This window comes from Pseudoalteromonas sp. SG44-1, assembly GCF_014164315.1.
Taxonomy (GTDB): domain Bacteria; phylum Pseudomonadota; class Gammaproteobacteria; order Enterobacterales; family Alteromonadaceae; genus Pseudoalteromonas; species Pseudoalteromonas rhizosphaerae.
This window is the reverse complement of sequence record NZ_JACJEW010000017.1, coordinates 1-57,671: the sequence shown is the minus strand read 5'-3', so window position 1 is coordinate 57,671 and position 57,671 is coordinate 1. Positions and strand designations below refer to the sequence as shown.

Annotated in this window: 49 protein-coding genes; 20 read left to right on the top strand and 29 right to left on the bottom strand. The window is 40.8% G+C overall.

What is annotated here, in order from left to right; genetic code table 11:
* Window positions 1–412 precede the first annotated feature (412 nt).
* From H5187_RS10095 to H5187_RS10080, 4 genes are all read right to left on the bottom strand, one after another.
* On the bottom strand, window positions 413–559 hold the full coding sequence (locus H5187_RS10095; protein WP_182794374.1) for a hypothetical protein: 147 nt from the start codon (window positions 557–559) through the stop codon (window positions 413–415).
* 238 nt (window positions 560–797) lie between these two features.
* Window positions 798–1,640: an SMP-30/gluconolactonase/LRE family protein gene (locus H5187_RS10090; RefSeq protein ID WP_182794375.1), complete on the bottom strand. Its 843-nt coding sequence runs from the start codon at window positions 1,638–1,640 to the stop codon at window positions 798–800.
* Between the two features lie 13 nt (window positions 1,641–1,653).
* Window positions 1,654–2,079: a hypothetical protein gene (locus tag H5187_RS10085; RefSeq protein WP_149981933.1), complete on the bottom strand. Its 426-nt coding sequence runs from the start codon at window positions 2,077–2,079 to the stop codon at window positions 1,654–1,656.
* Between the two features lie 147 nt (window positions 2,080–2,226).
* Window positions 2,227–3,135: a LysR family transcriptional regulator gene (locus H5187_RS10080; RefSeq protein ID WP_149981934.1), complete on the bottom strand. Its 909-nt coding sequence runs from the start codon at window positions 3,133–3,135 to the stop codon at window positions 2,227–2,229.
* A gap of 249 nt (window positions 3,136–3,384) precedes the next feature.
* On the opposite strand from H5187_RS10080, the gene H5187_RS10075 reads away from it, so the two are divergent.
* The 3 genes from H5187_RS10075 to H5187_RS10065 all read left to right on the top strand — a co-directional run bounded on the left by H5187_RS10075 (window position 3,385) and on the right by H5187_RS10065 (window position 6,668).
* On the top strand, window positions 3,385–4,512 hold the full coding sequence (locus tag H5187_RS10075) for a zinc-binding dehydrogenase (protein WP_182794376.1): 1,128 nt from the start codon (window positions 3,385–3,387) through the stop codon (window positions 4,510–4,512).
* A gap of 465 nt (window positions 4,513–4,977) precedes the next feature.
* Window positions 4,978–6,009: an NADP-dependent oxidoreductase gene (locus H5187_RS10070; protein ID WP_182718258.1), complete on the top strand. Its 1,032-nt coding sequence runs from the start codon at window positions 4,978–4,980 to the stop codon at window positions 6,007–6,009.
* Between the two features lie 41 nt (window positions 6,010–6,050).
* On the top strand, window positions 6,051–6,668 hold the full coding sequence (locus H5187_RS10065) for a glutathione S-transferase family protein (protein ID WP_182794377.1): 618 nt from the start codon (window positions 6,051–6,053) through the stop codon (window positions 6,666–6,668).
* Window positions 6,669–7,007: 339 nt separating this feature from the next.
* Here H5187_RS10065 and H5187_RS10060 read toward each other — a convergent pair whose 3' ends face one another.
* Together H5187_RS10060 and H5187_RS10055 are read right to left on the bottom strand one after the other, a co-directional pair.
* The gene (locus tag H5187_RS10060; protein ID WP_149981938.1) at window positions 7,008–7,676 is read right to left on the bottom strand and encodes a response regulator; all 669 of its coding nucleotides are present in this window, start codon (window positions 7,674–7,676) and stop codon (window positions 7,008–7,010) included.
* Window positions 7,669–8,994: a DUF4118 domain-containing protein gene (locus H5187_RS10055; protein WP_182797818.1), complete on the bottom strand. Its 1,326-nt coding sequence runs from the start codon at window positions 8,992–8,994 to the stop codon at window positions 7,669–7,671. The genes H5187_RS10060 and H5187_RS10055 overlap by 8 nt, the downstream gene beginning before the upstream one ends.
* Window positions 8,995–9,199: 205 nt before the next feature.
* On the opposite strand from H5187_RS10055, the gene H5187_RS10050 reads away from it, so the two are divergent.
* The 3 genes from H5187_RS10050 to H5187_RS10040 are packed head-to-tail and all read left to right on the top strand — an operon-like array spanning window position 9,200 to window position 12,687.
* On the top strand, window positions 9,200–10,654 hold the full coding sequence (locus H5187_RS10050; protein WP_182794378.1) for a TrkH family potassium uptake protein: 1,455 nt from the start codon (window positions 9,200–9,202) through the stop codon (window positions 10,652–10,654).
* Between the two features lie 12 nt (window positions 10,655–10,666).
* Complete coding sequence (locus H5187_RS10045; RefSeq protein WP_182718253.1) at window positions 10,667–11,320, top strand: TrkA family potassium uptake protein; 654 nt, start codon at window positions 10,667–10,669, stop codon at window positions 11,318–11,320.
* A 2-nt stretch (window positions 11,321–11,322) separates the two neighbouring features.
* Window positions 11,323–12,687, top strand: a complete 1,365-nt coding sequence (locus H5187_RS10040; protein ID WP_182794379.1) for a TrkH family potassium uptake protein — start codon at window positions 11,323–11,325, stop codon at window positions 12,685–12,687.
* A gap of 558 nt (window positions 12,688–13,245) precedes the next feature.
* Here the strand turns inward: H5187_RS10040 and H5187_RS10035 are convergent.
* The 3 genes from H5187_RS10035 to H5187_RS10025 form a co-directional block, all read right to left on the bottom strand.
* Window positions 13,246–13,626, bottom strand: coding sequence for a VanZ family protein (locus H5187_RS10035; RefSeq protein ID WP_149981943.1), 381 nt, complete (start codon window positions 13,624–13,626; stop codon window positions 13,246–13,248).
* 88 nt (window positions 13,627–13,714) lie between these two features.
* Window positions 13,715–14,041: a YkgJ family cysteine cluster protein gene (locus tag H5187_RS10030; protein WP_182718251.1), complete on the bottom strand. Its 327-nt coding sequence runs from the start codon at window positions 14,039–14,041 to the stop codon at window positions 13,715–13,717.
* A gap of 47 nt (window positions 14,042–14,088) precedes the next feature.
* Entirely contained in the window at window positions 14,089–16,038 is a 1,950-nt protein-coding gene (locus H5187_RS10025) for an ATP-dependent DNA helicase RecQ (RefSeq protein WP_182783970.1), read from the bottom strand.
* A gap of 267 nt (window positions 16,039–16,305) precedes the next feature.
* Here H5187_RS10025 and H5187_RS10020 point away from each other — a divergent pair, with 267 nt between their 5' ends.
* Window positions 16,306–17,610, top strand: coding sequence for an NAD(P)/FAD-dependent oxidoreductase (locus H5187_RS10020; RefSeq protein WP_182739985.1), 1,305 nt, complete (start codon window positions 16,306–16,308; stop codon window positions 17,608–17,610).
* A gap of 404 nt (window positions 17,611–18,014) precedes the next feature.
* On the opposite strand, the gene H5187_RS10015 is transcribed toward H5187_RS10020, so the two are convergent.
* Together H5187_RS10015 and H5187_RS10010 are read right to left on the bottom strand one after the other, a co-directional pair.
* On the bottom strand, window positions 18,015–18,989 hold the full coding sequence (locus H5187_RS10015; RefSeq protein WP_182761740.1) for a transposase: 975 nt from the start codon (window positions 18,987–18,989) through the stop codon (window positions 18,015–18,017).
* Window positions 18,990–19,131: 142 nt separating this feature from the next.
* On the bottom strand, window positions 19,132–19,641 hold the full coding sequence (locus H5187_RS10010) for an ABC transporter substrate-binding protein (protein WP_182794381.1): 510 nt from the start codon (window positions 19,639–19,641) through the stop codon (window positions 19,132–19,134).
* Between the two features lie 537 nt (window positions 19,642–20,178).
* On the opposite strand from H5187_RS10010, the gene H5187_RS10005 reads away from it, so the two are divergent.
* A complete protein-coding gene (locus tag H5187_RS10005) occupies window positions 20,179–21,684 on the top strand; it encodes a DUF2235 domain-containing protein (protein ID WP_182718245.1) in 1,506 nt (501 codons plus the stop codon).
* A gap of 52 nt (window positions 21,685–21,736) precedes the next feature.
* Here H5187_RS10005 and eat read toward each other — a convergent pair whose 3' ends face one another.
* Genes eat through H5187_RS09990 form a run of 3 tightly spaced genes read right to left on the bottom strand, consistent with a single transcriptional unit; the run spans window position 21,737 to window position 25,458 of the window.
* Entirely contained in the window at window positions 21,737–23,134 is a 1,398-nt protein-coding gene (eat, locus tag H5187_RS10000) for an ethanolamine permease (protein ID WP_218939782.1), read from the bottom strand.
* A gap of 51 nt (window positions 23,135–23,185) precedes the next feature.
* Window positions 23,186–24,055, bottom strand: coding sequence for an ethanolamine ammonia-lyase subunit EutC (gene eutC, locus H5187_RS09995; RefSeq protein ID WP_182797817.1), 870 nt, complete (start codon window positions 24,053–24,055; stop codon window positions 23,186–23,188).
* Complete coding sequence (locus H5187_RS09990) at window positions 24,052–25,458, bottom strand: ethanolamine ammonia-lyase subunit EutB (protein WP_182718243.1); 1,407 nt, start codon at window positions 25,456–25,458, stop codon at window positions 24,052–24,054. Before H5187_RS09990 ends, eutC begins: the two co-directional genes overlap by 4 nt.
* Window positions 25,459–25,704: 246 nt before the next feature.
* Between H5187_RS09990 and H5187_RS09985 the strand changes: the two genes are divergently transcribed.
* On the top strand, window positions 25,705–26,655 hold the full coding sequence (locus H5187_RS09985) for a helix-turn-helix domain-containing protein (protein ID WP_182739988.1): 951 nt from the start codon (window positions 25,705–25,707) through the stop codon (window positions 26,653–26,655).
* Window positions 26,656–26,678: 23 nt separating this feature from the next.
* Here H5187_RS09985 and H5187_RS09980 read toward each other — a convergent pair whose 3' ends face one another.
* From H5187_RS09980 to H5187_RS09945, 8 genes are all read right to left on the bottom strand, one after another.
* The gene (locus H5187_RS09980) at window positions 26,679–27,389 is read right to left on the bottom strand and encodes an ABC transporter substrate-binding protein (protein WP_182718241.1); all 711 of its coding nucleotides are present in this window, start codon (window positions 27,387–27,389) and stop codon (window positions 26,679–26,681) included.
* A gap of 175 nt (window positions 27,390–27,564) precedes the next feature.
* On the bottom strand, window positions 27,565–30,192 hold the full coding sequence (locus tag H5187_RS09975) for a glycosyl hydrolase family 18 protein (RefSeq protein WP_182797816.1): 2,628 nt from the start codon (window positions 30,190–30,192) through the stop codon (window positions 27,565–27,567).
* 67 nt (window positions 30,193–30,259) lie between these two features.
* On the bottom strand, window positions 30,260–31,855 hold the full coding sequence (locus H5187_RS09970; RefSeq protein WP_182794383.1) for a lytic polysaccharide monooxygenase: 1,596 nt from the start codon (window positions 31,853–31,855) through the stop codon (window positions 30,260–30,262).
* 58 nt (window positions 31,856–31,913) lie between these two features.
* Complete coding sequence (locus tag H5187_RS09965) at window positions 31,914–35,084, bottom strand: glycosyl hydrolase family 18 protein (protein WP_182794384.1); 3,171 nt, start codon at window positions 35,082–35,084, stop codon at window positions 31,914–31,916.
* Between the two features lie 458 nt (window positions 35,085–35,542).
* Window positions 35,543–35,743: an alternative ribosome rescue factor ArfA gene (gene arfA / locus H5187_RS09960; protein WP_149981958.1), complete on the bottom strand. Its 201-nt coding sequence runs from the start codon at window positions 35,741–35,743 to the stop codon at window positions 35,543–35,545.
* Between the two features lie 109 nt (window positions 35,744–35,852).
* On the bottom strand, window positions 35,853–38,378 hold the full coding sequence (locus H5187_RS09955; protein ID WP_182797815.1) for a TonB-dependent siderophore receptor: 2,526 nt from the start codon (window positions 38,376–38,378) through the stop codon (window positions 35,853–35,855).
* 286 nt (window positions 38,379–38,664) lie between these two features.
* The gene (locus H5187_RS09950) at window positions 38,665–39,315 is read right to left on the bottom strand and encodes a hypothetical protein (protein ID WP_182718236.1); all 651 of its coding nucleotides are present in this window, start codon (window positions 39,313–39,315) and stop codon (window positions 38,665–38,667) included.
* 110 nt (window positions 39,316–39,425) lie between these two features.
* Entirely contained in the window at window positions 39,426–40,385 is a 960-nt protein-coding gene (locus H5187_RS09945; RefSeq protein WP_182718235.1) for a sensor histidine kinase, read from the bottom strand.
* Between the two features lie 162 nt (window positions 40,386–40,547).
* On the opposite strand from H5187_RS09945, the gene H5187_RS09940 reads away from it, so the two are divergent.
* Together H5187_RS09940 and hemH are read left to right on the top strand one after the other, a co-directional pair.
* The gene (locus tag H5187_RS09940; RefSeq protein ID WP_182740004.1) at window positions 40,548–41,834 is read left to right on the top strand and encodes an HD domain-containing phosphohydrolase; all 1,287 of its coding nucleotides are present in this window, start codon (window positions 40,548–40,550) and stop codon (window positions 41,832–41,834) included.
* A 96-nt stretch (window positions 41,835–41,930) separates the two neighbouring features.
* Window positions 41,931–42,950: a ferrochelatase gene (hemH, locus tag H5187_RS09935; protein WP_149981962.1), complete on the top strand. Its 1,020-nt coding sequence runs from the start codon at window positions 41,931–41,933 to the stop codon at window positions 42,948–42,950.
* Window position 42,951: 1 nt separating this feature from the next.
* Here the strand turns inward: hemH and arfB are convergent, their stop codons facing one another.
* The gene (gene arfB / locus H5187_RS09930; protein WP_145239847.1) at window positions 42,952–43,365 is read right to left on the bottom strand and encodes an alternative ribosome rescue aminoacyl-tRNA hydrolase ArfB; all 414 of its coding nucleotides are present in this window, start codon (window positions 43,363–43,365) and stop codon (window positions 42,952–42,954) included.
* Window positions 43,366–43,498: 133 nt separating this feature from the next.
* Between arfB and H5187_RS09925 the strand changes: the two genes are divergently transcribed.
* Both H5187_RS09925 and H5187_RS09920 read left to right on the top strand, forming a co-directional pair.
* Window positions 43,499–44,059 (top strand): short-chain dehydrogenase, encoded by a 561-nt coding sequence (locus H5187_RS09925; RefSeq protein ID WP_182794386.1) that lies wholly within the window; start codon window positions 43,499–43,501, stop codon window positions 44,057–44,059.
* A 104-nt stretch (window positions 44,060–44,163) separates the two neighbouring features.
* Window positions 44,164–48,225, top strand: coding sequence for a DEAD/DEAH box helicase (locus H5187_RS09920; RefSeq protein ID WP_182794387.1), 4,062 nt, complete (start codon window positions 44,164–44,166; stop codon window positions 48,223–48,225).
* A gap of 71 nt (window positions 48,226–48,296) precedes the next feature.
* Here the strand turns inward: H5187_RS09920 and H5187_RS09915 are convergent, their stop codons facing one another.
* From H5187_RS09915 to H5187_RS09900, 4 genes are read right to left on the bottom strand one after another with little or no spacing between them, the layout of a single operon-like run.
* A complete protein-coding gene (locus H5187_RS09915; RefSeq protein WP_182797814.1) occupies window positions 48,297–49,052 on the bottom strand; it encodes a phytanoyl-CoA dioxygenase family protein in 756 nt (251 codons plus the stop codon).
* A gap of 4 nt (window positions 49,053–49,056) precedes the next feature.
* Window positions 49,057–49,647, bottom strand: a complete 591-nt coding sequence (locus H5187_RS09910; protein WP_182718232.1) for a uracil-DNA glycosylase family protein — start codon at window positions 49,645–49,647, stop codon at window positions 49,057–49,059.
* Window positions 49,637–50,011 carry a VOC family protein gene (locus H5187_RS09905; RefSeq protein WP_182718231.1) on the bottom strand — a complete coding sequence of 125 codons (375 nt, stop codon included), beginning with the start codon at window positions 50,009–50,011 and terminating at the stop codon, window positions 49,637–49,639. The genes H5187_RS09910 and H5187_RS09905 overlap by 11 nt, the downstream gene beginning before the upstream one ends.
* 46 nt (window positions 50,012–50,057) lie before the next feature.
* The gene (locus H5187_RS09900) at window positions 50,058–50,420 is read right to left on the bottom strand and encodes a VOC family protein (RefSeq protein WP_182718230.1); all 363 of its coding nucleotides are present in this window, start codon (window positions 50,418–50,420) and stop codon (window positions 50,058–50,060) included.
* 259 nt (window positions 50,421–50,679) lie between these two features.
* Here H5187_RS09900 and H5187_RS09895 point away from each other — a divergent pair, with 259 nt between their 5' ends.
* From H5187_RS09895 to H5187_RS09885, 3 genes are read left to right on the top strand one after another with little or no spacing between them, the layout of a single operon-like run.
* Window positions 50,680–51,024 (top strand): hypothetical protein, encoded by a 345-nt coding sequence (locus H5187_RS09895; protein WP_182739995.1) that lies wholly within the window; start codon window positions 50,680–50,682, stop codon window positions 51,022–51,024.
* A complete protein-coding gene (locus H5187_RS09890; protein ID WP_182767871.1) occupies window positions 51,021–52,628 on the top strand; it encodes a PepSY domain-containing protein in 1,608 nt (535 codons plus the stop codon). The genes H5187_RS09895 and H5187_RS09890 overlap by 4 nt, the downstream gene beginning before the upstream one ends.
* Complete coding sequence (locus tag H5187_RS09885) at window positions 52,628–52,963, top strand: DUF3325 domain-containing protein (RefSeq protein ID WP_145239865.1); 336 nt, start codon at window positions 52,628–52,630, stop codon at window positions 52,961–52,963. The genes H5187_RS09890 and H5187_RS09885 overlap by 1 nt, the downstream gene beginning before the upstream one ends.
* Before the next feature lie 302 nt (window positions 52,964–53,265).
* On the opposite strand, the gene H5187_RS09880 is transcribed toward H5187_RS09885, so the two are convergent.
* Window positions 53,266–53,802, bottom strand: a complete 537-nt coding sequence (locus H5187_RS09880; RefSeq protein WP_149981969.1) for a lipocalin family protein — start codon at window positions 53,800–53,802, stop codon at window positions 53,266–53,268.
* A 123-nt stretch (window positions 53,803–53,925) separates the two neighbouring features.
* On the opposite strand from H5187_RS09880, the gene H5187_RS09875 reads away from it, so the two are divergent.
* The 4 genes from H5187_RS09875 to H5187_RS09860 all read left to right on the top strand — a co-directional run bounded on the left by H5187_RS09875 (window position 53,926) and on the right by H5187_RS09860 (window position 56,545).
* The gene (locus tag H5187_RS09875) at window positions 53,926–54,375 is read left to right on the top strand and encodes a YaiI/YqxD family protein (RefSeq protein WP_145239874.1); all 450 of its coding nucleotides are present in this window, start codon (window positions 53,926–53,928) and stop codon (window positions 54,373–54,375) included.
* Window positions 54,372–54,914 carry a DUF6942 family protein gene (locus H5187_RS09870; protein WP_182797813.1) on the top strand — a complete coding sequence of 181 codons (543 nt, stop codon included), beginning with the start codon at window positions 54,372–54,374 and terminating at the stop codon, window positions 54,912–54,914. The genes H5187_RS09875 and H5187_RS09870 overlap by 4 nt, the downstream gene beginning before the upstream one ends.
* A gap of 53 nt (window positions 54,915–54,967) precedes the next feature.
* Complete coding sequence (locus H5187_RS09865; protein ID WP_145239878.1) at window positions 54,968–55,339, top strand: response regulator; 372 nt, start codon at window positions 54,968–54,970, stop codon at window positions 55,337–55,339.
* Window positions 55,340–55,711: 372 nt separating this feature from the next.
* Entirely contained in the window at window positions 55,712–56,545 is an 834-nt protein-coding gene (locus H5187_RS09860) for an ABC transporter substrate-binding protein (RefSeq protein WP_259398492.1), read from the top strand.
* 80 nt (window positions 56,546–56,625) lie between these two features.
* On the opposite strand, the gene H5187_RS09855 is transcribed toward H5187_RS09860, so the two are convergent.
* A complete protein-coding gene (locus H5187_RS09855; RefSeq protein WP_182739998.1) occupies window positions 56,626–57,336 on the bottom strand; it encodes a hypothetical protein in 711 nt (236 codons plus the stop codon).
* Window positions 57,337–57,671: the final 335 nt, after the last annotated feature.

The following is a 57,671-nucleotide window of genomic DNA, read 5'->3' as shown; positions in this document are numbered from 1 at the left end:
AAGACATATTTTATAGTTTTGTTACCTGCTGTTAACTTAGTCAAAAAAACACACAAGGTCAATATAATTTATTCCAAAATTAATAAACATTTGCAATTTATAATTCCAAAAATACACAAAATGTCCTTTAGTCGCTATCTAAATAAAGCACTTAAATTTATGAAAAATGAGAGCCTTATAAATAAGTGCAATTAAAACAAAAGATTAACGATATAGTGAACTTCGAGGTTAATTTAAATTACGCAGTAGTAAGATACCGTAATTTAAATTAGGTTGGCGCAGAATTGGCAAATTGGACTACTTTGTCGATAACTTAGGGGGCCTTGTAAGCAAGTAGTACTGATCTGTTATTGTAGCTACTGAGGTTTTTGCTGGTTTTTTGGCTAATTGCAGCGCATGATAAATAATATGTTTAGTTGCTTTGCTCAACCCCACAAAACATTTTAGCTTGGGGTTTTGCATCTAACGCTAATAAAAAATCATCAGGGAACTGCATTTCGTTTGATATCGAATATGCTGTATCCAGCGCCCATAAGATTTTGCCAAACACTGGGATCATTTGGGCTTATTACATTAAGCCCGATTTAATTAACTGTGCCACATAGTTTTAGTTTTGACCAAACACTGTTAGCTCTGCGAAGAGTAAAACATGGTAAGTACGAATCACCATCTAAGGATTTTTTAATGCCATCAATCCTTAGCTCTGCGCAATCAAAATGATTTTCTTCAAAAAAAGCATAAAACTCTCTGTTGATGCAAAAGAATTGATATTAAATGGTTCAAATTTTCCAATTTACTTAAAACTCAATCACTTCAATCGCACCGCGTTTTTGCATAGTTACAAACAGCTTGGTTTGCTGGTCATTAAATGCCACATTGGTTGGATGCTGCCCTGTTAAAGTATAGGTTTGCAATATCTTACCTGCGGGACTAATTTTTAAAATAACACCTGCGCCATAACGGGCTACATACAGGTTACCTTGGTTATCAACACGCATGCCGTCCATACCATGATCGTCAAATGTGATCAGCGGCTGCTTATTGCTGATGTTTAGCTCACTATCAAGATCATATTGCCAAATAATCCGCTGCACGCTTTCGTTTACGTAGAGTTTACTATTGCTGTTATTAACCGCCACACCATTGGTGGTGCCCATATTCTCTTCTAATAATTGAGTACTGCCATCTGTATTTATACGCCATAATTTGCCGGTAGCATCAGCCCAATTAGGGTCGCTGGCAAACAACACACCGCGTTTAGTTATGGCAATATCATTTGGTTGATTCATGGTTTTATTATGAGCAAAAACCTCAACGCTTTTACTATTAGCAGGCACTTTTAAAATATTATGATTTACATAATCCGCAATATAGAGATTACCTTGGCCATCAAATTGCAAACCATTACCAACGCTGTCATTTGGCAGCTTTAAAAATAAGCTGGCTTTACCATTGTTATCTACCTTACCAATGGTGCCCTGATCAGCAAAATTAACTGCGTATAAATGCTGCTTATAAAAAACAGGTCCTTCAACGCCTTGAGTAAACACATTATCAGGCACAAACTCCTTACTGTGCTGCGCAATACTGGTGGCACTAAAAAGTGCTGCACAGCTCAATCCACAGATCATCGCTTTCATTTTATTATTATTCCTAATTTAAATTATTACTGGTGAAGATGCTCAAAATCGGGAAATTGTCTTCGCCAAACGACAGCGTTAATGTGCGCTGCTCACCATCGTCTAGTTTAATATTGTCAGCCAGAGCCATAGGCGATATTCGTCTGCCATCGGCAAATAACGCCATAATATGTTCAGCCTGTAAAATGCGTGAACCTGACGCGTCATTACGAATTGTCACCACTGCGACTCGCCGGCCTTGCTCACTGCTCATCAGCACAGAGTTAACCACACTGAAATCACTGTTTTTAGGCCTTACTTTCGCATCATTTTCAAAACTAAACTGCATTCCCTGTAACGCAACTTGATCGACCGACAATACTTCATCATTTGCCTTTACCAAACCGCTCACAAAAGCACTGACTAGCAGTGGCAGTAAAACCAACAGTTGTATTTTCATTTCATTCCCTCGCTAACAACATCTATCTAAAGGTTATTTTTAACACAACTTGTGTGCTTTCTCATTTAATTTTTCAATTTCTTTAATAACTAAAAAGATTTTATTAACAGTGCTGTGACGCTAATAGAAAGCTCTATAACTTTGTGCTCAATCGGCTTCTACCTTTATTTTTTGTACCAAAAAATCTACGGCGGCTTTCACTTTTGGTACTAAATATCGCTGTTTTTGATATAACAAATAAATAGCCATATTAGAGTTTTGCGTTACCGCAAGCTGATGTTCAAACTTAAGTTCTTGCAACTCGCCCGACTCAAGGTATGGAGCAAGTGCCCAGCGAGTTGACATTAAAATGCCCTCCCCATTACAGGCTTTTTTACTAAGCCATGCTCCGTTATTCGAAATAACCACAGCAGGCCCTGACACGTCATGCCATTGCTCATCTACTTTGCATAGCCAAGGGGTTGGCCCTAGTGGCGTTTTAAAATAAAGGCCATTGTGATGCTTTAACGCCATAGCATGACTAGGCACACCGTGCTGCTGTAAATAACCTGGTGACGCTACAGGAATAAACTCATTGTCCATCAATTTTATGGCTAACACGCGCTCATTGGGTGCATAACCACCGCGAATAGCAATATCAACATCGTCACGGCCCAATGTCGATAGTTCATCACTGAAGCTAACATCGAGTATAATTTCAGGGTATAACGCATTAAATTCATCTAACAACGGTAGTAATATTTTATCACCAAAACTTACCATCGAACTTATTGATAAGCGCCCCATTGGTGTTGTTTGATAACTGCGCACAGTTTCGTGGCTTTGCTCTAACTGGTTTACTATTTGCTGAACGTCGTTATAGTAAATTTGCCCCACTTCTGTCAGCTTCACAAGCCGGGTTGTGCGTTTTAAAAGCGTTGCTCCTAAGCTTTTTTCTAGATCAACCACTCGTCTTGATAAAGAAGAAGGCGGCACATTAAACGTGCTCGCCGCTTTAGTAAAGCTACCCGTTTCGACAACTTTAATGAAGTACCGTATTGCACGTAGTTGATCCATCTAACTTCTCCTTCTAATGAGCAGTATTATTGTCTTAAAGACAAAAGTTATTGGTATTTTCTCCTATATATAATCAGATTAAAACAAGTAATAATGTATTCAGCTTAAACGTATGTGTTTTTATTTCATTTACTAGCGTTGTTAGCCCTTGTCGGCTTTGCAAAAAGTAAAAGCTCACATTCAGGTAGTAAATGCTAAGTAATACTTAGCGTTTGCACAAATTCATACAAATTTTTAGGAGCGGACATAATGACAGATAAAAATATCCAACTTACTTCAACTATCAGTGAAGATAATAAACTAACGCTTGCCCTAAGAAATATCGATATGCCACAACCTGGTGCCGATGAAGTAGTGATTCGTATTGAGGCTACGCCATTAAATCCATCTGACTTAGGCGTTTTATTCAGCGCCGCTGATATGTCCAGTGCAAAGCAAACTGGTACTGAGCAAAACCCAGTTATTACCGCTGATGTTCCTGCTCAATTTATGCCATCACTTAAAACACGTGTTGGTAAAGCCACACCCGTTGGCAATGAAGGCGCAGGTACGGTTGTGGCCGCAGGCTCATCGCCAGCTGCACAAGCATTAATGGGTAAAACTGTTGCTGTAATTGGTGGTGGTACGTATCGCAAATTTATATGCGCAAATGTGCAAAGCTGCTTAGAATTAAAAGAAGGAACGACGGCTAAAGAAGGTGCGTCGGCTTTTGTTAACCCACTTACTGCATTAGCAATGGTTGAAACAATGCGTGCTGAAGGCCATAAAGCAATTATTCATGCCGCAGCGGCCTCTAATCTTGGTCAAATCCTAAATCGAATTTGTATTGCCGATGGTGTTGATTTAATCAATATTGTACGTAAGCCAGAGCAAGAAAAGTTACTACGTGATATGGGGGCAAAGTATGTTGTTAACTCAAGTAATGATACTTTCCTTGCTGATTTAACAGCCGCAATTATCGAAACCGGTGCAACGATTGCGTTTGATCCAATTGGTGGTGGCCAACTAACGAGTGACATTCTTAACTGTATGGAAGTCGCTGCAACTCGTGACATTACAGAATACAGCGTTTATGGCTCTGACACTTTCAAGCAAGTTTATATTTATGGTGCCTTAAACCGCGGCCCAATTACGCTAAATCGCAACTTTGGCTTTGCGTGGGGTGTTAATGGGTTCTTACTATTCAATGCGTTAGGCAAACTTGGTACTAATACAGTAATTGCAATGCGTAAACGTATTGCAGATGAAATTACCACAACCTTTGCAAGTAATTACACCCATGATGTGTCATTGCCAGAGGCCTTACAATTACAATCAATTGAGGCTTACTCGAAACATGCCACAGGTGAAAAATACTTAATTAAACCGCAAGCGTAATTAAGCATAAAAAACCCCCTTCTTAATTGTGGGGGTTTAAAATGTAAGAGCAGACACTGATTGCGGTGCCTGCTTTTTATATTCTCGTAATAAAAAAGAGTTAGGCAGCTCTTTGTTTTAGATGTGCTGACTGTGTGGCGCTCATAACTACCTTCAAATGATTTAAAGCTTAAATAATGTTTATCGTAATGTTAAACACCCAAGTTAACCACTCAACATGCGCTCTCAAAGTTGTAAGAAAAAACAAAAATTCTGCCAAATAGCAGTAAGCAGAGTAGCTGTTGCACAGCTACAAAAGTGATTCTCCGTATAGCGATAAACTTATCTAGGCTGGCTGTTGAATTTATCAAGCATAGCCCTAATTTCATTAGTTAAGCATTTAATTCGCTGCAGAGACTATAACGACTGAGCATTTAGATTTACAGCCGTTATGCAGCCTTCTTTTAATCAGACAAGGAAAAAATTATGCAAGCTATTTCAAATAAACAATTTACTCTAAAGTCTCGTCCTCATGGTGCGCCAACGCTTGATAACTTTGAATTTAAAAGCGTACAAATGCCTGAACTACAACAAGGTGAAGTATTACTACGCACTATTTATTTATCATTAGACCCATACATGCGTGGCCGCATGAGTGATGCAAAATCATATGCAGACCCTGTTGAGATTGGCGATGTCATGGTTGGCGCAACCGTATGTCAAATTGAGCAATCAAATAACGACAAGTTTGCAAAAGGCGATTGGGTACTAGCCTATACAGGCTGGCAGGAATATGCGATTTCAAATGGCGAAGGATTAATGCCATTAGGCAAAGAGCCAAGTAATCCATCGTATGCATTAGGTATTATGGGTATGCCTGGCTTTACCGCTTATATGGGGCTACTTGATATTGGTGCACCGAAAGAAGGTGAAACCGTGGTGGTTGCAGCAGCAACAGGCCCAGTAGGTGCAACTGTTGGGCAAATTGCTAAACTCAAAGGTTGTAAAGTAGTCGGTGTGGCAGGCGGCAATGAAAAATGCCAATACGCAGTCGAAAAGCTTGGTTTTGATGCTTGTATTGACCACCGCAGCGATGACTTTGCCAAACAGTTAGCTGACGCATGTGATGCAGGTATTGATGTTTATTATGAAAATGTGGGCGGAAAAGTCTTCGATGCCGTATTACCACTATTAAACACCGCTGCGCGCGTACCATTATGTGGTTTAGTGTCGCAATATAATGCGACTGAGTTACCACAAGGACCTGATCGCATGGGGGCTCTAATGGGTCAAATTCTCTCTAAGCGCATTCGTATGCAAGGCTTTATTATCTTTGATGATTATGGCCATCGTTATGATGAGTTCGCCACTGATATGCAAAAATGGCTTAGCGAAGGAAAAATTCATTACCGTGAACATTTAGTAACAGGTTTTGAAAATACCGTATCAGCGTTTAACGATATGATTGACGGCAAGAACTTTGGCAAAACGGTAGTACAAGTAAATAAACCGCTTTAAATTTACCCTGCGCAGCAACGGCTGCGCTTTTAAGGATAACTATGATCAAGTTACACCATTTAAATAAATCCCGCTCTAAACGTATTATTTGGTTACTCGAAGAGCTAGACGTTGACTACGAAATTGTGGCTTATCAACGCAACAGTGAAACCTTTTTAGCTCCTGATGAGCTTAAAGCGATTCATCCACTGGGCAAATCACCAGTCATTGAGGACAATGGCCAAATCATTGCTGAATCAGGTGCGATCACCGACTATTTGATCAGTAAATACGGTAACGGTAAGTTTGCGCCAAGCCGTGACAGTAAAGACTATATTGACTACCAGCAATGGCTGCACTTCGCTGAAAGCTCAGCAATTTTACCGCTATTATTAAAAATGTTTGTGAAAAAAGATGGCGCTAAAACGCAATTTTTAGAAGGCTATGCCGATGCAGAAACCGCCAAAGTTATTAGTTACTTTAATGACCGCTTAGAAGGTAAACGTTACTTAGTGGGAGACTCTCTAACCGGTGCTGATTTTATGATGTCGTTTATTGTTGAAATTGTTAAAAATGCAGGTCAACTTACGCATTTTAAAAATCTCGTTAAATACGATGAGCAATTACAAACTCACGAGAAATTTCATTCCGCTAACGAGTTAGAGGCAAAGTACGACTAAGTTAGTTTTCGTTTTGGCTGTTTAAGGTGGTTTTACAGCCAAGCGATGCACTCATTGCGGTTCGGTCTATCAAAATAAAGCATGCTGCTAATAATCAAGTAACTTTACCAAATTCTGCGGTAAGTAATTTAAAACATGAGCCATAGCAGCCAATCAGTGCATTAAATTGCAGCTGAGATACCTGGCATATCGGTGTAGAATAAATAGCTAACATGTCCAAGGAAACCAGTTTATCCTTAAAAAACAATGCACAAGAAGCAGTCGCAATGGCTGAGTTATCAAAAACACTGAAGCAGTACATTAGCTATTTCAAAGTGAACTAAAGAGCGCTTTAATACTTTAATCTACTAATCTATATCCTACCGCAGGCTCAGTAAGTAAATACTTTGGGCTTGCGGGATTTGCCTCTAATTTTTGCCTTAGCTGCGCTACATGCACACGCACATATTCAGGACGATTTATATATTGCTCTCCCCATATATGGCTTAATATTGCATTATGAGTCAGTACCTTATCTTTATTTTGAAATAATAACAGTAAGATTGCATATTCCTTTTTAGTCAGCTTAACCTCATTGTCACCAACACGCACAATATGCTTATTTGGGTCAATACAAATGTCGCCACATTGCAACGCAAAACTGACTTGATTATTAGTACGCAGTAACACCCGAATACGCGCTAATAGTTCATTGGCGCTAAAAGGTTTAGTAAGGAAATCATTGGCCCCATTATCAAGCGCAGTGACTTTTTCCACTTCACCATCACGAGCTGAAAGCACTAATACCGGTAACTGGCTCCATTGCCTAAACTCCACTAGCCAGTCTTGACCATCCATATCCAAAAGCCCTAAATCTAATAATACAAGGTCATAACTTTGCTCACTTAAAAGTGCAAAACCATCCAGCCCTTTATCACAAATACTCAGCTCATAGCCACTGGCTTGCAGTAAGGTTTTTAAAAAGCTTTGCAACGGCGGAGAATCTTCAAGTATTAAGATTTTAGTCATTATTTTTTATCCAGATTAATTTTGCCAAGGCCATTTCTGTATCGTTATCTATCGTCAGTGAAAATGTGCCTTGATGAAACTTAGCAACCACATCACAAATTACACTGCCAAGCCCTACACCTTCATCAGCACTTGCCTGTGGCTTGCTAATTAATTTATTGCTCAATAGTAATTGATAACTCACCGCTGACTCGTAACGGCTTTGGGTAAATTCAACAACCACCTCACCATCACCATAACGCCATGCATTTTCGAGCATATTTGCCAGTGCTATTTCTAACAGTGTCACATCGCCTTGGCAGCTCGAATTGGCATCAATATTTGTTGTTACCACAAAATGCGCTAATTGCTGCTGCCTACGTGCTTTTGCTTCGCTTAGCAAAGCTTGCAAGTTAATTGTTTGCCAGCACAGGTTTTCGCCCATTTTATTTACTCGGCTAAGCTCCATCACCTTGTCAAAATGCTGATTAAGAATTTTACTTTGCTCATAAATATTACCGGCCTGCTCTTTTATTATCGCTTCACTGAGTGTGATCTCATCATCGGCCAACATGCTTGAGGCGCCCATAATAGTTGCCAGTGGCGTGCGCAAGTCATGAGATAAACTGCGTAATAATGCATTTTTAGCACGCTCGAGTTCAGCTTGAACTGAAATTGCCGCCGACTGCTGCCTCAGTAAGGTTTTCTCATGTACCTGATACAACAATGAAATTGCGGTATTTACGAAGCTCCTTTGTCCTTCAGACAGTAACGTTGCAAAAGCAAACCCCCCCATACTTTGCTCTTTATCACTTAATAGCATAAATTCACCTGCCACTTGCTGACGCATTTGTTGAAATTGGCAAGTAATGGCCAAATGCTCGATAATAAGCTGCTGAAAGTACTGCTTTTGCTCATCCAGTGCGTCTAAACTATTTAATCCTTTAGCCAGCTCATACAGTGTTCGACTATTACTCGCGTGTAATTGTACATCTCGCACCTTAGTGTTTAATTCGCCCGCTAACTGGCTGATCATCAGTCCCACAATGAGCATCACGATAAAAGTAACTAGATACTCAATATTTTCAATATGAAAAGTAAAATACGGGGTAACATAAAACCAATCGGTACACGCTACACTGACCAAGGTGGTAATGGCTGCAACGCGTCGGTTACTGCGAACTGCAACCCAGGCGACCCATAACAGCTGTAACATCACAATGTCGGTGGTCGAAAACCAATCTCGTAACGGATAAATCGCCATAACTACAATGATCGGCATTATCACCGCCAAAAAAAATGCTTTATATTTGCTTGGTTTGCCCTGCACTTGATTCATTAACGATTCCTCTGACAATTAACTACATAGGTTACTGCCTTTTCAATATTGCCTCTATAAAGTTTTTATAAAGTTTTTTATCTCATTTATAAAATCTTTATAAAGCTTTGCAGTGCAGCGCTGACTTTACTATTTGATCCCGTATATTCAACTCAACTTTAGTGATTGCGTGTTACCTGCTATAGGTATTTGATAAGGCGTATTGATGATAAATTGGAAAATCACCTTAAGACTACTCGCCTTTCCTATTATTTGGATGGGAGTGGTACAACTGGTCTTTGCAGCGCTTTCATTATTTATTTTTAAAGACCGAGTTATTAGCGCATTTCTTATTCCTGGCGCAACGATGATCTCTGTCGCTTTAGTGCTACTTATCAATTTACGTAAAACTGATCTAACCGCCGCAACATTCAGAGATGCACTTATTTACGCCACAGTAACGTGGATTATAGCCGGTGTGTTAGGCGCCATTCCTATTCTAGTCGTCACTGGCGTTAACTTTAGCGACGCGGTATTTGAGTCAATCAGCGCCTTAACCACCACTGGCGCAACGGTGTTATCAGGGCTCGATAACATGCCTGCTAGCTTTTTATTGTATCGACAATTCTTACAATGGATGGGCGGTTTAGGCATTGTAATTTTTGTAGTGGCTATTTTACCTATGTTGAATATTGGTGGCATGAAATTATTAAAAGCAGAAACACCAGGCCCCATTAAAGACGAAAAATTGACTCCGCGCGTTGCCAGTACCGCTCATTATTTATGGGGCGTTTATTTAGCAATCACCGTACTTTGTAGTTTAGCCTATTATGCTGGCGGAATGAGTTTTTACGATGCGATCGCACATGCCTTTACCACGGTTTCAACTGGGGGCTTTTCAACCCATGATGCCAGTATGTGGTATTACCACAGCCACTTACTGGTGTGGATAGCTAATGTATTTATGCTTGCAGGAGCGATTAACTTTGCCTTGCACTTCAAAGTAGCGCACAAAAGAGCCATTACTAGTTATTATCATGATGAAGAGACGCGTTATTTTATTTATATAGTGGTGCTTTTATCGGTTCTTTTAACCACCATGCTACTGCTTAAAGACAGCTACTCAAATGTACTTGAAGCATTTAGTTTCTCTACATTTCATATTATTTCTTTTATTACCAGCACCGGTTATGGCGCAGCAAGCTTTACTGACTGGCCAGCTGAGGCTGGGTTTTTACTGGTTATTGCCGGCTATCTTGGTGGTTGCGCAGGTTCAACGGCTGGCGGAAATAAAATAATTCGTAACATTATTGTTGGCAAAATGATTAATAACAATATTAAACAGCTGCTTCACCCAAGAGCGATATTTACACTGAAGTATCAAGGATCGCCCGTTAAAGAAGATGTACGCCATGCAATTATGGCATTTATGACCTTTGCTGTTGGTTCAAGCTTACTGTTTACAATGTTGCTTATGGCAACGGGTCTGGATTTTTGGAGCGCATTTACTGCAGTAGCTGCATGCGTCAATGTACTTGGCCCTGGATTTGGTGAAGTTGGCGCTAACTTTCAACCCGTTTCAGACACCGGTATTTGGATACTCTCGGTCGCTATGATCGTGGGTCGGTTAGAATATTTTACTGTTTTTACACTTTTTACTCATAGCTTTTGGAAAAAATAACGAAGGAATACTATGGCACATTTTACAGTTATCGGTTTAGGCCGCTTTGGCATTGCAGCAAGCTTGGAGTTGATCCATTTAGGACACACAGTGACTGGCGTTGATAGCAACCCAAAACTCGCCGAAAAGTATGTTGAGCACTTATCAGAGACAGTGGTATGCGATTCAACAGATGAAGCGGCGTTAAAGGAGCTCGATTTAGCAAATAGTGAAGCGGTCTTAGTCGCGATCGGTGAAGATATGCAGTCCAGCATATTGTGTACCTTAGCACTAAAAAATTTAGCGGTTAAACAAATATGGGTTAAAGCCAGCACCAAAGCGCATCATACGATTATATCAAAGTTGGGTGTCTCGCGTATTATTCACCCAGAAGAAGAAATGGGAGTGCGCGTTGCACAAGCGCTTAATTACCCGATAGTGAACGACTATATTTCATTAGGCAATGGCTTATACGTTGTTGAAGTAAGTATAAAAGCTCACCTACATAAAACAAAACTAGGGCATCTACTCAGAGAAATAAAAGGCACTGTAGACCCTCTATTGGTAAAGCGCGCCAAGCAAACGTTTGTCAAGCTTGATGACGACTTTGAGTTACATACCCACGACACCTTACTGCTATCAGGTAGCCGAGTCGAATTAAACTATCTAGCTCCAAGGCTGTTATAACCATGGTTTTATGGCACCCTCTCAAAACGCCTATTGAGCGCAAAGTCAGTGGGCATAAAAAAATCAATGCTGCACCGCCGCTTATTTTATGCTGCAGCTTTTTGATATTAATCGCACTAGGGGCTTTAGCATTAAAGCTGCCTTTTGCCACCAATGAACCTATTTCGTGGATACAAAGTGCCTTTACTGCAACATCGGCGGTAACCGTCACCGGATTAGTTGTGGTAGACACAGGCTCCGCATTTACCCCTTTTGGCCAAGGGGTGATCGCGCTATTAATTCAACTTGGTGGCTTGGGTTTGATGACATTTGCAGTGGTAACCTTGCTGGCATTGGGTAACAAAGTTGGCTTTATTCAAAAAACAGTAACTAAAGCAGCTTTTAATCAAACAGATACATCAACACTTTTGAGTACGGCAAAATCAGTGTTGCTTTTTGCCATCATTGTTGAGTCACTCGGTGTTGTTATTTTAACGCTGTACTGGCTCCCTGAGCTGGGCTTACAAACCAGCTTTTTCCATGCGTTGTTTTATACCATTAGTGCATTTAATAATGCGGGATTTGCGCTTAGCCCCAACAGCCTAATGCAGTATGTTGACGATCCTGTGATCAATCTTACCGTTACTGGTTTGTTTATTATCGGTGGCCTAGGTTTTACCGTACTCATGGATGTGTATAAATCAAAACGTTGGGCAGCCCTTAGCACCTATAGTAAGTTAATGCTGATCAGCACGGTTATCATCAATATTGTAGCGCTGGTACTGATTTACGTTATTGAATATGACAATCCAAAAACACTGCAACCCTTGTCAGAAGTCGGTAAATGGCTAGCTGCTTGGTTTCAAGCCGTAACACCGCGTACGGCTGGATTTAATACCATTGCTATAGAAGAGCTGAGAAATGCCAGTACCGCATTAACAATGATGTTAATGTTTATTGGTGGAGGCTCACTCAGTACCGCAAGTGGTATAAAAGTAGTGACTTTTGTGGTGTTGATTTTAGCAACTTACAGCTACTTACGCCGCGATAAAGGCGTTACTGTGTTACGCCGAGAAATCGACAAAGAATCTGTATATAAAGCACTGGCTTTAACCCTTGTTTCAGCGGGTATAACATGGCTGGCTATTTTTACTTTACTGATTGTTGAAGATGCGCCTTTTTTAGATGTCGCCTTTGAGGCTGTGTCTGCACTTGGCACTGTAGGATTGTCTCGGGGTTTAACTGCTTCTCTTTCTCCGCTGGGCGAATTTATCATTATGTTTTTAATGTTTATGGGAAGGATTGGCCCCTTAATCATTGCCTACTTTTTAGCGAGTCCTCGCAGTAGGAAACTAAGATATCCAAGCGCACAATTATCGATTGGCTAAATAGCAGAGCTGGGAGAATCTCAAACTAAATCCCAGCTAATACTCGCTCAGTGACGTACTAGCTTGATGCCATTTAAAATTCGCCACATACTAACAGACGATTTTCATAGGTTAAAAACACAGATAATAACGCAGACACCTATCTTAATTTCGTAATGTGTAAACTAAAAATTGATTGGAAAACAACAAAGACATCCACTGTTAATTTATGGAATACAGCCAAAAATTAACCATGATGGTTTAAGAGCTTGCATAAAGATAATAACACAGACACCAATCTTAATTTCGTAATGTGTAAACTAAAAATTGATTGGAAAATAACAAAGACACCCATTGTTAATTTATGGAATACAGCCAAAAATTAACCATGATGATTTAAGAGCTTGCATAACGAATATGAGGTTGGTTAATGGTTCTGAATTGAATTGAATTGAATAAAATTTAACTATCGATACATTAATAAACTAACGACAAAAAAACCTTCAAACCAGCGCTTGCTATGCAGGAGAAAAAGCTGTTCATTTGCAGTAATCAACTAATGTAAGCTAATAAAACTCGTCATCGCGAACCTTTATTTATCAGCTTGGTTATCAAACTAAAAGTGAGGATACCAAAAGCATCAGCAAGTAGATCAGCGATGTCTAAGGTTCTACTAGGTATGAAGTATTGGCTTAGCTCTTCCAATAAAACGAATAGAAACACGACGCTCGAACCAATATACAAATTGCATGACAATACTGAATATGATTTTAGCTTAAACGCAAAATTAGCACCTAGAGTAAGCAAACCAAATAAACAAAAGTGCCCTACTTTATCGCCATAAGGGATACTTCTAACAAGCTCAAAGAAAATACTATGTTGCCCCGTATTAGCTTGATATATGACCCATATAATAAAGCTAAGAAAAGTAACTGACACAATAGTGATTAATTTATGCATGATTGTTTAATGTTATTGTTGAGTTACCAACCATAGCCGAATAGTGACTATAATTCAATCACTTAGTGTTCCACTGCTAAAGCAACCATCAGATCCCTGCAAGGTCACGCTCGGTGATGCACTCGTCCGATGCCATTTCAAATTCGCGGCATACTAACGGGCGGTTTTCGTAGATTGAACACATTAAGGTATTGCGGTCGAGTGCTTGGCACCAACCATCATCGGCGCGTTTCATCACTTCGCTGCCCCATTTATCATACTCAATATAATGAAATGGCACACCGGTGTCGGTCACAATACGCACTTCTAACTGACAACAACATGCTTGGCAGTTAGCACAGGTAACCGGCTCAGGGGCGTTAGTAACTGTTTCAATAGGAATTATATTGTCGATGGGGATAACGGTTTGAGGCATAGCGGCTTACTAAAATAATGTTAGCCGCTTAGCATACACGAGCAAAACTAACGCGCCAGTAGTTTCGCTTTTATTTCGCTGTAACGCTGCTGCTCACACAAACCAAAACCACTGAGTTGACGCACTTTGTTACGCGCAAATAACGGTACGCTCATTCCCGCTAAAAAGCGGCATTGGGTTTCAATACCTATATTATGTATACCTTTACTGGCGAGGTGACTAAGTAACTCATCAACCTTTTGATAAATTACAGCATCGTTAGCAAAGCTATGAGCGAGTGAATATTCAAGTGTTACAGCTTGGCCTCTACATACTGAGCAATGGCCGCATTGCTGTGGCGCTTGATGGTCGTCAAAATAACGAGCAAGGTTATAGCTCAAACATGTTTTAAGCTCGAAAAAGCGAATAAGTGCCGCAATACGCTTAATTTCAGCTTGCTCTTTATCAACAAAATAGCTGTGTAATTGCTTAGCCAGCTCAGGGTTATTAATTACCTCATTATGTACTTGATAGACTTGGGTGATTCGCTTTGTTTCAAGTGCTATTAAATTCTTCTCTGCTAAATAATCAAGCGCTGCAACAACGCGTTTGCGATCCACCTGAGCGGCTTGGGTAAGCGTGTCAAAATTTAGTGTGCCCCAGATTTTTTTAAACTGGGTATGGTTAAATATTAACTGTAAAAATGCTTGTCTATCAGCATCAAAGTGACCAAGTAAAGCGGCTTTATCAACCAAAAACTTATATTTAAAGTCGGCGTAATAAGCATAAAGTGGTGTTATTGCACCTTGCATTTCCAATTGTACTAACAAGGTTTTAAGCGCTAATTGGCGAATATTACTATCACTTGAAAGGCTGTATTCTTGCATTTCCCACTGTTGACTTTCTTTTGAGTGATCGCTTTGGTGTTGGCGAATATCGTTGATCACATGCTCAATACCGCTAAGCTCTGGGGTATCGCCATAAACAAAGTTTTCAACCGTGTTTAAGCCATCTAAATTAGCCAATGTAAAACACTGCGATAGTTGTCCGTCTCTCCCTGCACGACCAATTTCTTGGCTGTAGTTTTCAATCGACTTTGGTAAATCATAATGAATAACAAAACGGATATCTGATTTATCAACCCCCATACCAAACGCAATCGTGGCCACTACGACATTAATTTTACCCGCCATAAAATCATCTTGGATACCATAACGCAGGGTATCTTCAAGCCCAGCATGATAAGCCACAGCGTGTAAGCCCTGGCGGCTAAGCGCTTCAGCGACTTGCTCTGCACTATGTTGTAAGGTCACATAAACAATCCCTGGGCCCGTTTGCTCGCGCACAATATTAGCCAATGTACTTGCTTTATCAGCGCTTTTCACGCTGAGTATCGATAAGTCTAAATTAGCCCGATAAAACCCAGTTTGTACAATGCATTCTGGGGTAATTGCAAAACGTTCACTCATATCACGCTTTACTTTTTTAGTGGCGGTGGCCGTTAATAATAATACCAAGGGAATATTGAGCTCATCACGATAGCGCGGCAGTTTTAAATAATCAGGCCTAAAATTATGGCCCCATTCGGAAATACAGTGAGCTTCGTCAACCACCAGCATTGAAATAGCCACTTGATTAATAAATTCACGAAATCGCTCGTTTTTAAAACGTTCTACCGACACCATTAAGATTTTCACTTTACCGGCACGCACATCGCTCATTACAGTGTGGCTTTGCTCTGTAGTTTGGCTTGAATCAAGGCTTGCGGCATAAATTCCCTTGTTATTTAAAAAACCAATTTGGTCTTTCATCAGCGCAAGTAATGGCGAAACAACCAGCGTTAGATTAGGTAAATGCAATGCAGTTAACTGATAACACAATGACTTACCAGATCCAGTGGGGAAAATTGCCAATGATGATTGGTTATTTAGCAGTTGCTCTATGGTTTGCTGCTGACCTTGGCGAAATTGACTAAACCCAAAGTGTTGCTCAAGTGAAGAAAGTATCGATCCGCTCATAATATTTCCCTTTATTCATATTCCCTAATAAAGGAAATCATAGTTTGAAAATGCAATGTTTGCCATGGTAACTTTTTTTTGCTTTATTTTCTTGGCTTATCTATTTGTTCCTATTAAATTTTACTGACAAATCGTGAGAAAAGGCGCATTATAAATGCGTTGCTTGAAAAGGTATTTTGAACATTTTTGTTCAGCTCAATACCTAAGTGTTCTATACGTTTCATCATCATAAGAGCATTTAGGTATAATTCTTTTGAGGGCAATGAAATGATAACCACACATCCTAAAATCGTGATCATCGGTGGCGGTGCCGGCGGCCTTGAGCTCGCAACGCAATTAGGGCATAAACTAGGGAAGAAAAAACACGCCGACATTCTATTAATTGATAAAAATCGCACCCATATTTGGAAACCTTTGCTGCACGAAGTGGCAACGGGTTCTATAGATGCCGATTTAGATGGGGTAGTTTACTCAGCACACGCAGCAAAACATCATTATAACTTTCAACTTGGCACTTTTTGCAACCTTGATAACGCTAATAAAACCATCACACTCAGTGCCTTTAATGACGAACTTGGCCATCAAATTTTACCACAACGCACCGTTCATTATGACTACTTGGTGATTGCCATCGGCAGCGTCAGTAACGACTTCAATACACCCGGTATTAAAGAACATTGTTTTTATCTTGATTCAAACCAACAAGCGGAACGCTTTCAGCACGCGCTACTCGATAACTTTACTCGGCTACATCAAGACGACGACCCACAGCATGCATTAAATATTGCCATTGTTGGCGGTGGCGCAACAGGCGTTGAACTCTCAGCTGAGCTGTATCATGTTTCTGACTTATTAAAACTTTATGGTTTGACAAATATGTCGGCAAAGCGCTTACACATTCACTTAATCGAAGCAGGCCCGCGTATTTTACCCGCCCTACCAGAGCGTATAGCAAACTCAGCGAAAAGAGAGCTACTAAAGCTTGGTGTTAACGTTCGAGAAAACACCCAAGTAAAGCAGGCAACAAATCAAGGATTCATCACTAAAGATGATGAACAGATCGATGCCGACATTATGGTATGGGCAGCGGGTGTAAAAGCCCCCGATTTTATAAAAGATCTCGGGGTTTTTGAACTAACTCGTAATAACCAAATCATGGTGAACGACTATTTGCAAAGTAATAGCGATGACACCATTTTTGTATTAGGTGACTGTTGCGCGTTTACACAAAAAGATGGCAAATTAGTACCGCCCCGTGCGCAATCAGCCCATCAAATGGCACAATGTGTTGAAAAAAACCTAATTGCGACACTGCGCCAACAGCCGTTAACTGGCTTTGAATACAGCGATCATGGTTCGCTCGTCAATTTGTCACGCTACAGTACCGTGGGGAGCTTAATGGGCAACCTCACTAGTAATAGCTTTTTTATTGAAGGCAAGATAGCCCGCTTTATGTATATTTCGCTCTATCGCATGCATCAACGCGCTATCCACGGCAGCGCCAAAACCTTTGCATTATGGATCAGCGAAAAAGTGCTCCGGGTCGTTAGGCCAAAGATGAAATTACATTAAGCAACTAACAAGAGTAAGTGGAGCCGCCGCTTCACTTACACACCTAGAAATAAAATAAAAAATGACACCCATCTAGAAATTATAATGATACCCATTAAAATTAAAATTGACACCCATCCATACACCCATCCATATATATCTAAAAAAATGCAAACTTACATTTTAAAGCAATGGATTGAAGGTAAATAAAAAAGACACCCATCTAAAAATTGCAATGACACCCATTCAAAATAAGAATGAAATTGCAAACATCCAGGTTAGGGCAATAAACGAAACAATTAAAAACCGTAGTTATTTTCAAAAAGGACTTTTATACAAATGGCAGATAAATATCAGGCGTTTGCATTTTTAGGCGTCAAAAAAATCTGAATTAATAAGTTATGTATTATTGGTTGGCTACGTTATCACGCTAGTAATTTTTCGCAATTCGTTAGATTCGTTCGTCGCTTAAAGTGTTGATGTTCACAAAACATATTTAACGACTCAGGTCTTCCAACAGCACCGTGAAAAACGGTGGTAAATTTGCTGGTAACTTTCAACCAGTTTTCGGGGGTTATTTGCAACCTTTCAAGCAAAGGGGTTAGATCGGCGGCTATATAACCTATTTTATCAGGACGAATACAGCGCCCTGTCGCATCAACAAGAGAAAGGTAGGAAGTTAGCTCAAAAGGTAAACCTTTCACCATATGCTGTGTTGCCATCCCTGAAAAACGTTGTAATGATTTGGGCTGTTTCCCTGCTGCGACCGAAATAATACGCTTTTTGACACTCGTGAAATCTGAATTTTCTGGTTTGTCAGCAATACCTGCACGAACTGGGTTTAAATCAACATACGCCATACATGCTAATAATGCGGCTTCATCAAGTAACGCTTGGGATTTGAACCGTCCCTCCCAAAATCGCCCCTTACAGTCATCTTCTTTATTTGCTTTTCGCGCTATATATTCATTTAAAGAGCGCATGAACCAGCTAATATCCATTAACCTTGAACGATATTGCGCAATACTATCTGTAACTATTTTCATCTCAAAAGATGCTAGCTTTTCACCTTTAGCAAAACGTCGTGTTAATTCAGAACCTTTAAAGGCTTTATGCCAGCGAATTGCAACTGCTCTATCATTTACTCTTTCCGCCTTTTTACTATCTACGTACACTACAATATGAGTATGATTACTCATTACTGCATAAGCGCACACATCTATAAAAAAGAGAGATGCCAAACTCATTAGCTTATCTTCAACCCATTTTCTGCGGTGTTCATAACATTGACCCGTATATTCATCCACACCACACAAATAGGCACGTCTTACACATCGTGATATACAATGATAGTAACGAGTGTCCGTTAAACTGATTTGTCGATTTCTTGCAGTAGCCATAAATATCTCAGATATCACGTTCCTTATAAAATACTAGTTCCTCATGGTAAAACTGCAAATATAGTCATTATTATGGGTGTCATTTAAGTTTGAATTACTACAATCGCCATTTATTAGGTGGGTGTCTTTATTTTTTTATTAGTTACTCTGGCTGTGCTGAGGCTAGATGTTCGTAACGGGCTAATATTTCATCATATTCACCTGAGCGCTTTATTTGCTCTAGCCCTTTGTTGAAGGAGGTTATTATATATTCAGCATCGGGATGCTCTTTACTGATCCCTATATGAAGAGGGTGCTTAATTAAAGCTGGTTGCCAAATTGTTAGCTCTGTTGAGTAACCATTTTTTTTCATTTCGAACCATGCTGCGTATTTATCAACCAGAGCAATATCAGCGCGATGCTTTTTTACATGCTCAAGACAACTATGGACATTAAGTAAAGGAACGATTGTAAGCCTATCAATAGACTGTAAATACTCATGATATCCGTAACCTCTAATTGTACTGATTGTTAAGCTTTCTAGGCTGTGAGGGCCTTGATAATCAAGCTGCGACTTAGTATTACTAATTATGCTAAGTTCATTAGTAAAGTAGGGCTGGCTAAATAAAATTGTTTTAGCACGATTTTCTGTCCACCATAATGCAGGGATCAAATCTATTTCATTATTTTAACATTCGCATTGCACGACTAAATGGCGCTATTTTAATATCGAATGCAATATTCTGGCTAAAAAATGCAGCACGTACAAGCTCAGTAGTCATACCCGTTCCATCAGCAAATATGTAGGGAGGCCATTCATTATGAGATCCTACTAAAGGCTGTGTTATTGAATTAGAAAGCGCAGCAGTACTTTGTATGCATAACAGCAAAATAATAAAAAATTTAGTCATAGCAACACGATACCTTTTATCATGCCTATCTAAAGATACACAATAATACATTTGCTCTAGGCAAATCTGCGTAACTTAACTATTTAACCTAAGGCTTAATGGCAACTTGAACTTTGTTACTAAACCAGAGCTTCAACTGTTTAAGCTTAGACTACATTTGACTATATTATTTTCAATCTATAAAAAAGTATTGCCTAAAATAAATAACAAAAAATCCTTATAGCATATTTGAGTGGATTGTCTTCAAATTTAAATAATTTACCTGTAAGTTATAAAAAACCACATAAAGGAATGATGCTATGACCGCGAAAACGCTGATTTTCAACTTTGATGGCACAGGTAGTGAGCCACGTGATGCTGAGCAGTTCAGCTCTGCGCATTTTAAGGAAGATGCAAGCATTTCGAATATTCTCAAACTTCATTTATTAATGGGTGGCCAATTAAATAACGAGCCCGTTACTCCTTTTACTAATCAACTTAGCTTCTATTACCAAGGTATTGGAACTCAAGGAAGTCGTTTAAAGCGATTCCTCAATCAATCTTTCGCACCACGCGATGACGATGTTGCCAGTATTTTAAATCATGCTATAAATGATTTTAAGCGCTACTACAAAACTGGCGATACATTGTTACTCACTGGCTTTAGTCGCGGCGCTGCGTTAGCACGACGTTTTGCAAAGTGCTTAGAGCCGCTCATAGATAATAACGTTTATTTATGCGTATTTGATACTGTGGCATCCATTGGTTTATCCAAAGTCACCAAGGCCACCCGAGGCGCTGAGCATGTTATTTTTGAAAACCATACTTTAGCGACCAACATAAATCAGGCTCTGCATTGTGTGGCACTGGATGAAAAGCGTCGAGCTTTTGAGCCTACCCTTATAAATCATCAAAACAATGTACATGAAATATGGTTTGCAGGCGCACATTCCGATATCGGTGGTGGCTATTATCGAGATGGGCTGGCGGATATTTGCTTACGCTTTGCAATGGAGTGGTTACTTGAACTGCCTGTGGCTTTATCCTTTTTAACTAGTCAAGCAATCGAGTATTCATCGTTATTTCCTGCGGATCAAAACAGTTTTATCGCCCAAGATGATATGACCATCACCCCAGATCCTCTCGCGTTAAGCCATCAACAGAATTATTTTTGGTTTAATCCTTTATTTAAACTGATTGATCGTGAATGTACCGTGCTGGTTGATGACGAACAAAGTAAGCTGTTACCCATTATCCACCACAGTGTTGCTACACGTATCAATCAATTAACCAGTTATCGTCCCGAGTCTTTAAAAAACCTTAGTTATCAACTGCTGTATGCAGATCAAACTACGTTTAGTTTTAACGGTTTGTCTGCCCATATAGCTTTAAAAAATCAAAACATGTCAGTGTTACAAATTGGCCAAAGCCAAGATGTGTTGGTTTATGCCGCAGAGCAATACAATGCAACAGGACTAATGCTTGAACAAGGAGCTACTTATCGCTTTAGCCCTTACCCAGAACAACTTTGGTATGACGATGGCGTAAAATGTGGGCCACAAGGTTGGCACCGAGATAACCTACAGTTGGGTGTAAAAGAGATCCCCATGGCATTGCTCGAACCCTTTCGTCGTTTACCACATGCAAACTGGTTTGCCTTAATTGGTGCTATTGCCCATAGCGATAATGATGCTTTTGAGATTGCCGATGGGGGTGAATTTAAAATGACTCACTCAGGAGAATTTACGCCTTTTGCAAATGATTTGGTGCGTTTTTATGGCGCTAATGCTGGGCGTATAAAAATAAACGTGACCCGCCTTGGTTAATTGCATTATTAATAGGCCGTGCTAACGGCCTATTGGTAACATTAAACTATCACTATTTTGCACTTAAAGCGGCTTCAGCTTCAGCCAACATAGCAAACTCTTCATCGGCACTGTGTGCGACTAAGTGCTTACTACTGTATGCAAAGTAATAAATCGCTCCGATCACAAATAGCACCACAGTAAACAAGAATGCACGAGGATCAAACGCGTATACCCCAGTTAAAGCCACCAAAGATAAGACCAGCGCAATTGCTGAGGTTATCATGCCACCTGGCGTTTTATAAGGTCGTGCGAGTTCAGGCTGTTTAATACGCAGTAAAATATGGCTCAATGCCATCAATGCATACGAAACCGTAGCGCCTACCACGGCCATCGCCAGCATTAAATCACCTTCACCACTTAATGATGCTAAGAAGCCAAAAATACCCGGCACGATTAAGGCACGTGCCGGCACTTTTCGTGAAGTTGTAACCGACAAACTTTTTGGAAAGTAGCCCGCTCTAGAGAGCGCAAACACTAACCGACTATACCCATAGATAATCGAGAAAAACGACGCCACTAAACCCGCTAAACCTAATATATTAACGAGTGTTGCTAAGCTTGCATTCCCTGTTACGTTTAGCGCATCAACTAACGGCACGGCACTAGACCCCATTGCGCTGGCACCACCGGCACCAGGGATCAATACTACGACTAACAAAGCAGTAAACAATAAAAACAACATTGCACCTATAATTCCTTTTGGCACGTCTTTAGCTGGATCTTTGGCTTCTTCTGCCGCTAATGGTACGCCTTCAACGGCTAAAAATAACCACATTGCAAACGGCAATGCAGCCCACACGCCATACCAACCAAAGGGCAAAAACTCGGAGGCTCCAGCAGCATCGGTGATGGCAATATCAAACAATCGCGACACATCAAAATGTGTAAATAATGCGATCGCAGTGGCTATAATGGCAAAAACCGCTAAGCCACTTATCACCATCATCACTTTTAATGCTTCACCCACTCCCGCTAAATGAATACTGATAAACACAATATAGAACAGCGCATACACCCAAGGACCATTAAAACCCAGTAGCGCTTCGACCGCCGAGCCAATAAAAATAACAATCGCAGCGGGTGCTAATGCATACTCGATTAACACGGCCAAGCCGGTCAAATAACCACCAGCAGGGCCCATTGCCTGACGCGCAAAACTATAGCCACCACCCGATGCCGGAATGGCCGCCGACATTTCTGCTAATGACAAAACCAAAGTTAAATACATCACCGCCATTAATACTGTGGCGACAGCAAAGCCGCCCCAACCAGCTTCTGCAATACCAAAGTTCCAACCCGCAAAATCCCCAGAAATAACATACGACACTCCTAATCCCGCCAATAAAATCCATCCCGCGGAGCCTCGTTTTAACTGTCTTTTTGCAAGGTACTCTTTATTATCTGACATTATCTTCTCCTGCTATTTATTGTTGTAATTACATTATGTTTTCGTTGTTGATTATTCTGATAGTAAAAAGTTTGTTGTTTGCGTTTGATGCTCTATCACATCGTCTTGACTGCGATCTTTTAACCCCACCCCTGACAGGTTTAAACGTTTCGCTTCTTGTAAAAGATATAAAGTTCGTTGTGCTGCATCCTGATATGACAGCCCAGCAGGACGAATATTAGAGATACAATTACGACAAGCATCATTCAGCCCTGTTTTTGGCTGCCAAGTTAAATACAGCCCTAAACTATCTGGAGAACTTAGCCCTGGCCGTTCACCAATTAATACCAGCACCACCTTGGCATTAAGGAGCTCACCTATGTCGTCGCCTATCGCCACTCTACCTTGCTCAACTAAGCTGATCGGTGCCAAACGCCATGGCTCTGGTTGTTCACGCAGTATCGTCAGTAACTGAACAAGAAAAGGATGGGCATTTTTTTGTACTGCTAAAGACGATAAACCATCAACAATAACGATTGCGATATCATGGTGTAACTCAGTGGCTATAGCCGCTTTCCTCATATAGTTGCTTAGCTGATCGCGCGATGCTTGATCTAGTTTTCGACCTAAATCAGGGCGTTGTAAATAATGATTGCGATCCACGGCTTGACTATGTAAATGCAGTGGTGATGCGCAAAAATCCTCTAGCTGTTCACTTAACGCAGCTAAATCCAATGGAAAATTAACCGCATCTCGTGCTTGCGCATGGGAGAGTTGAAACGCCAACATTTCAGCCGTCGAAAGACTGATCCCAGCGCGCCCTAAACCAATGCGTGCATCGGTAAAGCTGCGTAGTTGCCGCCAAGGGTTATGCACCACTTTGCCATTATCTTGATGTTGTTGCTGTATTTGCTGTGCCGTTTTGGGAGATGAGTTTTTCATGGCTGTCCACCACCTAAAGCTTTCAAAGAACGCGCAAATTGTGACGGTAACGTGTCAGACAAAATATGCTGCTGGGTATCTGTCATAATGTTCATTTTTGCCAGCCAAAGTTCGAATTCAGGTGCTGGACGCAAACCTAATACCCGCCTTGCATACAGAGCATCATGAAATGAGGTGGTTTGATAGTTAAGCATAATATCGTCAGATCCGGGGATCCCCATTACAAACGAACACCCCGCTACACCGAGTAAGGTCAGTAAGTTGTCCATATCATTTTGATCTGCCTCAGCATGGTTGGTGTAGCACACATCACAGCCCATAGGCACACCCAGTAATTTGGCACAAAAATGGTCTTCAAGCCCTGCTCGAGTAATTTCTTTGCCATCAAATAGATATTCCGGGCCAATAAAACCCACTACGGTATTGACCAGTAACGGTTTGAATTTTCGCGCTACGGCATAAGCACGGGTTTCACACGTTTGTTGATCAAGCCCATGGTGGGCATTTGCTGATAGCGAGCTGCCCTGCCCCGTTTCAAAATACATCACATTATTGCCTACTGTTCCGCGTTTTAAACTTTGTGCTGCATCTTGCGCCTCAGCAAGTGTATTTAAATTAAAACCAAAACTTGAGTTAGTCGCCTCAGTCCCCCCTATAGACTGAAACACTAAGTCAACCGGCGCACCGGCCTCAATACATTCAATGGTGTTAGTTACATGCGTGAGAACACAGCTTTGAGTCGGGATCTGGTATTTTTCAATCACATCATCCATTAACCGCATTAATTTAATCGCTTGTGCAACATTATCAGTGGCGGGGTTAATACCAATTACGGCATCGCCACTGCCATACAGCAGCCCATCTAAAATACTCGCGGCAATGCCATTTACATTATCTGTTGGATGATTAGGCTGTAAGCGTGTTGATAAGTGGCCAGGTAAGCCAATGGTATTTCTAAATGCAGTCGTAACATGGCACTTTTTGGCAACTAAGATCAGATCTTGATTACGCATTATTTTACTAACAGCAGCAGCCATTTCGGGGGTAATACCCGCTCTGATTGTCGCTAAAACATGGCTTGTTGCGTGATCACTCAGCAGCCAATTACGAAAATCACCTACCGTTAAATGTGCGATTGCTGCAAATGCGTTAGTGTCATGTTCATCTATTATTAGCCGAGTAATTTCATCGTCTTCATAAGGGATCAAGGCATCGTTCAAGAATGTTTTTAAAGGGACTTCTGCCAGCGTCATTTGTGCCACGGCTCGCTCTTCGGCAGAACTGGCAATAACACCTGCCAAGCTATCACCAGAGCGCTGCGGGGTCGCTTTAGCCATTAACTGTGCGAGATTGTTAAACTGGTAGGTTTTACTTCCTAACGTGTATCGATACGATTTACTCATAAACTTACCTTGCTGACAAAATGTGTGTTAAAAAGGATAGGCACAGCTATTGCTTTTACTACAATAAAAAACAATAAATAAAGCAATAAACAGTACAACGATTCTTTTAAGGTAGCTTATAGCGTACCAAGCAACTATCAAGTTTTGGCAAATGTTACTTAAACAATAAAAATCATATAGTTAAAATTAAAAATCGGACAACTACTGTTTACTTGTAATAATTAGCCTGAGGTGTAATACGCAACTATGCAACATAATTTACCGACAAATGCACCAAGTAAGTGCACTTTAGCTACAACCGATGTGGACCAGCAGGCGGGAAACCTAACAAACTGGCAACAAAAATATGATCAAGTCAGTGATGGCCGCTTTTATGGCTGTATTGATGAAGTGGCTTATGATGGTTTGCAAGTGTTTAAAGAGTATACACAGTGCGCATTACGACAACAGTGTAAAGTATGGCCAAATGCGTTATGGCTTGGCATTCCGGTAAACGCACTAAACAGTAAAATTAACGGTCTCACCATCGCTGATAATCAATTAATGTGCCGCCCAAGTGATTGCAACTTTGAGCTGATCACCCCTGCGCAATTTAATATTTATGGCATGGTGATCAATCAAGATACCCTTCATCAAATTGCTCAGCAACAAGGGTTGTCGCTTCAGGGCATTTGTGAGCATGGATCACCGCGTATTACAACATCACCACAAGCACTGCAACGTGCTCGTGAATGCATTGAACAAATCATTTATGCTAATGGCGGTGGAGCAAGTGCGGCTTTACAACACGATATTTTATTAAATTTAGTGCTGCACTTACTGCAATCACAACTCCCCCAGCAAAAAGTAACCCCAAGTTATAAACACCGTAAAAACGTTGTTGATAAAGCGAAAGAATTTATTCACGATCACCCAGACAACATAGTGACTATCACCCAATTATGTGAGTTTACCTACGTTTGTCGACGGACTTTACAATACAGCTTTGAAAGTATTTTAGGCATCAATCCGCTGCGTTTTTTACGCATGACCCGGCTTAACCAAATACGCCGTGAACTCAGTGATCCGCAACAAAATAAACACATTTCAATGATTGCCGCCAATTGGGGCTTTTGGCATCCGGGCCAGTTTGCTAAAGACTATAAACAACTATTTGGTGAAAACCCTTCAGACACAGTAAAACGTGCGCAGCTTTAGTGGTATCAATTATAGCCAGTTAATTAATAGGTATAGCTGGCAATTATTTGCTTGATATTCGATTGCATATCAATGATCGCTGCATTAATTGAGCGCACATTGTCCATCGTGACCGTTTTTTTACTGAGCATAAAATGGATTGGATTATCATGAATAACATAAGGATGCAGTGTAATACCGGGGATTTTTTCTTGGCTTATGAGGTATAACCCAGATATTTCATCATCGATCATAAAATCGACGCGTTTAGCTTTTAACATATATAGCCGGTGCTTGAGCAAAGGTACTCGTACAAGTAAATCTTTATTGTTTGTGACTTTGCTTAGCTGCTCAAATTCTTTACCATAATAACCACCATTATTTACGGCTATTGTTTTTTGTTGCGCCAACAGGCTGGCTAAATCGTGTGTTAGGTACTTAGCATCTTCATACCAGAACAGCCGCATTTTCTCACGTCTATATGGGGTTGAAAAGTGACTATATTGGGCACGTTGTTGATTGAAACTCGCAGCAGTTAATATATCCACGCGGCCTTTTTCAAGCTCGACCAAACCGCGCTTTGATGACGGTAAAGACACAAACTGACTACAGAATCCAGCATGCGTTAACACCAAACGGCTGATCTCTACATCTATTCCTGTAAGAGCCTGCTCACCATCAAAGACAAACGGTGGCCAAGGTAACACCACCCCTACTTGCAGAGTTTTTTCGCAGCCGCTACTAATTGGACTCAACAATATCAAAAATAAGTAAATGTATTTAATAACTACAGCCTAGTAAAATTATAGACGCTTTGTACAGTATGGTGCATCTGACTCGAAATACAAAAAAAGCAGCCCGAAAGCTGCTTTATGTGAGTAAATTACACTTTAATTTATTACCTAAAAGTAGGCTTGATTAATAGGCTAATTAAAGTAATTTCCATACGTCTGCTACGCCGGGCTCATTTCCTTGAGTCCACCACTTCGCTTGGTATTTGTTACCACCATAAGAAACTTGGTCACCGCTATTGTAAGTTGCTGATGACTGCCAAATCAGAGCACCTGTATCATCTGTTGGTTGCGTAATTGCTTCCCAAACGCCACCTAAGTCAGGACGATTACCTTGAGTCCACCATTTAGCTTTGTATGTTACGCCGTTATAAACAACAGTATCGCCACCAACATATACCTTACTGGCACCCCACGTATCACCTGTAGGAGGCGTTGTATCGGTGTTAGTTACCGTTACAGTAAAGCTTTGAGTGGTAGCAACTTGGCCGTCACTTACTGCCACAGATACTGTTAAGTTTGTATCTGCAGCTACTGCGCCGGCCGTAAGATTAACACTGGCACCACTGCCAACTAATGTAAGACCTGCAGGGACATACCATGTATAAGTCAGTGCGTCGTTTTGCGGATCAGAGGCAACAACCGTTACTGCTGCAGAAGCGCCTTCTTCAATAGTGATATCAGCAATCGCATCAACTGTCGGTGCAGTGTTGTCACCAGTTGTTGGCGCGATGACATTAACCAAAACACTTTGGCTTACCGTTGCTTTGCCATCAGTTACACTGACGGTTGCGGTAAACTGGCTGTCTTGGGTTACGTTAGGTGCAGTAATTGCCAATGTGCTTGTTGCACTGCCAGATACTGTTAACTCAGGTGATGCAGTCCAACTAAACGTCAGTGGATCATTATCGGCATCTGTTGCTGAAGCACTGACAGAAACACTTTCGCCAGCGTTCACGGTTAAAGTGCTTGATACTGATAACACTGGTTTTTTATTACTTGGTGGTGTAACAACTCCGCCTAAGCCATCGTGCATAGCATTGAGAATATCGCCATTATCTGCATCAATTTCCCATGCAAATAACCCACCTAAGTTATATTGATTAACATAAGCACCTTTAGCTATCACTGACTCACGGCTATCATAAGTGATTAGTTTACCTGTGGCGCGATTCCACACATACGCCGCTTGCGCTTGGTCATCGTAGCCTACTTCAAAGCCATTAACACCAGTACCTGCAGCACCAATCATATGAGTTTTGATGCCTTTATAATCAATAACGCCATCTTCCCACACGCCTTGTGCTGTTGAGCCTTTTAATGGACCGGAGCCTGTTGCTGTCATAGGGTTACCATCAATAGTGGTGCCTGTTGGATAAACACCTTCCCAACCACGGCCATACATAGCAGTACCAACAACAATTTTTTTCGAGTTTACATTTTGTGCTAATAATAACTGTACTGCGTTATCTGTTGTATAAGCAGGGCCTTTACGTGGCTCACCGTTTTCATCTACGCCCGTACCATTACATTGCCCTACGCTCATATGCTCACCACAATAAAGCGCAGTTTGATGGCCAGTTACGCCACTCCATGCCCCATAAAAGTCATAAGTCATAGCGAAGATATAATCCATGTATTGGCTAGCGGCTTGGTAGTCAACGTCTTCAATTTTATCGTAACCAGCGCCAATTGCTGACGTAAGCTCATAAGTACGGCCTGTTTCAGCTTCAAGCTTATCAAGCATAGCGCGCAGCTCTTGCATTAACGCAACGTATGCAGGACCATCATTTATCGGATCGCCAATATCTGGGTTAGGGCCGTCACCACCAGGAAATTCCCAGTCAATATCAACACCATCGTAAAACTTCCAGGTTCTTAAAAACTCTTCCATTGATGTTACAAAGGTGTCGCGGTTAGCTTTATTAGTAAAACCACCAAATGGATCAGAAAGCGTCCAGCCACCTACTGATGGTAAGATTTTAAGATCGGGGTAACGTTGCTTAAGTGCCATTAACTGTGAATACGTACCACGGATTGGATCTTTTGCATCCACACCTGGTAATGCTTTTTGTACAGCAGCCCATGGATCGTGGATAACCACTTCATAATCAGCAGAGCCAGCACAGGCTGTTTCAAGTGCTTGTTTAGGACTGCCAGTTAGTGATGCATTTTCACCACAAATTGGAATGAAGCCATATAAAATGTGACTTAAGTTTTGTGCTGGAATATTTGTTACATCATAATCACGACCGTAAATACCCCACTCAACAAAATACGCACCGGTCACTAACCCTGCTTTGGTACCAATATCACGATTATTAGGATCAACATCCATCGGCAATGGCGCTAAGTGCCCGCCGTCGGTATCTGCAATTACGATTGGCTTACCGGCACTGCGTGCGCAAGTAGTACCGACTTCGCATAGTTCTACATACAATGTATGGCGACCAGCTTTGTCATAAGGGAAAGAAATAGTTCCGCTCTTAGAACCTGCAGAAAGTGTGCCTTCATTTACCAACATATCATCAAAGTAAACTTTGTAGCTGTCACCACCGTCACCGCTCCATGCACTCCATTGAATATTGATGCTCACCTGCTCCACACGGGTAACAAGTTGCTTATAAGAACCGTTACCTTCTAAGTTCACTTCAACAAACGAATATTGTTGCGGTTCCCAATTAATACTTGGTGTAGACGGTGCTGCAAAGGCTGTACTTGCAAATAGAGCAACGCCAATGGCTGCTGTTAACTGTTTAATATTCATATTTCTCTCTTATCCATTATTAATTTAATTATTTAATAAGTTTGAACTACAAAACTTAGGCTTCTTATTAAAGTTTGGTCCATACATTGGCTTGTCCAGGTGTATCACCTTGAGTCCACCACTTAGCGCTATAGCGCTGTCCTTGATAGGTTACTTCAGCGCCACTTTGATAGGCTTTACTTGCATTCCAATCGTTATTCACATCCGATTGTGAATCGCTTTGCCATGCATTAGAGCTATCAGGTTGCTGACCCTGACTCCACCATTTCGCGGTATAAACAACTCCTTGAAAACTGGCTTTGTCACCGGCTTGATAAACTGCACTACTACTCCAAGCTACAACATCAGGATCAGTGATAACGCTGTCATTTACGGTGACTTTAAAACTAGTTTGAGTACTTAATTGACCATCCGAAACCGACACTGACACGGTATAATCTGTGCTTGTTGATACCTCTGGCGCACTAATCACCACGTTTGCGTCACCACCGGTAAAGCTCAGTGGTGCTGGCACTAACCAGCTGTAGCTCAATTGCGTTTGTTCATCATCAAAAGCATGAAGGTGTAAGGCTGTGCTGGTGTTTTCATCGACAACTAAATCATCTGGCGTATGTACAATTGGCGCAGTATTAGTGGGAGCGCTTTGCACGCTTAAGCTATAAGTGTAATTTTCATTACTGCTATACACTTGATTAGTCAGTACATCAGTACTGTTATAAACCACGTCACCGGCTTGATTTTGCACGCCAATTTGTACTAAGTGGGCATAATCTAAGTTCAGTTGTTGTGCCAGTGCTTGCTGCCAACTCACTTGATTCGCAGCGGTCACTTTTAATTGCTGATTGATAACCTCTTGGCCATTTTCATCAAATAAACGTGCCCAAACAGTGTCACCAGCAATGGCACTTTGTCCTTGACGAACAAAGTAACCAACACTTGACCAAACACTCGGATCCGTCGGCCCTGCGTCTGTCACAATATTGATATCGCTACAGTTATAGAAACCTTCCCCCACCACATCAATACGTTGCCAACGGCTATATAAAATAGCATCGCCGCTGCGCCCTTGTGGAATAGCAACATTCATTTCGTAATAACGCTTTCCATCGGTATCTTTGATAACGTCAATATTTTCATGTTGTTGAACTAGCTCTAAGTCAGCCCACGTCAATACATCTGTTGCTGCATTAAAGCTTGGTTTAGTTAAATAAAACTGCCAAAAACTGGGATTATGCGGCGTTGCTGCTAAGTAACGAATTTGAATTTCACCATTGGCATTAGGCACCACATCACTGCGTTGCCAATGCGGCGAAGGTAAATCCATACCACGCTTTGCGTTGTCACCACCGGCACATAACGACCCATTTGGTACCTTAGCCTCTACCGCAGCTTGATTTAAGTAGTCCGGTGTATTAACTGAAAACTCAATATCTTGTACAAATTGCACTGTACCCGACTCTAAAAATGCGGCACGACAAGCAAGGTTTGGAATATTAGTGCCATCTTCTGGCCACCAATACCCACCATCGGCTTGGCAAAAAGCTTGCCGCGCTTTTGGGCTATCCATATAACCATGGGCGTTCACTTGCGCTGGCATAATTGTTAGTAATACGCTGCTTGCCACTGCCGAGAGTGATAAAGTTTTAAATTTAATAGCTTTCATTGTTTTGTCCTTGAAAAGCTGAAATTTTGGGACAAGCAAACTTGCCCCTATTATTTACTTACAGACTACAACTTTTAGTCCAGTCAGCTGTTGCTCCTGGTTCAGAACTTGTCCACCACTTCGCTTTATAAACGGCACTGTTATGAACCATTAAGTCACCGCCTGCGGCATGGCTTGGATTGCCTGCCCAGTCTTTTTGAGGGAAGTTTGGATATACAGGGATTGAGCTCACAGCCACACCTTCACACATACCAGATGTATCGCCACCACCATTACCAGGATCCGTGGTGTCGCCGCCACCGGTAGTCCCATCAGGCAATTGTGGGAATTCAAATTTGAACGCGTAAACTTTGCCATCTTTTTCTATAGTAAAGTTACTAGGACCGGTAATTGGCATGTAATACATAACTTGCGCATTGACTGTTTTGCCACCACTGAAGTCTTTCGGTTGACCGCCCCATTCATTGTTCAGAGTGATTGAAAAACGGTGGAATTCATTTTCATACCCACCAATGTTGTTACCTGCGGCATTTGAGCCATTTACTTCAACTGCCATGCCCAATTTTTCTTGTGCGTTCCAGTTAGATTTAAAAATAGCCGATGTTGATACAGGTACATCAAACGAAATTTTCGCACCGCTTAGATCAATATTGGAGTTATTAGTGAACGCAAATGTTGGGCTAATTGGGTAGTTATCATCACCAATTGGGAAGTCTTTTGCTGCAAACGTTACATCTACCGCTTCAGTTGGTACAACAAAGTTTGGATTACCTGGATGAGTGTCGTACGCCACACCACTTTGGTTAAACTTGTCATAAGCCAAAGTTGTTAAGGTAGAACCCATGAAGTATTCACCTTTTGCTGAGTCAAAATCATAATCACCAGCAAGTTCCCAGAACATGATACCGCCAAGGCCATTGTTAATTACGTAATCAACTTTAGCTGCCATAGACTGCTCATCTTCAATAGATAGGAATACTTTTTTCTCTGAGTTCCATAACCAAGGTGCAACAGCAACGCTGTCATAGTGACGTGTATAAGTACCCGTTAATTGATCATCAACATCAGTCTCTGGTGTTAAGCCATACACACCTAAGTACGAACCAACAATGCCGTTCTCAAGATTTTTAACATGCCACAACGGGTTAGAACCTGCTGGCATTTCTTGTCCTGCATCGTTCTTATCATGCCAAAGATTATCAATGCCTAATGCGCCATTACCACACTTGTTCTTTTCACCAACGCCGGTACCTGTTGCGCAATCTGCTTGATTAGGTAGTGCAGATTGCCCCCACAGCCCATTAGTACCCCCGCTGACATCTTTAAAACCTCGGGTGTAGTAAGGAATACCAATATTGATACGTCCTGCCGATACTGCACCACGAAAATAACGTACCGCCCAATCAGTATTTAAATAACCAATCCCTTCAAACTCAGCTGTTGAGTAAACCCCCCATTGCGCTAGTTCAGAATCAATACCGGTATCAAACAAGGCCGCATTGTGGCCAACATGCGAGTTCCATGCACCGTGAAGGTCATAAGACATGATGTTAACGTAATCGAGGTATTTAACCGCTTGGAATGTTTCCATACCACGTAGTAAATAACCTGAAGAAGGCGATGCAATTGTTAGTAAATAATGTTTACCCGCTTTTTCACCAGCACGGTCTAGCTCTTCGCGCAGCTTTTTCATTAGTACTTGGTAAGATGCATTTAAACCTGCACGACATGCATTTGAAATTGGGAAATCATCAGGATGACCTGAATCTTTCATTGATGATGGGTATTCATAATCAATATCAACACCATCAAAACCATATTTTTCAATGAACTCGACTGAGCTTTTTGCAAAGGCATCAATACCCGCTTGATTAACTGAACCATCTGCATTGGTCGTCATGGTATAAAAACCACCACTTTCAACGCGGCCCGTTTCATCAAAGAAACCACCCGTTTCAGCCCAACCACCTACAGATACTAATGTTTTAACGTGTGGGTGTTGTTTTTTGAATTTGTTTAAAAGATTAAAGTGACCTTTATACGAGAAGCTTGGGTCCATTTCGGCACCTACCACTCCTGGCCATTCCATATTTGTAGCTGGATTACCTGCAGCATTTGGATCGCCAATCGATACTTTATTATTGGCATCAACATGGGCAAACGCATAGTTGATATGAGTTATCTTATCCCATGGAATATCATTTACTAAATAGCTCGGTTGGCCATTTGCGCCATTGCGCCAACTGGTAAAGTAACCAATTACACGACGCGGATGATCAACACCCATTATCTCACGACCATCTGCATCATACACAGTACAATACGGCGTATTTACACCTGGTGTTTGATATAACCCCTGCGGATGACAATCAGTTCCAGTCACTGGTCCGGTATTTTCTTCAACAACAGTAAGCAGCTTTGTTACTTGGGCTGTTGCGCCTTCGTTATCAGTTACCGTTAACGTAAAGGTTGCCTGACCAAGCGCTGTTGCTTGCCAAGCATAACTGCTTGATGCCGTACTTGCTTGGTGCACATCAGCACCATTAACCGCAAAGTTAAGTGCCGTTACTTGACCATCACTGTCAGTACCAGCAAGCGCAAACACCACTTGTGAGCCAACCGTTAATTCTGTTGGTAAACTGCTGAAACTAATTGTTGCCACCGGTGCTTGATTAACCGGCTCCACGATCTCAGTAACACTGATCGTATTGATCACTTGCGTAGATTGCGCGCCATCGTCATCGGTTGCCACAGCACTCACTTGATGTGTGCCGACAACTGCAGGCCAATTAGTACTAAACGGTGCGCTACTATCAGTTGCGATTAATGCACCATCAACAAAAAACTCAACTTTTGTCACAGAGCCATCGTCATCGGTTGCTTGCGCAGTCATGACAACGCTGTCTTTATCAGCAAATTGAGAATTGTTTGCGGGGGTTAATACTGTAATATTTGGCGCCTGACTTTCTGTGACAGCGCTGTCACACAAACCCAAAAGTTTCCAATCTTGCCAGTCACCAGCATTTTCAACTGGATTTGACTGTGTCCACCATTTTGCCTCATACGCATTATCTTGTGCGTGTACTTGGCTGCCACCGCTGTGAGTTTGACCCGTTTGCCATTGTGTTAATACACTACAGTCAACTGCTGCATGCGTACTTAAGCCTACAAAACTAAGCGATACCGCACTTAGCTTAAAAGCATTTTTTATTGTCATTTGTGAGCTCATAGCTCCTCCGCCCAGGGTTAAATATAACATTAAATTTACAACTCAGTTTAAAAACTACCACAGTTAACTCATACGTCAACTTAATTTGGATATATGATGTATATAAAACAGCCGCTTTATTAATAAAAAAAGACCATAAAATATATTTTTTATCGTTATTTAGAACTAAATTAGAGCCATCCCGTTTAAAGAAAGGGTAATTTCGCATACAGAATATGAATACAAGGTTAATTTATGGTTAAGTTTTATTTGCGAGTATCTTCGCGGGCTCTAGCAAGTTTTACGAAAACGTAAATGAGAGTGGGAATAGATATAAACAATAAGGTGGTAGACTATATAACCAAAAAACCTCGCTTAGAAAAAAATTATCTAAGCGAGGTTTTTAAAAAAATGTCGGAGCTTGCTATTTTTTGTAAAAAATAGCATTTAAATAAAAGCCCTATTTGATCACAACGTCATTAAGCGGCGATTAAATAGGACTCTTGTCCTGCGTGTTTTTTGTTGCGTTTGTAAGCGCCTTTGCCTTTTTTAGCAGCTACAATTTGTGGCTTAAAAATTTTCGATGTCACTAATGCCGCTAATGCATTATCGCGAATAACACCCCGACCTGTATCTACTGATGTTGTAGATTTAGTCACTTTAGAACGACGTTTACTCATTTATTTTTCCTCTTTAAAAGTTTTGCGATTGTATGCTTGATATAAAAAAATACAAGTATTTTAAATCAAAAAGCCCGCTTATTTGCGGGCTTAATAAACAACTATAAATTTAGAAACTAAAACTTACTTTTGCGTAATAACTTCTGCCATCAAAGCCATAAGGCAATGCTCGTAAAGGGTATTTAAATGCCCCATTTGAAATAGCGTTTAATACTTCATCATCGCCTAATTCATCCGGTGTTTCGTCAAATACGTTGTCTGCACCAACAGATAACGCAAACATATCGTTAATTTGATAACTTACATTTAAATCCACTAATACAGCTGATTCTACCGTACTGGTTGCTTTAAATGAGCCATCTGTTGCAAGTTCAATATGGTCATTACCAAAGTACTTCACATCGGTTTCTCCAAAGTAATTAAAGCGGATCATTGAGCTATACGCGTCACGCTCATAATCAAACGTTAGCGTTGCACGTTCGCCCGGCTGCCCATCAGTTAAAAAGCTACTTTGAATATCATCAAGTGCTAGGTTTTCAGGAATACCAGGTGCTGCATTGACACGGTCAATTTTGGTTTCGTTTAAATTACCGGCAAACGTAGCAGAGAAATTACCGTCATATAAATCGGTGCGATATGACGCAATAATATCGACACCTTCTGTTGTTGTATCGACTGAGTTTGAAAAATAAGCAGCTTGGTCAGATCCTGTTGCCTGAAGAGCAGCAACAGCAGTGGGGTTAAATGCAAGATCTTCAGCTTTAATAAAGTTACCCAAAGTAATTCGATCTTTTATTGTTATATGATAAAAGTCTACTGTTAATGACAACTCACTGCTTACATCATAAACAAAACCAAAACTAGTATTTCTGGAGCTTTCTAATTCTAAACTTTCAACACCTAAAGCAACAGGAAGATCTGAACCTGCTTTAGCAATAAATGATTGCTCAAGTTCACCAACATTATTCAAATTAGTGGTAAACGCAGTGTATGCGCTTTGCTGAAGTGATGGCGCTCTAAAACCAGTTGATAACGCGCCACGAACTGCGAAGTCATCGTTAAATTCATAACGCGTAGCTAACTTACCAATTAAATCATCTCCAGCATCAGAGAAGTCTTCATAGCGAAGTGCACCACTGATATTCCAGTCATCAGTGAGCATGGTTTCTGCATCCACATAAAATGCATAACTGTCACGACCTTGTTTGTTTGATGCTTCTGGCCTTAAACCGTTATAAGCTTGAAAACCGCACTCAGCAACAAAATTAGGATTGTTTACTGAAGGGTACAAAGTACTATTATTAGCTAAACCACAAGCGTACGATGCTTCATCACCAGGTACTATCTGGTAATTTTCTTTTCGATATTCGCCACCAAATGACAGATAAATAGGCTCATTGCGACCGATATCAATAATACCATTAATATCTACATTTATTGTGGTTTGATCAAATCTAAAACCACCCGAGTAACCAGCAGTTGGGCCTGCATTTGCTGCTATATCAGCATCACTTGCCGTTGGGTTATTAAATAAATACTCCGCCGCGTAAGAAGCGTTTAATGTATTGCGTGATGTAAAGTCATATTGGTTTTCACCATAAACTGCCGATACATCGTAATTCCAATCTGGATTAATATCACCTTTAAAACCTAGCGCAATAGAAATATCCTGTGCTTCGTTATAAATGCGCGGTAAAAAACCATCACTGTATACTTGAGTAACATTTTTAGATGCTTCGTCAAAGTTACGGTAAAAGCCGTTACCCAGTGCAGTGCGCTCAGAGTAACCACCAAACGAGTAAAGCTCACCGTCGCTCATTGGCAATGCCATATTATAAAATAACGAGGTAAATTCACTTTCCGAATTACCTTGGCCCCAACGAACGTTGTCAGATAACGTACCTGGCTCTACATCAAGCGAACCACCGGTATCGCGCTCTGCACGGTTAGTACCATCGGCATCACGATACTCAAGAGATAAATTAATAAAACCGCCTTCAGTGCCCAAATCAAAACCGCGATTTAAACCCGCTGAAATAGTCTCGCCATCACCTTCAGCTGTTTCACTATATTGTACATAACCAGTTGTTATACCTGTTGAGTTATTCAGTGATAAGTTAATGACCCCAGCAATAGCATCAGAGCCATACTGCGCTGCTGCACCATCACGTAATACTTCAACCCCTTTAAGTGCAGTCAGTGGAATAGCATTCATATCGGTACCCGCAGCACCTGCACCAACTGTTCCATTAAGGCCAAAAATAGATTGATTATGACGGCGCTTACCATTTACTAAAACCAGCGTTTGGTCTGGCTGTAAGCCGCGTAATGTTGCTGGGCGGAATAAATCAGAGCCGTCTGATACTTGAGTACGCGAAAAATTAAACGATGGCGCTGTAGCTTGTAAGCTTTGGCCAAGCTCGGTAAAGCCACCTTTGTTTAAATCATCAGCGTCAATTAAATCAATGGGTGACGAAGATTCAGTTGCTGTGCGGTTAGAAACCCGTGAACCTAAAACGGAAATTTGTTCTATATTTTTTTCTGCTTGAACTGTTGCTTCTTCAGCAATAACTGAAGAGGTGCTAAATGCAAGTCCTACGGCGATAGCCAATGTATTTAAACGAAGTGTTGTCATGTGTGTTGTTCGACCCTGTTGACTCTTCACCTGTTTACTCAATTGCAGTAGTAAACAGGTAAATTAATAAAAGTTATAATTAGTGTGATCAAGCGTCATTTACAAAATTGCGCTTTGGCAAACATCCTAGCAACATACACATATAAAAAGAAACATATTTAACTGCGACAATGGTCGATATATGCAAAAGTTAGCTAAATTTTCTCCTATTTCATGTTTTTGATTGAATTTTAAACAAAAAAAAGCATGATTATTCAAATCATGCTGGTTGTTAAAACTATGTTTTCTAGCCTTCTTCTTCCCACAAAGCCAGTTTTTCATCTTCTAGCATCAATGCCATGGATGCAATGCCAGTAAGACTTTCATCTAATCCGGTATACAGTAGCGCAAAGCCTTCACTAAGTACCGCAGGTTCTGGATGCTCTTTGAGCGAATCTGGCCACATCGCAAAAGTGGCTAGTAAATTAAGCGTCGCTTCAAAGTTATCAATAAATAACTGTCCATCCGCCTGATTCTCAACGACCTGTTTATCGGCACTGAGTAAAAAGTTAAAGTCATGCTGCCATACTTCTTGATTCACCATATAAGCAGCTAAATAGCCTACACACCATTGTTGTAGTTGCTCACTCGGCGCTTTAGCATCTTTACCATGAGGATAAATACTTGCCAGTATATGCTGCTGCGCTACCTGAGCTTCGGTTACATTATCCAGCAGCGTGATCATTGCGTCATGCTCCGCTGAGCTTGTCATTAATTGGGTATAAATAGGGTCATTTTTATCAGCAATATAATTGGCAATTTCTGACTCGCCATAAAATTCCGAGCACGCCAATAACCCACTGATAAAACCAATCACGCTGTCAGAACTCACCACTTTTAGTTCAGGGTGCTGACTTAGATAATCCCTAAGAACCAATTCACTTTTTTCATTAAGCATTATTCACCCTCAAGTTATTATAAAATTCATACCTACACTAACCAACAATTGGCTAATTTAAAAGCAAATTATTACTTAACCTAACTCTGGTTAAATGGTTTTTGCCTGAGTTAAGGTCGCTCACTCAACACTGGAAATATACATCGCACACATGTACCTATATTTACGGTGCTCTCAATTTCAATTTTTCCCTGATGATCATTAACCATAGTGTACACTAATGGCATGCCCATACCGGTCCCCCTGCCAACTGGTTTAGTAGTAAAAAATGGATCAAAAACTTTTGCAAGCACTTGCTCACTCATGCCACAACCATTGTCATTAACACTAATAATTATTTGCTGGTCGTCGCTATCAACTTGCACGTGAATATGTGCTTGTCTATCAATTAATGCTTCGCAACTATGTGAAGCATTAATAAGTATGTTAACCATTATTTGATTGATGGTTGCCAAATCACAATAACTCAGCGGCAATGTCGTTATTGATGTGGTTAACTGACAACCTTTTAATTGATTTTTAAGCAATTTAAGCGCATTTTTCACAGCATCTGTCATATCAGCCAATTGTTTCTTGTTAGTTGTTGGTCGCGCAAAATTAAGCAAATTGCCCACGATTTGATTAATGCGCCTTAAGCCTTCAGCACTATCAGCCACTAGTTGATGAATATCTTGCTGCAGTTCAGCAAATGATTGCTGCTCACTAAGTGATGCTAACTGTTGTTGAAAATTTGTTTCACTAATCCTCTTAGCTAAATATTGCTGGTTTAAATCAAGTAACTCACAAAAGCCATGCATGCTCTGTTGCAAACTTTCTACATTGCTCATTGCATAAGCTAAGGGATTATTAATTTCATGGGCAACCCCAGCACATAAGGTACCTAAAGTGGCCATTTTTTCTGCTTGAATAAATAACTGCTGTTGATACTCAAGATCAGCTACTTTTTTTATTAACTCTTCATTTAGTGCATATAAAACGCGACTTTTATCTTCAATCAGCTGCTCAGCCTTTATACGCGCGGTACGTTCACGAAAATAAGCTTGCTTGTAGTCTTCATCTATCGCATCCATCTTAATTAACCAGCAATTAAAAACGATTATCTTGTCATTAAAATTAGCACAATTGATGCCAATGACACGGTTTAATTAGAAAAACTATAGCAGACAGGCTATGGTTAATAATATTGTTTATCCATAGGTAAAATCGTGAGTCAATCAGCAGACCTACCAACCATGCAAGTATTATGCGTTGACGATGATGAGATTGTGCTACGTTCTTTATCGCGGCTGTTCAAAACGCAGCAACTTACGGTACTTACCAGTGATTCACCTATAGATGCACTAAAATTAATCAAACAGTATGAATTTGATGTAATTATTAGCGATATGCGGATGCCAAAAATGAATGGCGCTGAACTTTTTCAACAAGCGCAAAAATTAGCACCTGATACTCAGCGTATTTTACTTACTGGTTATGCAGATATCGAAATCACCTTAGCAGCTGTTAATCAAGGCAAGATCCATGGCTATATCCAAAAACCATGGCAAAATGACTTATTACTACGTTCCATCACCGACAGTATTGAAAAATATCAACTTAAAAAACAAAACCTGAAACTCCAACAACAAATTAATCGCCATAATGAAGTCCTCAAAGAACTTAATAGCTCTCTTGAACAGCGCGTTGAAAAAAGAACCAAACAAATAAAACAAGTACTTAAAAAACTCGAAATTGCCAACGCCCATGAAAAACACGAACATAGTTCAACAGTTGAGTTGCTCTATAACTTCATTAATGCCAATCCATATTTAGATGGCACCAAAGCGCAGAACATTGCCAATACCTGTACGCAAATAGCAAAACAGTTGCAGCTACCACCAAAAAATATAGAAATGGCGGCAATGGCTGGTTACTTAGCTCAGATAGGGCTGTTAGCAATGGATCCCGCACTTTATGAAAAACCCGTGCATGCGCTTAATGAACAGCAACGCAAAAGTTATTATACGCATCCAAGTACAGCACAATTGATGTTAATGCCTGCGACTCATCTGCATGAAGTATCTGACGCCATTTATCACCAGTACGAACGCTATAACGGAAATGGCCTACCTAAAGGATTAAAAGGTAATGATATTCCTCTTAGTGCAATGATACTCGCGCTTGCACGTGACTATTGGGATGCATTTGAACAAAGTAATTTAAAAGATGAAGAAAAGCACCAACATGCACTCGAAACAGTAAAAATGTACAGCGGTAACTTTTACCATCCTAAATTAGTGCAAGCTTTGGAGGCTTGCCGAGTTAAATGCATTAAGCAGCAAGCAAAAGTAGGCTCGATGAAAATAATAACGGCCAAAGAGCTAGCCATCAATATGGTACTTAGCCATGCACTGCATAGTCACACGGGGATTATGTTGCTGCCAAAGGGGCATATATTTAGTGCTAAATCCATTGAAAAGTTACAGCAACTAGAAGCTAAAAAACCGACTCCATTTAGGATCATGATCAAATCATTGTAAATCAGTGATCCTATTAACCCTTTCATTCGTTACAATAGGCTATTAATATTAATAGCCTATATTCCATAACCGTCTATTTTGCTTTAGGAGCATTGCGTGTCGCGATTTTCAGCCGTTACCGATAACCCTCATGATCAGCGTTTTAATCAAAAAACAGGGATTTTACTGACCAACTTAGGCAGCCCCGATGCCCCAACAGCAAGTGCATTGCGCATTTACTTACGTGAGTTTTTGTCAGATCCTCGTATCGTAGAAATACCGCGTATTGTGTGGATGATCATCCTGCATGGCATCATTTTGCGTATTCGCCCAAAACGCTCAGCTAAACTATATAAAAGTATTTGGACTGAAAATGGCTCGCCACTGACCCATATTACACGCCAGCAAAGCCTTAAATTAAATGCCTTATTAAAACAGCATGGCTATACCAATACCGAAGTGGTTATGGCGATGCGCTACGGTAATCCATCAATCGAAGCCGGCCTTGAAGAGCTTAGAGATAAAGGCTTAACCCGCATTATTGTGTTGCCACTTTACCCACAATATTCAAGCCCAACCACAGGCTCAACATTTGATGCCGTGGCGAATGTATTAAAAAAATGGCGCTGGGTGCCAGAGCTTCACTTTATAAATGGGTATCACAAAAACCCAACCTACCTAGAGTCACTCGCTAACAGCATTAGCGAAGATTTAGAAAAACACGGTATGCCACAAAAATTAGTGTTTTCGTACCACGGTATGCCTAAACAGTTTTTAGATAATGGCGACCCATATCATTGCTTATGTTTACAAACCACTCGCTTAGTGGTCGAAAAGCTCGGACTCGATAAAGATTTAGTTATCAGCACCTTTCAGAGCCGTTTTGGTAAAGCCGAGTGGTTAAAACCTTACACAGATGCAACCCTTGAGAGCTTACCAAACGAAGGGATTAAAGACGTGGCTATTATCAGCCCTGCATTTAGCGCTGATTGCCTTGAAACACTTGAAGAATTAGAAGGTGAAAACCGAGAGATTTTTGAACAAGCTGGCGGTGAAAAATACCGTTATATAGCTGCGCTTAATGATAGAGACGATCATATTAACGCGTTATTTGAGGTGCTTAAACCAAACTTATAAATTAAACTTTAACACTGCCGCGCAGCGCTTTGGTATTACCATGTTTGGTTTTCTTATCCATGCGTCTGCGCTGTGAATTACGTGTTGGCTTTGTAGCACGACGAGCACGTTCGACCTTAGTGGCTGATAAAATAAGCTGTTTTAGTCGCTTTAACGCATCTTCCCTGTTTAGCTCTTGAGTTCGATGACTTTGCGCTTTGAGAACAATCACACCTTCTTTAGTGATACGACTATCATTGAACGCCAACAACCGCTCTTTATAAAACTCTGGTAACTTTGAGCGATTAATATCAAAGCGAAGGTGGATCGCACTGGCCACTTTATTAACATTTTGACCACCCGCTCCTTGTGAACGAATAGCTGACAGCTCGACTTCCCATTCATCGATTGTTACGGTATTTGAAATAATTAACATGTGGTTCAGCTACATCAGGCAAAAATGTAGTATATCATCTGATGTTAACAGACTAAAACCCTCTTTAATTTATAGCGGTTATCTAATTAATAGTCTTTAATGCAACTAACAATTGAATAAAAAGGTGCTCAACATGAAAAAAATAATTTTATCTCTTAGTTTGTTAGCAATGAGTTTTTCAAGCCTTGCGGCAGATATCACAGAAAAAGATTTACAAGGTTATATGAAAGCATTACCCGCGGTTGCTGATTGGTCACAAAATCAAGATTCATTAAAAAGCATGGATTTGGGTAGTATGTTAGGTGGCTCTGAAGGGGGCTCGACGGCAATGGCATTAGGCGCCCTTGGTACAATCAAAGATAATGATTTATACAAAGAGTTTGCAGCCCTTACCAATAAATATGGTTTCACGCCTGAACAACTAATTACTGTGGGTTCTGAAGTCTCGATGGCTTACCTTGAAAACATCAAAGGTAATTTATCGCCAGAAAACAAAGATAAAGTAAATCAGCTAATGGGTGGTTTGCAAAGTATGGGCGGCTCGAAGCATAACAGCGCTAGTTCAATGATGGGCACACTTGGTAACTCAGCTAATGCTGCTAATACAGATGCGCCGGTTGTTAGCGAAAGTAATTTAAAACTAATTAAAGAATATATGCCGCAACTACAAAAACTATTTGCCAGAGTGCAATAGGTTTTTATAAAAAAGCGACCTTAGGGTCGCTTTTTTATAGTTGTAACTCCCCCAGCTGAAACTTATACTGGCTGCAATCATTAGCGACTTTAATTATTGATTTTATGCCATTAAGTACTTTTTCGCCCGCCACAACTGATAACGACCAAAAACAACTGTGTGTATTACTTGCACTGATAATAAGTGGCTCATCGCATGGCTATGAGAACTCTGTCCAGCAGCTCACTAAACGTCTTTATAGTCACATTAAAAATGGCTATTCGTTTTCTCAAGCTGAAGTCGCTAAATACACTAAACAACTCGAATCTAAAGATTTAATTTGGAAGCTCCCCTACGGACCAAACTTTCGTATATCAGTTAGCGCAGTTGCTTATGTAGCTATTAATGCTATAAAACATCAGCCAGTTTTATTGCATGCTTTTTTAACCGAAGCTACAAAAAGCTATTATTACCACGATCAAGCCGTGCACTTTCTGCACCTGCTATTTAATGATCTTGACCGCGCAAAAAGCGGAAAAAAACCGCTCCCTAGTGATTTATCACTTGAGCTTGATAGCGCTTTTGTTAATTTGCTCGCGCAATCACCATACAGCGAGCAACTGTGGCAATGCCTTCCTGAGCAATGGCAACAGCTTTGCTTGGATAACTTTATCCGCGGTCAATTTTTCAACCTCACCAGTGAGCGTGCATGGCCGACTCTGATTGCCAAAGCGCTCCCAACAACAGAGCTGAGAAAACGCATTTATCTGAATGAGAATTTAGCCATATTATTACAAGAAGATAATTTTGCTGAATTGTTAGATGATAAAAGAGACCGTGTTTTAGCCACTTTTTATGAAGCAAATACCAATGCCATCAAGGGTGAGTTTATTGATATTGCTTTGATACAGTATAAAAGCGCTTTAACAGCGTTTAGAAAAAACTTTGGCAAAGGCATCTATCCGACCGAGATCACCGGATTACTTTACACTATATGCCTATTTATCAGTGCAACCGCTGCAGATATTAAACAACTAAATACCTGTCGAAAATGGTATCAAAAAAATCTTGGGGAATTAAGCCACCCAAGCCAAGCGATTGATTATTTGCTGGAAGAGGATTTAGCTAACTATCAAAACCATCGTTTAAGCAACAGCTTAAGTCATCTACTTGGTAACCCGAATGCATTAGCGCCATTATTTTGCTTATTACTGGCAATTATTAAAAACGCCACAGACGAACAGGTAAATCATCTAAGGGGTGATACTGAACTGTTAGAACAGCTCAATAGCGCAATTAGTGCGCATCAACACTGGTTAGCTGAGCAATGCCAGCACTTAGTTAATTGGCTTAGCGATGACACACCATTACCCAATACTGGTTTATTACAGCACTTTACCCGCGTCCCACAATGGCAGCGTTGGCTTAATGATATTAGCCAAATTGATACGCCCACTGCGCAGCAACGAATTGTATGGCAACTGGATTTAACCCATCTAGATTTACCGCTCATACAAGCCAAAGTACAGCAACTCAATGCCAAAGGCGAATGGACCAAAGGTCGTAAAGTAAACGCCCAAGAACTTGCTTATAACCAGTATCAAGATGCATTAACCAGCGCCGATCATAACTTAGTACAAGTGCTCAACAACCATGCCGGATTTGGTTATCACGAAATACATGCAACGGCCGCGGTATTACAAGCACTAATAGGGTTTAAAGGGCTTGAAGATCACAATGGACAGCCACTTACGCTGATCAAAGGCGAGTTTGTCATTGAAATTGCACAAGACAGCAATGATTGCTATCGCCTGGTAATGCAACCGAGTATCAGCGATCCGGACTGTGACTTTTTACTTATCCACAGTCACGCAAATTGTTACCAAGTATTCGCCATTGATGACAAACAGCTCAAATTACTGCAACTATTTGAGCAACAACCCAATAATTTAACCGAAGAAAAACTGCCACAACTAAATGCCGCATTACAAGTACTGGCTAACGAGCATCATATTAGCAGCCAGCGTACCGAGTTTGCTCATATCAACAACGTACGCCAAGGCTTGTGTGAATTTGCCGCAGTGATCGCTCTTACCCAATTAGGTATCAACATTAACTTTTATGCCATGCCAAATGGCGTAGATGGCCCTTGGGTTGAGCCCGGCATTGGTGCTTTGACACTGGCACATACTGATGATGATCAAACCGACAGCATTGTTATTAAACGTGATTTAAAAGCAGAGCAAAAAGCGTTTAGAAAATTACTGAAAAGTATGGCCGGATTATTTGCTGATCGGCAATCACCGCAACATAATCAAATTCAACAGCAGTTTTATTTACCTGAAGATATTAGCCAAGCAATTGAGTTACTTGAAGCTGCGCAAAAAGCACAGTCTCTGGTATTAAGTTGGGACGAAACGAGCCAAGGCATGAGAGTTGCCAAAAGCCAGCACCTTTCTCTTAACTTAAATGATGATAACGATTGGTTAAGCGTCAGTGGTAAAATCTCACTCCCTAGCGGCCAAATATACGAATTACAAACCCTGCTTAAAGCCCCGCGCCGTGGCAGCATTTTAGAGTTTTCGGAAGGCAATTCATTATTATTGGATCAGCGTTTAACTAACTTATTAAATCGCTTAGAAGGGATGCAAAATATTGATAAGCACAACCCAAGTGATGAACTACGGATTGCCAACGCGCGTGCATTGCCTTTACACCAAAGCATTGCCGACTTAGGTGATGTCACATTTGGTGACAGCTGGAAAACGCGTTTAGCTAAATTTGAGCAAACTATCGACCCTACCTTACCTGCACATTTAGTCCATATTTTACGAGACTATCAAGTAGTCGGGGTTAAATGGCTAATGCAACTGGCCAACTGGGGACTCAATGCTTGTTTAGCCGATGACATGGGGCTGGGTAAAACCTTACAAACCTTAACCGTGTTACAAATGCGCAGTAGTTTAGGTGCCAGTGTAGTGGTTGCGCCAAAATCTGTGTGTCATAACTGGCAAGTCGAAACCGAGCGATTCGCGCCGGCTTTGCATGTAAAAATCATTGAAAACGCCACTGCATGCGCTGATATTCTGGCAACGGCTGGTAAACACGATTTAGTGATCGTCAGTTATGGTTTACTGCCACTAATTGGTGAACAACTGGCGCAATTTTCTTTTGCTAATATTGTCTTTGACGAAGCACAGGCAATTAAAAACCCCTTGAGCTTAAGGGCGAAAGCCGCGTTTGCACTCAATGGTCAATTTAAAATTGCCCTATCAGGCACGCCAATCGAAAACCATTTAGGGGAACTGTGGAGTTTATTCAACTTTTTAATGCCGGGCTTTTTACACACCCTGCCAGTATTTAAAAAGCGCTTTGGTAACGCCGATAAAAACCAACAACAAGCCGATACCCTAAAAACTCTCATTGCACCGTTTATACTTCGCCGTACCAAACAAACGGTATTGACCGAGTTACCAGAAAAAACCGAAATAAACTTAACCTTCGCATTAAGTGAAAAAGAGCAAGCACTGTACGAAGCAACCCGTTTAAACGCACTTGAACAAGCAAATCAGGAAGATAGCCAATACATTACTATCTTGGCGTCATTAACTAAATTACGCCGCGCTTGTATTGCCCCGCAGTTGTTATTAGAAAATAGTAAGTTGCCATCGAGTAAACTCGACACCGCAGAAGCGATTATTGAAGAATTACTAGAAAACAACCACCAAGCGCTGATCTTCAGCCAATTTGTCGATGTATTAAAACTGGTTGAAAAGCGCTTACAAAAACGCGGCATCGATTATTGTTATCTTGACGGCAGCATGAGTACTAACAAACGCAAACAACAAGTTGATAAATTTCAAGCAGGTCATGCACCACTGTTTTTGATCAGCTTAAAAGCAGGCGGCACGGGGCTTAATTTAACGGCGGCTGATTATGTACTGCATCTCGATCCGTGGTGGAATCCCGCGGTTGAACAACAAGCATCAGATCGCGCGCACCGCCTAGGGCAAACACGCCCCGTTACTGTGTACCGACTGATAGCACAAAATACCATTGAAGAAAAAATCCTGCAATTGCACGAACATAAACAGGCACTCGCAGATAAAGTACTCGCCGGCAGTGGTGATGCTGGGCAAATGTCTAAAGATCAACTATTGGCGCTGTTAAGTAACAGCGAAATGTAGCTCAGACCTGTTTATCTTTCGAGATTATTACAGCAGCCCATGTGGTTTTTAGGCAGGTCTATGTAGCGCGGTTATTCTTGGTGTGCCAAAGTAACCGCAAAAGCACTGGCATCTTCTAATGTCGAAAGCATCGCTGGAGTAGGCAAACAGATATCCTGAACAAAATGCAGTACGTGGGGCTGTGGCTCACCAAAAAGAATATCCAGCGCTAAGCGGTCTTTACCATATAAACCACGGTGGATCATATTTGCCGAGAAAATTAATAAATCCCCTGCTTGCATTTCTATCACATGGCCGGTGGCTAAATCATCGCTGGTGTTGTTGTGATCAATCGCCAACCGAGTTGCCAGCTCATCAGGGGTATCCCAACGTCGATGGGTACCTGGTACTAACTCAATACCTGGCTCATCCTCAAGCGCAACCCGACAATGTATCACTTCAGGACCCGATAGCGCAGCTTGCTGCTCCGCCAAGCTTAAATGGTACTGCATATCACGATGCCAATAATTTTCTTGCTCAGGATTAACTGGGTTAAAAAACAACTGGGTATTCATAAAGGCCGCTGATTCAAGTATCGAATCAACTTGAGCCATTAACTTATGGCTGGCAATAAACTTAAATAATACTAAGCGCTGGGCCTCATCTAAATAGGTATTTGCAGTTAAATAGGCACTATTAACCGCCTTGGTTTGATAAAACTGTTGATTATCTGCGATCCATTGCTGATGAAAACAATTGATCACTTCGCGCTCATGCACAAGTTCACGTTTAGTGTAAAAACCTTTTACATGAAAAAAGCCATGCTGCTCAAATTGGGTATTGATCATCAAACTAATCATCCTCACATTGCAAAATTGCTTGAATAGTTTGCGCCAACTGTGGCACCACATCACGCTCAAACCAAGGGTTTTTAGTTAGCCAAATATTATTACGCGGACTCGGGTGTGGCAATGGCAAAACATCTGGCCAATACTCACGCCATGATTTTACTAACTCAGTGAGGGGTAAATGTTTTGTGTGTGGTAAATGGTACGCTTGGGCATATTTACCCAGCACAATGGTTAACTTAATATTGGGCAGTGCCGCTAAAAACTGGGAACGCCATGCAGGTGCGCATTCTTTACGCGGCGCTAAATCGCCTGACTTACCTTTACCTGGGTAACAAAAGCCCATCGGCAAAATAGCAACCTTAGTTGCATCATAAAAATCGCATGGCTTAAGCCCTAACCACTCGCGCAGCCGCTTACCACTGGCATCATCAAATGGAATGCCACTTTGGTGTACTTTAAGCCCCGGCGCTTGCCCTGCAATTAAAATACGCGCACTGGGATTAAATTGCAGCACCGGACGTGCCCCAAGCGCCAGCTCAGGCTCACAGATCACGCATTGACTAACTTGCTTTAACAAGGTGCTAGCCATCATCACTGCTTTGCCCTATTCGCCACAGCACACCACTTGGATCATAAATAACAAAATCAATCATTTGCCACGCTTGCAAGCTTGGCTCAGTAATTTTTATATTATATTTTTGCGCCAACCCTGCACTTGTTAATTTATCATGCCATGCTGTCACATCTGCAACTAATAAGTGCATCATAAAATTTTTAGCGTGCTCTGGATTATAAAAATTTTGCAGTAAAAAACTACAGTCTCCGTGGTAAAAGTACGCCATATCTGGGGTTTCCCACGCGATTTGAAAGCCCATATGCTGATAAAACGCACAACTAAGCGCAAAATCTTTTGCTGGTACAAATGCTTTAATTTCTTCGCAACTCAAATCTGTCATTCAATTCATTTCCTTGAGTTAGTAAAATTATGATCTATTTTTGCGTTCAATTATGTTCTGACCACACTGCAAATTCATTGCCACTGGGCTCGGTAAAATGGAATCGGCAGCCCCCTGGAAAATCAAAAATTGGTTTTATAATACTCCCGCCATATTGCTCTACTTTAGCCTGTGTTTGCGCAATATCCTCGCTATAAAATACTAACAAAGCTGCACCATGTTGCGTTAATGAGCTAAGTGGTGCTTGATAAAAACCGCCATCAAGCCCAGCAGTATCAGCACTAAATGACGTATATTCAGGGCCATAATCAATAAACTGCCAATCAAAAACCGCACTAAAAAATGCCTTAGTGGCGATTAAATCTGCTGCGGCAAATTCAACATAATTAAGTTTTTTGTGTGCTGACATAGTACTCCCTAAAAAATTAATGTAACGGCTTATAGCCTTCCAATCACTAAGCATACAAGCAGTTGAAAAATTTGCGAACTTTTCAATTAAAACAGCAAATGATAAAAGCAGATCATCATTTTACTAAGTAAATATACTGAGTATTATTGCGCTATCACCCGAACAAACAACAAAGAAAATACGAATCACTATCTTTTCTGTATCTAGAATATATAATACCCTCTTTATTCGCCCCCATTTGGGACTTTGAGGGATCATCATGCACGCTCAATCTGTCAAAAACAGCCAAACACTCTCTATAAGATCTAAATTAAGCCAAGCTTATCAAGCCCATGCTTACCGTTTTGCTGTTATCTCACGCTTTTTTGCCGCCATTGTTGGTGGTTATACCTTTACTGCCGTGTTTACCGCGTTACTGAGTATTATTTTACCGCTGAAAAAATCAGATGCTGTACTGCTTAGTATCAGCCTGACTATTTTAGTGTACAGCTGTGTGTTTATTTGGGTGTTTGCAGTTAAGTCACTATCTAAAATATGGATCACTATTTTACTAACTACTTCAGGGTGTGCTCTGATCTTATCATTACTAAAGGGTTGGCTATGAAAGAGAGTTTTTTCCGCTCCATGACCTGGATGCATACTTGGGTTGGATTATTAGTATGCTGGCTACTCTATTTAATATTTTTTGCTGGTACGGTGAGTTTTTTTCGGGACGAAATAACGCTATGGAATCAACCAGCGCTGCACAATGTACAAGCGCCTGAACAGCGTGTAGCGCAACAGCGTAGCCAAATTATCAGTGGTATTAATTACCTACAAAATGCAGGCTCGGAGTCTACGCGTTGGGGAATTTACTTGCCCACAGAGCGAAAACCGCAGCTTAACTATGCTTATGAAAAGCCTCGTCCTGAAGGGAAGCGTTTTGGTGGTTGGCAAGAGCACAATATCAACCCACAAACAGGCGACGAAATAGCACAAACAAGAGACACCAGAGGTGGTAACTTTTTTTACCGACTGCATTTTGACCTACATTATATTGATGTACGCACAGCCCGATGGATTGTCTGCTTTGCGAGCTTATTTATGTTGGTAGCGCTGATATCTGGGGTGGTGATCCACAAACGTATTTTTAAAGATATGTTTAGCTTTCGTGCCAATAAAGGCAGCCGCAGTTGGTTAGATGGCCATAATGTATCGTCTGTATTGGCGTTACCTTTTCATATTATGATCACTTATACAGGCCTAATCACGCTAATATTTATGTTATTCCCCTATCCAGCAATGACCGCATACGAAGATGGTATTCGTGGTTTATTTAACGATGTGTCACCCACTAATGTGCGCACCAAAACTAGCCCAGATAGCGCCCCATTAATAGCCATCGATACTATTTTAGATCAAGTTTATACTAACTGGCCTGATGCTGACTTAACACAAATATCAATTCGTGATCCAAATAAAGCCTCAGCCACAATTACAGTCCGTGCAGACACCGGTAGCCTAGTTCGCGACCAAACACCCACCTTATTATTTAACGGTGTAGATGGCAGCTTAATAGCTAAAACTGCTGCCCAATTAACCAATACAGAAGTGTTCTATGACTCGCTAACAGCCCTACACACAGGCCGTTTAGCTAACCCATTATTACGCTGGTTATACTTTTTATGCGGCGTAGCTGGCTGTGTAATGATAGCAACTGGCTGTATTATGTGGGCTAAGCGTATTCGCGAACGCATGAAAAAAGACCAACCCGCTACAATTGGCTTAAAGTTGGTAGAAGGGTTAAACCTTGCCACATTAATGGGCTTACCACTTGCAACCTGCGCATTTTTTATTGCCAACCGGTTACTGCCTATGACAACCCCTGAGCGCGCTGATAAAGAAATACTTGCATTCTTTGTGACTTGGCTAGCCGTTGCTTTGTTTGCGCTATTTAAACGCGCAAGGCCGCAGTGGATTTTACTCGCGTGGATAAACGGTATCGCCTGTCTCAGCGTGCCTGTTATTAATGCTCTTACCACCAATGGCAATCTAATAAGCTACTTGCTAAACGGCCAATGGGCGTTGTTTAGTTTTGATTTAATGTGCTTAATATTTGCAGCCTTATTTGTAATTCAGGCCAAAAAAATACCAACTCACACTCCGGCTAAAACACCGCAACAACGGGCGCGCCGTTCAGCAAAAACTAAGTTACAGGAGCAACCATAATGCATGAATTACTGCAATTGAGCCTATGTTTACTGGCATTTAATTGTTTTGCTTTGGCTAAATTTAATCATTACCGTGATGTATTTAAAACCCGCCCTAGCGACAAACTCAGTAAACAGTTTTTGATCGCTGCTTGGATCAGTATTTTACTAAGCTTAGTACTGAGTGTTGTACAACATAACGGCTACGGCGCTTTACTATTTTGTGGTTACATGGCGCTAAGTGTCTTAATATTAATGATTTTTTATAGCTTCAAAGCATCTTGGGTAAAAATAATGACTGCTTTAAATATCACCGTTGTAATGCTCAGTGGGCTGTTTTTAACTGTTTTTTAAGCTTAGTTAGTAAAAATATGATCTGAGCAAAAAAAAAAAGGCAAACTAACTTAGTTTGCCTATATCCAAATGATTTGGTTATAAATAGTAGGGGGATACTCATGTTACAAATAGCTTGATTGAAGCTATTGCCAATCAATCTATGTGGAACATAATATCCCTCTAATGTGTCATATTTATTACCTAGTAATTACTTTTTAATATAAAAAAATAAAACCTATTACTGTGTAGTCGTAGCAAAGTCAAAGTTACACAAGCCGCCCTACATAGCTATTCTCTATCACTGTAAAGGGGATTTACAGTCATGGTGTACTGTTCTGTTTAACCATAATCAGGTTGTCAGTATCAAAGCCTTTTTGCTGCGCAAGCACTTTAAAGTCAGCTAAGCGTTGCTCACTCACAGTGGGGGTACGCGATAATAGCCACAAATAATCGTTATTGTAGCCAGATACGTACGCATATTGGTAATTTTGTTGGTCTAACTTAAATACAATATAAGAGCTGTAAAAAGGACCAAAAAACGATACTTTTAAATGACCAACATCATTGCTATCAACAAATTTCGCAGTACCTTGAGCCTCACTCCATTTGTTTTCCTCGCTATTAAAACCACGGTTTAGCACAGTTACAGAGCCATCATCGTTAATTGTATAATCCGCTGTTATATTATCTAAACCCCGCTCAAAAGAGTGATCTAATCGGGCTATTTCATACCACTTACCTTGGTACTGTTCGATGGAAAAAGGACTCACTGGTGCAACCTTATCGGGCATGCCAGTACAGCCAAGCAGTAAACTACTGACAAACAGAGTAAGAGTGATAAATAATTGATTTTTCATCGTTGATTCCTTGATAGTTAATTAGGCCACCAACGCAGTAAAGCATAAAAAGTTCACTTAATACTAGTTGTTCTAAAAGCCTTAGGTTAGGATCATTTTTTTACTAACTATTAGAAGTTAACAATGAAGATATGGGTTGATGCTGACGCCTGTCCAGTGGTGATCAAAGAAATTTTGTTTCGTGCCGCAGAGCGTACGCAAACTGAAACAATTTTAGTCGCTAATCATGCAATGCGTATTCCGCCTTCAAAATACATTAGCCGGTTGCAGGTCTCATCAGGGTTTGATGTGGCTGATGACGAAATCGTCAAACGTATTGCAGCCAATGATTTAGTGATCACCGGTGATATTCCGCTAGCATCAGAAGTAATCGATAATGGCGGCCAAGCGCTAAATCCTCGCGGCGAACTGTATACCAGTGAAAATATTCGCTCGTTACTAAATGTGCGCGATTTTATGGATACTATGCGTTCAAGTGGCGTTGAAATGAACGGCGGACCGCCACCGCTTAGCCAAAGTGATCGTCAAAACTTTGCTAATAATCTAGATCGCATTCTAGCTAAAAATAAATGAGTAAGGCTGCAAGTAATATAGGCTTTGGTGACCCAGCTTTTACAGTCGCTGTGTATATAGCGAATGTACCACCGATGCCACAGTACACCAACCTAAGTACAGTGACGCCATGTGCGGATGGACAAATTGCCAGCATCAACCAAGCCTGTGGTAATGGCTGGCGTAAAGTATTTAATGTATATGCTAAAGTGCTATTTTCACTGCCTAGCGAGCATTACCACTTCGCCAAACTCGCCCCGACTTGGCAACACTATCGTGATGAACAACTGCTACAGCCTAATAGTCAAACAGCCTTACTTTTTAGCCCTCCGGTTTTAAACAACAATAATACCTTGCATATTATTGCCGGACGCACCTATGCTAAAGCATTGCTTCAGCAAGGGCACCTAAAGTGTCAATTACAGTGGTTAGATGAAGAATTTGCTATCGATAAAGTAAACAAGTTGATTGTGTGCCCATACTTTGATTACCGCCAACTAAGCAATATAAAAATAGCGCGACTTAGTCAGCTCGTTGCCCAGTGTTTTGTGGCAGAGTAAGACTTTGTTAACTAACCTTAAGGTAATTTGCATATAATGGACAATTTAACTTTATGAAAATCCTCGTCGTTGACGATATGCCTTTGATGCGCCATGTATTAATAAATATGTTAAGAAAACTAAATTATCACGATATTGTTGAAGCGACTGATGGAATACAAGCATTAAGTTTATTACAAAACCAAGGCTATGATTTAGTTATCACCGACTTGCATATGCCAAAAATGGATGGCAAAACTTTACTCAATCGTATTCGTGATGACCAAGAGTTAGCCGAAATCCCGGTATTAATGATCACCTGCGAAGACAGCTCCACAGCAATCAAAGAAATTATCGCCGCGAAAGTGTCAGGCTTTATTGTAAAACCTTTTAATTTAAATGTGTTAGATAGCCAGTTAAAGAAAGTTATGAAGTTAGAAAGTTAGAAAGTTAGTCAATCTCAACGCAATGTTACTTTAAACATTGTTTAAGTGCGTCATCATCTTGCTGAAATCTAGATAATAACCAAGCTTGAAAAGCGATTACCTTTGGCCAATTAAAATGCTCCTTAGGGCCCACTAAATAATATTTATAGTGGCAGTTATATTCAAAATTAGGGTAAACTTCTAACTGCCCTAATTTGATATGGGACTCAATTAAACGTCGCCTCACACCACAACCAGATAGGTTTCACTCATCAGATAACTCATATAACCCCAGCATAACTTTATGAACTAATTCGCTTTTACATGATCGCTACTGTAGTATCATAAATGAGGAATTTATAACCAATGCAGATTTTTTTACCATGATCATAAATGCTAAATTACACAATGCGAACAGCTAAACGATTACGCAACATATGCAACGCCAGTCTGTTACTACTGTTGTGTGTAAGTAACGCCAGTAAAGCAGTACCAACAGCGCAAAGTATTGACTCAACGACAATTCAACTTAGCGCAGGTGAATGGCCGCCTTTTCTCAGTGAATCGCTGCCCTACCAAGGTGTAGTAGCGCATTTAATTCGCGATATATTTGCGGAAGCAGGCATTACCGTTAACTTTACATTTTTACCTTGGTCACGTGCATATCACGATACCGAAAATAACAAATATGCCGCTACTGCGGTATGGATGTTCAGTGACGAAAGAGCAACTGCTTACTTATATAGCGAACCGGTACTCAGTGAACGATTTGTGTTTTTTTATCAAAAGCAGCGCCATTTTGATTGGCAAAATATTGCAGATTTAAAAGGCCTATTACTCGGTGGTGGGCTTGGCTATAGTTATGGCCCAGAGTTTGATAAAGCCCTTGCCGAAGGCTCTTTTGAAATGTCGCGGGTAGGTAATACCGAGCAAAACTTTCGCCGTTTAGCACTAGGGCGTATCGACGCCTTTGCTGAAGAGCAAAGTGTTGGCTACTTTACCCTCAAACACCAACTGCCCGATCTTGTTAATGTTATTAGCCACCACCCCAAACCCCTGTTAATTAATAAAAGCTTCTTACTATTTCCAAAAAATAACAGCGAAAGTGAAAAACTGCTCAACACCTTTAATCAGTACTTATCACAGTTTAAGCACAACGGCCGTTACCAATCTTACTTTAAAGGTTTAGAGCAAGGTGATTATCAGCCCCAAGCCAAACTACAGTAACGAGTTAACCCGTAGTTCATACTTTACGTGACAATAAGCCTAACCTAACCCGGCGTTTACTTAGAGCGACTTGTTTGCACTTAATCTTTAAACCAGCGGTAAGCGCCAAAAACTCCCATAAAGGCAAGGCAACCAACAGCCACTAATTGCCAAACTTTGTAGTTATAGCCTTCATTTTTCAAAGCAACTGTATTCAAACGGGTATCAGCTTTTGACACTGGGGTTAGCGTCATCGAATGTGTAATTGTGGCTATTGCAGTAGCGTTTTGTTGAGATAAAACAACCGTTGGCTGTTTAACATTCACGCTTGCTTTGCTTGGTGCTTGCCACTGGGCTTCAAATTTTGCACGCTGCTCAGCTCGATTTTCACTGCACCAAACAAAGTCAGTTTGTTGCATTTCTTTAGCACGGCAGCGCTCAGGATATTGGTAAAAGCTACTCCACGCGAGTCGCTTGCTATCACTGTCGTATGTTTTACTATAGACCGTTGAGTCATGAACTTTTTTAGTTAATAAATCATTCGCAGATGAGCGAGTATAAGTTCGTGAACCTGAACTGTGGCTCCTCCAATTAGTTGGGCTTATGCAGTGACGACCTAATATTTCAAACAACTCAGTTGAGCGCCTGCGTAAACGCTCACCTTCAGCTGCCTTATACCCTACCCTCATTCTATCCTGAACTTTTTCTCGCTCGGCTTTAATAGCATCACACCGTGATTGCGAATACTGCTCTGCGGCCAATGTGCTATTGCTTGAAATCACGCAGATAGCCAATAAAATCCTTTTAATCATATATACATCACTGTCGTTAAATTAGGGATAGCGTAGCATTTTTTACGCTAGCAGCAAGACTTTCAGTTTAAAATATCAGCCTCTCGCTTTATTCGCCTCATTAGATGAGTTTTCAAGTTGCGACGGCCCCGTAACAGTGATTTTATATTGCGTCTAAACTCATAGAGTATAGCTCTCAACCTCCGCAATTATTCTTGTTGCTTGAGCCTGTTGCATATTCTCACCAGCTTTGATCACCCAATGGCATTAACTTTGATCGCTTATTCTCATTAAGCTTTGATCACGAAAATTACGCGATAATGATCACTTTTGTGTTCTTAATGATTTTGCCGATC

Coding starts and splice junctions, on each gene's coding strand:
- H5187_RS10095 (WP_182794374.1), bottom strand. CDS start 559: ATGATCCCAGTGTTTGGCAAAATCTTATGGGCGCTGGATACAGCATAT.
- H5187_RS10090 (WP_182794375.1), bottom strand. CDS start 1,640: ATGAAAGCGATGATCTGTGGATTGAGCTGTGCAGCACTTTTTAGTGCC.
- H5187_RS10085 (WP_149981933.1), bottom strand. CDS start 2,079: ATGAAAATACAACTGTTGGTTTTACTGCCACTGCTAGTCAGTGCTTTT.
- H5187_RS10080 (WP_149981934.1), bottom strand. CDS start 3,135: ATGGATCAACTACGTGCAATACGGTACTTCATTAAAGTTGTCGAAACG.
- H5187_RS10075 (WP_182794376.1), top strand. CDS start 3,385: ATGACAGATAAAAATATCCAACTTACTTCAACTATCAGTGAAGATAAT.
- H5187_RS10070 (WP_182718258.1), top strand. CDS start 4,978: ATGCAAGCTATTTCAAATAAACAATTTACTCTAAAGTCTCGTCCTCAT.
- H5187_RS10065 (WP_182794377.1), top strand. CDS start 6,051: ATGATCAAGTTACACCATTTAAATAAATCCCGCTCTAAACGTATTATT.
- H5187_RS10060 (WP_149981938.1), bottom strand. CDS start 7,676: ATGACTAAAATCTTAATACTTGAAGATTCTCCGCCGTTGCAAAGCTTT.
- H5187_RS10055 (WP_182797818.1), bottom strand. CDS start 8,994: ATGAATCAAGTGCAGGGCAAACCAAGCAAATATAAAGCATTTTTTTTG.
- H5187_RS10050 (WP_182794378.1), top strand. CDS start 9,200: ATGATAAATTGGAAAATCACCTTAAGACTACTCGCCTTTCCTATTATT.
- H5187_RS10045 (WP_182718253.1), top strand. CDS start 10,667: ATGGCACATTTTACAGTTATCGGTTTAGGCCGCTTTGGCATTGCAGCA.
- H5187_RS10040 (WP_182794379.1), top strand. CDS start 11,323: ATGGTTTTATGGCACCCTCTCAAAACGCCTATTGAGCGCAAAGTCAGT.
- H5187_RS10035 (WP_149981943.1), bottom strand. CDS start 13,626: ATGCATAAATTAATCACTATTGTGTCAGTTACTTTTCTTAGCTTTATT.
- H5187_RS10030 (WP_182718251.1), bottom strand. CDS start 14,041: ATGCCTCAAACCGTTATCCCCATCGACAATATAATTCCTATTGAAACA.
- H5187_RS10025 (WP_182783970.1), bottom strand. CDS start 16,038: ATGAGCGGATCGATACTTTCTTCACTTGAGCAACACTTTGGGTTTAGT.
- H5187_RS10020 (WP_182739985.1), top strand. CDS start 16,306: ATGATAACCACACATCCTAAAATCGTGATCATCGGTGGCGGTGCCGGC.
- H5187_RS10015 (WP_182761740.1), bottom strand. CDS start 18,989: ATGGCTACTGCAAGAAATCGACAAATCAGTTTAACGGACACTCGTTAC.
- H5187_RS10005 (WP_182718245.1), top strand. CDS start 20,179: ATGACCGCGAAAACGCTGATTTTCAACTTTGATGGCACAGGTAGTGAG.
- eat (WP_218939782.1), bottom strand. CDS start 23,134: ATGTCAGATAATAAAGAGTACCTTGCAAAAAGACAGTTAAAACGAGGC.
- eutC (WP_182797817.1), bottom strand. CDS start 24,055: ATGAAAAACTCATCTCCCAAAACGGCACAGCAAATACAGCAACAACAT.
- H5187_RS09990 (WP_182718243.1), bottom strand. CDS start 25,458: ATGAGTAAATCGTATCGATACACGTTAGGAAGTAAAACCTACCAGTTT.
- H5187_RS09985 (WP_182739988.1), top strand. CDS start 25,705: ATGCAACATAATTTACCGACAAATGCACCAAGTAAGTGCACTTTAGCT.
- H5187_RS09975 (WP_182797816.1), bottom strand. CDS start 30,192: ATGAATATTAAACAGTTAACAGCAGCCATTGGCGTTGCTCTATTTGCA.
- H5187_RS09970 (WP_182794383.1), bottom strand. CDS start 31,855: ATGAAAGCTATTAAATTTAAAACTTTATCACTCTCGGCAGTGGCAAGC.
- H5187_RS09965 (WP_182794384.1), bottom strand. CDS start 35,084: ATGAGCTCACAAATGACAATAAAAAATGCTTTTAAGCTAAGTGCGGTA.
- arfA (WP_149981958.1), bottom strand. CDS start 35,743: ATGAGTAAACGTCGTTCTAAAGTGACTAAATCTACAACATCAGTAGAT.
- H5187_RS09955 (WP_182797815.1), bottom strand. CDS start 38,378: ATGACAACACTTCGTTTAAATACATTGGCTATCGCCGTAGGACTTGCA.
- H5187_RS09950 (WP_182718236.1), bottom strand. CDS start 39,315: ATGCTTAATGAAAAAAGTGAATTGGTTCTTAGGGATTATCTAAGTCAG.
- H5187_RS09945 (WP_182718235.1), bottom strand. CDS start 40,385: ATGGATGCGATAGATGAAGACTACAAGCAAGCTTATTTTCGTGAACGT.
- H5187_RS09940 (WP_182740004.1), top strand. CDS start 40,548: ATGCAAGTATTATGCGTTGACGATGATGAGATTGTGCTACGTTCTTTA.
- arfB (WP_145239847.1), bottom strand. CDS start 43,365: ATGTTAATTATTTCAAATACCGTAACAATCGATGAATGGGAAGTCGAG.
- H5187_RS09925 (WP_182794386.1), top strand. CDS start 43,499: ATGAAAAAAATAATTTTATCTCTTAGTTTGTTAGCAATGAGTTTTTCA.
- H5187_RS09920 (WP_182794387.1), top strand. CDS start 44,164: ATGCCATTAAGTACTTTTTCGCCCGCCACAACTGATAACGACCAAAAA.
- H5187_RS09915 (WP_182797814.1), bottom strand. CDS start 49,052: ATGATCAATACCCAATTTGAGCAGCATGGCTTTTTTCATGTAAAAGGT.
- H5187_RS09910 (WP_182718232.1), bottom strand. CDS start 49,647: ATGATGGCTAGCACCTTGTTAAAGCAAGTTAGTCAATGCGTGATCTGT.
- H5187_RS09905 (WP_182718231.1), bottom strand. CDS start 50,011: ATGACAGATTTGAGTTGCGAAGAAATTAAAGCATTTGTACCAGCAAAA.
- H5187_RS09900 (WP_182718230.1), bottom strand. CDS start 50,420: ATGTCAGCACACAAAAAACTTAATTATGTTGAATTTGCCGCAGCAGAT.
- H5187_RS09895 (WP_182739995.1), top strand. CDS start 50,680: ATGCACGCTCAATCTGTCAAAAACAGCCAAACACTCTCTATAAGATCT.
- H5187_RS09890 (WP_182767871.1), top strand. CDS start 51,021: ATGAAAGAGAGTTTTTTCCGCTCCATGACCTGGATGCATACTTGGGTT.
- H5187_RS09885 (WP_145239865.1), top strand. CDS start 52,628: ATGCATGAATTACTGCAATTGAGCCTATGTTTACTGGCATTTAATTGT.
- H5187_RS09880 (WP_149981969.1), bottom strand. CDS start 53,802: ATGAAAAATCAATTATTTATCACTCTTACTCTGTTTGTCAGTAGTTTA.
- H5187_RS09875 (WP_145239874.1), top strand. CDS start 53,926: ATGAAGATATGGGTTGATGCTGACGCCTGTCCAGTGGTGATCAAAGAA.
- H5187_RS09870 (WP_182797813.1), top strand. CDS start 54,372: ATGAGTAAGGCTGCAAGTAATATAGGCTTTGGTGACCCAGCTTTTACA.
- H5187_RS09865 (WP_145239878.1), top strand. CDS start 54,968: ATGAAAATCCTCGTCGTTGACGATATGCCTTTGATGCGCCATGTATTA.
- H5187_RS09860 (WP_259398492.1), top strand. CDS start 55,712: ATGCTAAATTACACAATGCGAACAGCTAAACGATTACGCAACATATGC.
- H5187_RS09855 (WP_182739998.1), bottom strand. CDS start 57,336: ATGATTAAAAGGATTTTATTGGCTATCTGCGTGATTTCAAGCAATAGC.